The organism is Curtobacterium sp. 1310 (assembly GCF_017834105.1).
Taxonomy (GTDB): domain Bacteria; phylum Actinomycetota; class Actinomycetes; order Actinomycetales; family Microbacteriaceae; genus Curtobacterium.
The window spans coordinates 805,463-861,718 of record NZ_JAFICY010000001.1 but is presented as its reverse complement, the minus strand read 5'-3'; the positions used below and the strand labels follow the sequence as shown (position 1 = coordinate 861,718).

The following is a 56,256-nucleotide window of genomic DNA, read 5'->3' as shown; positions in this document are numbered from 1 at the left end:
ACGCCGGGCTCGGCGGCGGGGTGGTGACCGTCGGTCCGGTGCTCGTCGTGCTGGTGCTCGTCGGGACGGTCGTCGGTTGCGTCGTGCGGCTCGTCCGGCGACGGCTCGCGTGGCCCCTGGTGCTGGTCGGCATCGCCGCGCAGGTCGTCGTGTTCTTCGCTGCCCTGCTGCTCGTCGACTCCGCCGTGCAGCACGGGTTCTGACGCTCGTCCTGCCGGGCTCCTGCCGGGGATCTGCCGGGCTGCTGCCGGTCTTCCTGCACAGGGTTTGGTCTCGGCATCGTCGTCCACAGATCGTCGGTCGACGCTGCTGCCCGCCGGGCTCGGGCCGCAGGCTCGGAGCATGTCAGGAACCGAAGTGCTCGACCAGCTGTTCACCACGTCCGCCCGGACCGACGCCGACGTCGTCGCCCTCGTCTCCGGGGTCGTCGGGCCCCCGATCCGGCGGCAGTGCTGGGTGCTCTTCCTCGACGAACGGGCGCTGCCGATCCCGTTCCTGCTGCCCGTGTCGGACCTGCCGCTGCAGCCGGACGAGCACGTCGAGGACTTCGCCACGCTGGTCGCGGAGGTCTGCGTCGACAACGCTGCGTCCGAGGTCGTGCTCGCGTGGGAACGGCCGGGTGAGACGCAGCTGTTCCCGGTCGACTGGGAGTGGATCGACGCCTGCGCGTGCGCCTTCGCCGAGCGTGCGGTGCGACTGCGGGGTCAGGTCGTCGTGAACGCCACGGGGGCGTCGATGGTCGAGCTCCACGACGCCGAGGAGCTCGGGCCGGTGCTGCGGTGACCTCAGCCCTGGGGAGCGGTGTCCGGCACCGACTGCCCCGTGAGGCCCTCGACGACGGCCTTCGCCTCCGGCCAGAACTTCGCGTAGTGGTCCGGGTCCGCGTTGATCTGCACCGCGTGCGCCATCTGGGTCGGGGTCATCGTCTTCCACCCCGGCGTCTTCACGAGCTTCGCGTAGAACATCGTCGCCGCCGTGTACGGGTCCATCCGCTGCTCGTACGTGCCCCACGCGCCGTTGTCGCGCTGCTGGAAGAGCCCGCGGCTGTCCGGTCCTGCGGCGTCCCCGTGGTCGAGGTTCACCAGGCTCGACTCGCCGATCGCGGTCATCACGCCGACGGCCTGGGTGTGCGGGCCGATGCCGAGCGCCTGGGCGGCCTCGATCACGTACGCGGCGTTCACCAGGCGGTCCTGGCAGAAGCCGGCGACCGGGCCTGCGGGCACCACGATGCCGCCGATCGTGCGCGAGGCGACGTCGGGACAGGCGGGCGCCGCGGTCACGGACTTCGCTGCGCCGGTCAGCGAGTGCACCGCGATGACGACGACGACCACCACGCCGATGACGGCCGCGACCACGCCTGCCCCGAACACCGAGGCGATGGTGATGCCGGCGCGGCGCATGTCGGGGTCCTTCCGGGCGGGCGGTCCGTCGCGAGTACCGGACGGTCGGGTGCAGGGCACGACGAGCGTACGGGCGTCGGCTGGGAACCGCAGCCGCCCGATCGGGGGTGTCGGCGGCCCCGTGCTCCCGGTCGGTCTTGTCGGCGGCGCCCGTCTCCGGTCAGTCGCGTCGGCGGCCGGATCGGAACGCAGCCGACAGCGAGACCAGGACGATCGTCCCGATGGAGATCGCGAAGATGACCTCGGACGCCTCCATCAGCCGTCCCGGCGGTGGCCGTCCGCGTCGCCGTGTCCGCCGTCGCCGTCCTCGTGGTGCCGGTGGCCGGTGCCCGGACGGACCACCGCGGTCGGCTCGGTGACGAGTCCGGTGGGCGCCTTCTCGGTCTGCTTCCGGCCGTGCGTGAACCACGTGAGGAGCCAGAGCAGGACGCCGAGCCCCAGCAGTGCGCCGGCGATCTGGTACTGCTGCGGGTCGCGACCGGACGAGAAGGGGAGGACGAGCCACAGGCAGGTGACCACGCCGATGACGGGGATCACGACACCGGCCCGGAAGTGCTTGTGCCCGACGCGGTCGCGACGGAGCACCAGCACCGAGAGGTTCACGACCGTGAAGACCGAGAGCAGGAGCAACGAGGTCGTGCCGCCGAGGACCACGACGATGGGGGAGTCCGGGTCGAGCGAGACCCAGCCGATGAGCAGCAGCGAGATGACGGTGGTGAAGACGATCGCGGTCGACGGCGTGCGACGCGCCGGCGACACTCGCGAGAGGAAGCCTGGCAGCACGCCCTGCTTGCTCATGCCGTACAGCAGCCGGGACGCCATCATCATGTTGATCAGCGCGGTGTTGGCGACCGCGAACATCGAGATGAACGGCAGCAGGTCGGCGATGGGGAAGTCCGGCGCCGCGGTCTGCACGACCGTGACGAGCGGGGTCTCGTTGCCGGCGAGCTCGCCGATCGGCACGACCGCGACGGCGCAGATCGACACGAGCACGTAGATGACCGCCGTGATGCCGAGGCCGGTGAGCATCACCTTCGGGAAGATCCGCGACGGGTCCTTGGTCTCCTCGGCCATGTTCACCGAGTCCTCGAAACCGACCATCGCGAAGAAGGCCAGCGAGGTCGCGGTCGACACCGACAGCAGCAGCGTCTTGTCCTCGGGGGTGTCGAACATAACCACGCGCGAGAAGTCCGCGTTGCCACCGGCGATCGCCCAGAAGCCGATGAGGATCACCATCACCAGACCGGACAGCTCGACCAGGGTGAGCACCACGTTCGTCTTGACGCTCTCACTGACCCCGCGGAAGTTGACCGCCATCACCGCGAGCATGAACCCCATCGCGATGAGCATGACGACGCCGTTCGGCAGCTCGAGGCCGAAGCCGGCGCCGAGGTTCGCCGCGAACGCCCGCGAGGCCGTGCTCGCCGACGTGATGCCCGAGCACATCACGATGAACGTGACGATGAAGGTGACGAAGTGGATGCCGAACGCCTTGTGCACGTAGAGCGCGGCGCCCGCCGTCTGGGGGTACTTCGTCACGAGCTCGAGGTACGAGAACGCCGTGAGCAGGGCGACCGCGAAGGCGATGAGGAAGGGGAGCCATGCGGCACCGCCGACCTCGGCGGCGACCTGGCCGGTGAGCGCGTAGACGCCCGTCCCCAGGATGTCGCCGACGATGAAGAGCAGCAGCAGCTTGGGACCGATGACGCGCTTGAGCGTGGGCTGCTCCTGCTGCGTCGTGTCCGACTTGGTGGTGGTCATACGTCAGCCTTTCCCGAGGGATGGCACTCTGTCTACTCTCACAGGAAGATCGACGCCGGCTGCAACACGCCCGTGATGCGATCGCGCGGTCGCTCACGGGCTCCGGTGGCTACGCTCCGGGGCATGCACGACGATTCCGACACCACCGAAGAGCCCGTCGAGTTCGCCGACTTCAACGCCAAGCTGCTCGTGCTCGACGTCCTCTGCTACGACCTCGACGTGCTGGAGCCCTACGACGGCGACGAGGACGAGGACGCCGGTGAGGACCTCGACGTCGAGGGACAGGACGACCGCGCTCGCGAGTACTACGACGACCTCGACCTGCTGCCGTCGCACTTGGCGCTGGTGACCGAGCTCACCGTCGACTCCGACCTCGAAGTCCTGCAGGACGTCCACCCCGGGTGGGACGGGTCCGACGACCGCTACGACCCGCAGAACTGGGACGACGTGCTCGACCTCCCCGCGCTGACGACCGTGTACGCCGCCGCGCCGCTGCCCGCGCACGTGACCGAGCGCCTGGCAGCCAAGGGCGTCGAGGTCCGCTCCGCCTGAGCCCGCGACGCTCGGGCGCCGAGGCATCGCAGCCGCGCAGTGCGTGCGGGCCCACGCGACATTGCAGTTATCGTACGACAGCGACATCGTCGTTCCGCCCGCACACTGAGCGTTCGCGGGCTCGTGCGACATCGCGGTTGTCGTGCGACAGCGTCATCGTCGTTCCGCCCGCACACTGAGCGTTCGCGGGCTCGTGCGACATCGCGGTTGTCGTGCGACAGCGTCATCGTCGTTCCGCCCGCGAGCCCGCCCGCACACTGAGCGTTCGCGGGCTCGTGCGACATCGCGGTTGTCGTACGACAGCGGGTCCGTCGTTTCGCTCCCACGGTGCTCGGCTGTGTGGGCTGGTGCGACATCGCGGGTGTCGTCCGACAGCGGATTCGTCGTTCCGCCCGCCCGGGCCGCGCTACCCCTGCAGCGCCCGCACCTGCTCCGTGAACTGCGCCGCGCCGCCCTGCGCCGGGTGCCGCACCGCCACGGCGTCGATGCCCGCCAGCGCGAGCGCCCCCTGCGCCTTCCGCCCGACCGCGACGACCCGCACGTCCCGGCGGCGACCGGCACGATCGGCGGTACGCGCGTGCCGCAGCGCCTCGAGCAGCGCGAGTGCGACGGGAGCCCCGGCGCGGACCTCGGCCGGACGCGGGGTCCGGTTCGTCTGCCGGTCGGGCGCGACGAAGGGGTGGTGCGGGAAGATCGCCCAGGCCAGGGGGAGCGGACCCGACCAGTCCTGCAACGCCGCGTGCACGACCCGGGACGACGCCTCCCACGGCGCGGTCGGCTCCGGCGGCACGAGGACGTCGAAGCCGAGCGTGCCGAGCTCCCGCATGCTCGTGAAGGGGATGCCCGTGTTGGTCATGCCGCGCCAGCCGGGGGCCTCGGCGACGAGCACGGTGTCGGCCGCTGCCCCGACGTGGGACAGGTAGGCCGACAGGTTCGTACGTCGGAGTCGCCCCTCGGCCGAGTCGGTGGAGTAGAGCGCTTCGGCGTCCTCGGCCACCGGCACGGCGTCGAGCGCAGCCCAGAACCCCGACAGGTCGAGCCCGCCAGCCGGCCCTGTCAGGTCGAGCCCGTCAGCCGACGCCGCCGGGGCGAGCGCGCCAGCCGACCCCGACGGGTCGAGCCCGCCAGCCGACTCCGGCCGCTCGATCCCCGCGCCTCCGGCCGTCACGAGCGTCCGAGCACCCGCCGGTACACGTCCTCGAGTCCGGCCGCCGAGCGCTCCCAGCTCAGGCGCTCGGCGTGCTCCCGACCCGCGGCGGCGAGCCCGGCCGCGTACGTCCGATCGGTCAGGATCCGTTCGATCTCCGCAGCCCAGTCGCCCGGGTCCCGGGACTCGAGCACGACCCCGGTCTCCCCGTCGACCACGGCCTCCCGCAGCCCACCGGCAGCCGCCGCGACGACGGGCACCCCGGAGGCGGAGCCCTCGAGCGCCACGAGTCCGTAGGTCTCCGAGTGCGACGGCACGAGCACGGCCGCTGCGCCACGGAACAGGAACGCCAGGTCGGCACGCGATTGCGGACCGACGAAGGTCACGCGGTCGGCGATGCCGTGCGCGGCGGCGAGCCGACGCAGTTCGTCCACGTAGTCGCCTGCCTCGCTCGAGGCGTCGCCCGCGATGACGAGGGTGGGGCGGACCTCCTGGCCGATGCCCGCGACCGCCTCGATCGCCAGGTCGAGCCCCTTCAGCGGCTGCACGCGTGCCGCCGCGACGACGTACGGTGTCTCCGCGCGGCGCGCGCCGGCGCCGGCGGGGCGGAAGACGGACCCGTCGACGCCCGGCGGGACGATCCACGTCCGCGACTCGTCGCCGCCGAGACGCGTGCGGACGGTCGACGCCTCGGCGGACGACACGACGACGACGGCGTCGGAGTCGCGCGCCAGCATCCGCTCACCCGCGGGACGGCCAGCGGACTCGGGACGCTCGCCCTCGGACAGGGGAGTGTCCGACTCGGCCGCGATGGAGTGGAAGGACTGCACGTGCGGGATGCCCCGCTCGCGGGCGACGGGCAGGGCGGCGACGCCGGAGAACCAGTGGTGCGAGTGCAGCACGTCGTAGGGGCCGAGTTCCTCGAGGCCCGCCCGGAACGGCTCGATGAACGCGTCGTGCTCGCCCTTCGGCACCGGCTCCGCTGGCCCGGCGGACAGGAACCGCAGGCACACGCCCGGCACGAGCGAGACGCTGTCCGGCTGCGTGGGCGCCGACCGCCGCGTGATGATCTCCACCTGGTGGCCGCGGTCGGCCAGGGCCTCGGCCTGGTGTCGGACCACGACGTTCATGCCGCCGACCTCGCCGGAGCCGGGCTCGTCGCCGGGGGAGGTGTGCAGCGACACCAGCCCGATGCGCAGGGGTTCGCTCGTGGTGCTCACGGCGTCGAGCCTAGCCGCGCGGCCGCCGCTGCGACCCACGCGCGGGTGCCACCACGACGGGCTTGCGGCCCGCCTCGTCCGGTGGGTCGGACGGGAGGCCCGGGTCACCTCCCAGCACCTGCACCCGTTCGTCGCCGTGCCGCTCCCAGAACGCGGCGGTCCAGGCGCACAGGGCTCCGTCGAGCAGGTCCTCCCGGTGCTTGTGTGTCGGCCCGTGCAGCACCGACGGGTCGGCGAGCCCGGCCGTCAGGGGATGGGAGTCAAGCAGCAGCGGCGGGTCGAGCGGGGTCGTGCGCAGCCGGTGCACCAGGTCGTCGAACGCCTCCGCGCGCCGCTGTCGGGCGACGGCGGCCGGGAGCTTCAGGTCGAGGCGCTTGTAGCGCGGACGCTCGTCGTCGTAGCCGAGCTCCTCGACCCCCACGAGGGTCGTGTACGGGTAGCACTCGAACGCCGCCTGCCCGGTGCGCTCCCGCATCGCCGCGGTGTCGCTGACGTAGCCGATCCCGAGGTCCGTCAGCCGGTCGAGCAGCCGTGCCCCGGCGCTCGCCGCCGAGGCGAGGTTCGTCGGGTTCGCCGCGACCTTCCACCGGCCGTAGCGTTGCCCGACCTGCCGCTCGGCCTCGCGGATGCCGCTCGGGTTCGTCACCACGAGCGAGGCGTCGACAGCTACCAGGGTCCGTCGCCCGAGGTGCGCCGCGATCCAGTCCGTCACGGCGTCGACCCCGCGGGCCCACCCGGCGTCCGTGATCGTGCCGTCGTCGGCCATCGCGACGAGACCGGTCTCGTTCGCGGGCTTCCGGTCGCTGCCGAGGCCCCACGCCAGGTCCACCCCGAGGTACGCCGTCACCGGTCCATCGTGCCCGGCGTCGCTCGGTCGACGCTCCACGCCCGTCCCCGTGCCGCTCGCCGGCCCTCCGCAGCCGCGCCTGAGCGGACAGGACACGCCGCGCGTGGCGCGCCGAGCGGGCGGAACTCGTCGGCCGACGGCGGTGCGCGTGACAGATCTGGCCCGCTCGGCGGAGAGAGCTCAGCGGGGAGAGCTCGGCGGGGAGGGCGGGGCCGAGGGCAGGCGGGGGCGGGGCCGGGGACGCCCGGAGCGCCGGCCGTGTACGGTCCGCTGCATGGCGAGCGAGGCGACGACGCTGACGGTCCCGGGTCCGGACGGCGACCGGGAGGTGCGGATCAGCAGCCCGTCCCGCGTGCTCTTCCCCGAGGTCGGCATCACGAAGCTCGACCTCGCCGAGTACCTGGTCGCCGTCGGGGAGCCCTTCGTCCGGGCCAACGGGGACCGACCGATCTCGCTGCAGCGGTTCGGGTCGGGCATCGACGGGGACTCGTTCTTCTCGAAGAACCCGCCGAAGGGTGCTCCCGAGTACGTGCGCGACGTCGTCGTCACCTACCCGAGCGGCCGGTCACACCCGCAGCTCGTTGTCGACGAGCCGGCGGTCGCGGTGTGGGCAGCGCAGATGAACACCGTCGTGTTCCACCCGTGGGCGAGCCGCGCCGAGGACTCCGACCACCCCGACCAGCTGCGCATCGACCTCGACCCGCAGCCGGGCACCGACTTCCACGACACCGTGCCGGTCGCGCACGAGCTCCGGAAGGTGCTCGACGAGGTCGGGCTCACGGCGTGGATCAAGACCAGCGGCAACCGCGGCCTGCACGTGTTCGCACCGATCCGGCCCGAGCACGAGTTCCTCGACGTCCGTCACGCGGTGATCGCGGCGGCGCGGGAGCTCGAGCGGCGGATGCCCGACCGTGTGACGACGGCGTGGTGGAAGGAGGAGCGCGGGCAGCGCGTCTTCGTCGACTTCAACCAGGCGAACCGCGACCGCACGATGGCCGGCGCCTACAGCCCGCGAGCCCTGGCACATGCGAGCGTCTCGACGCCGATCACCTGGGACGAGCTCGACAGCGTGGACCCGACGACCCTGACGGTGATCGCCGTCCCGGAACGGCTGCGGACCCTCGGCGATCCGTGGGAGTCGATGCACGCGGAGCCGGGGGACATCGCTCCGTTGCTCGGGTGGTGGGAACGGGACCTGGCGTCCGGGCTCGGCGAGCTGCCGTTCCCGCCCGACTTCCCGAAGATGCCGGGGGAGCCGCCGCGCGTGCAGCCGTCCCGGGCCAAGAAGGCCTGAAGCGCGGAACGGACCGTGCGAGACGGACCGGCCCTGACCGGGCCGGCTCAGGCCGCGGCGACGTCCTCGGCGCGGTGCTCGGGCTTCGCGACCCGGCTGGTGTGCATCGGCAGCGTGACGCTCGCCGTGTGCAGTCGCGTCAGGCGGGACCAGGTGCCTCGGTTGGCGTCGCTGATGCCGTCGATGATCATGTCCCGCTCCCGTCTCCACCGCGCCCCCGGATCCCCGTCCGGAAGTCACTAGTTAGCCTAACTACTGCGAGCATATTGACGCGCGGCGGCCGGTGCAAGCGCTAGGACAACACGTCGCGCAGGTCGTACGCAGATGGGACATCGAGCTGATCGAACCCGCACGACCGGGCGTCGCGGTCGGGCCGCCACCGCTCGAACTGCACCGTGTGCCGGAACCGGTCGCCCTCCATCTGGTCGTACCGCACCTCGAGCACGCGTTCCGGCGCGAGCCGGACGAACGAGGTGTCGCGACCCGACGAGAACCGCGACCGTTCCCCGTCACCGGTGACGGGCCTCCCGTCCGCATCGCGGAGCACGACGGGCTCGAGCTCCTCCACCAACTGCTGCCGCCGGCGGTCGGTGAAGGCGGAGACGCCGCCGACCTGGCGGAGGTCACCGTCCGCGTCGTACAGCCCGACGAGCAGCGAGCCGACGCCGCTGCCGCTCTTGTGCACGCGGTACCCGATCGCGACGACGTCGGCGGTCCGGTGGTGCTTCACCTTGAGCATGGTGCGCTTGTTCGGCTCGTACGCCTTCGCCCGGGGCTTGGCCACGACGCCGTCCAGGCCGGCGCCCTCGAACGTGGTCAGCCACTCGCGGGCGAGGTCGACGTCGAGCGTGGTGCGGGTGACGAACAGCGGGTCGGTCATGCCGTCGGCGAGTGCCTCCAGCCGCTCGCGCCGCTCGTCGAACGGCAGGTCCAGCAGCTCCGTCCCGTCGACGGCGAGGAGGTCGAACGCGACGAACTGTGCGGGGGTCTCGACGCTCAGCGTGCGGATGCGCGACTCCGCGGGGTGGATCCGCTGGGAGAGGGCCTCCCAGTCCAGGTGCTCGGCGCCCCGCTCACCGCTCCGCAGGACCACCTCGCCGTCGAGCACGACGGGGTGGCCGCGTCCGCCGAACTGCGCGCGGAAGGCCTCCACGAGCTCCGGGAAGTACCGGGTGAGCGGCTTCGCCCCGCGGCTGCCGATGGTGACGTCGTCGCCGTCGACCGTCACGATCCCCCGGAAGCCGTCCCACTTCGGCTCGTACCGCAGTCCGCCGCGGACGCTGTCGGGGTCGGGCACGGTGGCGACGGCCTTGGCGAGCATCGGTGCGATCTCCATGTGGCCTGTCTACTCGCGGTCGCTCCGGCGGACGGGAGGCTCGGCTCGGCGCCGTCCGTCCGTCGCGACGCGCACGGGTCCCGACCGGGAGGCACGGCCCACCCCGGCGCGCGGGCGTCGTCACTATGGTGGTCGCGTGACGACCGTGCCCCCGCCGGCAGCGCCGGCACCGGAACCGATCAGCCCCGTGCAGGCCGCCGCGCTCCGCGACGGCGTCCTGCCGCCCGTCGAGCAGGTGCGCCCCGGCGTCTGGACCCTCGCGGTGCCGTTCCGCGGGGGCGTGCCGGACGCGACCCTCTCCTACGTGGTGGAGGGGACCGACGGGACCCTCGCCGTGATCGACCCCGGCTGGGCGGAGGACGACGAGCTCGCGGTGCTCCGCGCCGGTCTCGCGGCGATCGGGCGCTCGGTCGACCAGGTCGGACTCGTCGTCGTGACGCACCTGCACGCCGACCACCTCGGTGCTGCCGCCGCGCTCCGGCGTGCGAGCGGGGCTCGGATCGCGATGCACCGGCTCGAGGTCGAGGCCCTGCGGCGGGAGCGCGAGGACGCGGCCGCGAACGACGCCGACATCGCCGGGTGGGGGCTGCCCGCGGAGCTGGTCGCCGGCGTGGTCGCCGCGTGGGGGAGCGGACGACGGATCGGCCTCGGTCGCGCCGTCGAGCCCTTCGCGGACCTGCTCGTGGCGGACGGCGACGTGCTGCCGATCCCCGGTCGCGAGGTCCGGGCGCTGTGGACACCGGGGCACACCGCCGGGCACCTGTGCCTCGTCGACGAGGGCGACGGGCTGCTCTTCACCGGCGACCACGTGCTGCCGCGCATCAACTCCGGGATCGGACTCGGCGGCCGGACGACCACGAACCCGCTCGGCGACCTCCTGTCCTCCCTCGCACGGCTCGACGGGTACGGCGACCTCGAGGTCTGTCCGGGGCACGAGTACCGCTTCCGCGACGTCGTCACGCGTGCCCGGACGCTCGCCCGGCACCGAGCGGAGCGTTCGCACCACGTCGCCGCGGCGCTCGACACCCTGACGTCCCCGACCCTGTTCGAGGTCGCCTCGCGCGTGCCGTTCAGCGGGGGGATCGACTCGATGACGGGGTTCCTGCTCGCGAGCGCGCTGACGCAGACGGCCTTCCACGCGGACCTGCTCGGCCGGGCGGACGAGATCCGGCGAGACTGAGATCGGTCCGGCTGACGCCGGTCCAGCTGCCTCCGGTCCGGCTGCCTCCGGTCCGGCTCAGACGACCGTCGCGGCGAGTCGTTCGAGCGTGGTCCGGGCGTCGGCGAAATCGGCCGACGCGTGCTCGGCGAGCGGTGCGAGGTCCGGGATCCGGTCCGCGAGGGTGGCGCTGACGGTCACCGGGTACAGCTTCATGCCGAGCGCCGTCCCGAGGATCAGGTGCAGCACGGGCGAGCCGTGGTCCCAGGTCTCGGTCGGGGAGCCGGCGTCGTAGGTGGCGCCGCGGCTGACGACCGTCACGACCGGCCGACCGGCGAGCGGCTGGACGTCGCCGGCGAGGACCCCGGGCACGTGGACCCGGTCGATCCAGGCCTTGAGGGTCGACGGCACCGTGTAGTTGTACAGCGGCGCCCCGACGACGACGGCGTCCGCGGCGAGGAGCTCGTCGATGACCTCCTGGCGGAGTGCCTCGGCCTCGGGCGCGACGGACTCCTCGGCGGTGCGGTCGGACGCTGCCCAGTGCAGTGCCGAGGTCTCGAGGTGCGGGAGCTGGTCGACGTGCAGGTCCCGGCGCACCACCGTGTACTCCGGGCCGCGGGCGCGCCAGGCGTCCGCGAACGCGGCGGTCAGGGCGCGCGAACGCGAGTGGGCGAGGTCGGCGGAGGAGTCGATGTGCAGCAGCGTGGGCATGCGGCCCACGCTACCGACGCGTGCCCCGGTGGGACGGGCAGCCGACGGCCCGTGTCCCCGTGGACGTGGAGCGGCCCCGTCGTGTCCGCGAGGGACACGGCGGGGCCGCGGGAGGAGCCTCCCGGCCGGCCACGGCGTGACGGGGCGGACGGGAGGCTGCGGGTCAGCGGTGCACGGACGCCGCCGCGCGTTCGAGGGCGTCGCGGAGCGCACGGACCGCCGGGGAGGACGACCCTGCGGCGCGGACCACGGTGAAGATCGTCCGTCGCGGACGATCGGGCAGGTCGACGAGCCGGCACGTGGTGGTCCGACCCGTCCACATCAGGTCGGGCATGAGGCTGACGGCGTTCCCGGACTCGACCAGGCGGATCTGGGTCTGCAGGTCGGCGGTCTCGTACCGCACGTCGGGCTCGAAGCCCCACCGGCGGCAGACCTGCTCGGCGAAGTGCCGCGACGCCGTGCCGCGGGGCTCCATCACCCACGGCATCGCCTCGGCGTCCTCGATGGACGACACCGGTGCCAGGGCCGTGTCGACCGGCGGCAGCGCGAGGCGCACCTCGTCCGTCGTCAGGTCCGACCGGTGCAGCCCGGACAGATGCGGCGCGGTGTGTGCCGGGTACTGCTCGGCGATCACCATGTCGAACTCGCGGGCCCACGTCTCGTGCAGTGCCGTCTCGGGCTCGCGCTGGACCATCTCGATGCGCACGTCCGGGTGCGCGACGGCCATCTCGTGCAGCGCGTTCGGCATGAGGGCGAGGGCGGCCGACTGGAACACCGCCACGCGGACCCGTCCCTGCACCGTGGGGAGCGACGACTCCACCTGCGCCTGCGCCTGGTCGAGCACGTCGAGCACGTGCCCGGCGGCCTGCACGAGCACCTCGGCCTGCGGGGTGAGCTGCAGGCGACGGCCGACCTTGCGGAGCAGGGGCACGCCGGCCTCGCGCTCGAGCACGGCGAGCTGTTGCGACACCGCGGACGGCGTGAAGTTGAGGGCCTCCGCGACGGCTGCAACGGTGCCCCGGATCGAGAGCTCCCGGAGGAGGACGAGACGACGGACATCGAGCATGCAGAAACAGTAGCTGTCCTGCACGGTACGCATCAGCAGGAGTTGCTTCCGCTTACGCTTCTCGAACTCCACACTGAACCCATGACCGACCTCCAGGCACGCGACGCCGAAGCCGCACCGACCCCGCACGACGACCTGGCGGACCAGTCCGTCGCCCTCGTCCGCCAGTGGTTGGCCGAGGCCGAGACCTACCCGGTCGACGGCTCGGCGAAGCAGCTCGCAGGCGTCCTCGCCGACCCGGCCGGGCTCGACTTCGCGGTCGGGTTCGTCGACGGCGTCGTCCGGCCCGAGGACCTCGGGGTGGCCGCCCGGAAGCTCCGGCAGATCGCGCCGGGTGCACCGGGGTTCCTGCCCGCCGCGCTCCGCGGGCTCGTCCGGCTCGGCGGTGGCATGGCCCCGGTGCTGCCCGGTGTCGTCGTCCCGATCGCGCGGCGGGTGCTCCGCGAGATGGTCGGACACCTCATCGTCGACGCGACCGACGCCAAGCTGGGGCCGGCGATCGCGAAGATCAAGCGCGACGGCGTCCGGCTGAACGTGAACCTGCTCGGCGAGGCGGTGCTCGGTGAGAAGGAGGCCTCGCGCCGGCTCGAGGGCACGCAGCGGCTCCTCGCCCGTGACGACGTCGACTACGTCTCGATCAAGGTCTCGTCGACCGTGCACCCGCACTCGCCGTGGGCGTTCGACCACGCGGTCGAGGACATCATCGCGAAGCTCCGCCCGCTCTTCCGTCGCGCCGTGCAAAGCTCGCCGCGCAAGTTCATCAACCTCGACATGGAGGAGTACAAGGACCTCGACCTGACGATCGCGGTCTTCACGAAGCTCCTCGACGAGCCGGAGTTCACCGACCTCGAAGCCGGCATCGTGCTCCAGGCGTACCTGCCGGACGCGCTCGCCGCGATGCAGCACCTGCAGGAGTGGTCGGCCGCTCGTCGTGCCCGCGGCGGTGCCGACATCAAGGTCCGCCTCGTCAAGGGCGCGAACCTGCCGATGGAGCAGGTCGAGGCCTCGGTGCACGGGTGGCCGCTCGCCACCTGGCACACGAAGCAGGACTCGGACACCAACTACAAGCGCGTGCTCGACTGGGCCCTCACGCCCGAGCGCATCGCGAACGTGCGCGTCGGCGTCGCCGGGCACAACCTGTTCGACGTCGCGCACGCCTGGCTGCTCGCCGGGGAGCGCGGCGTCCGTGCCGGCATCGAGTTCGAGATGCTGCTCGGCATGGCGCAGGGGCAGGCCGAGGCGGTCCGTCGCACGGTCGGCTCGCTGCTGCTCTACACGCCGGTCGTCCACCCGGGCGAGTTCGACGTGGCGATCGCCTACCTGATCCGACGGCTCGAGGAAGGCGCGTCGCAGGAGAACTTCATGTCGGCGGTCTTCTCGCTGGCGTCATCGCCCGCGCTCTTCGCCCGCGAGGAAGCCCGGTTCCGCGACTCCCTGGCCCCGCTCTCGCAGCCCGGTGGCCTGGACGCCCCGGCGCCGCACCGCGTCGGCGACCGGTACGCGGCGGTCGAGCGCCCCCGCCCCGGTCACTTCGAGAACACGCCGGACAGCGACCCGTCGGTCGCGACGGTCCGCGAGTGGGGTGCCGCCATCACGTCGCGCGTCGCCACGTCGACGCTCGGGGAACGTGCCGTCCAGGAGGCCCGGCTCACCTCCGCCGAGCAGCTCGAGACCGTCCTGGGTCGCGTCCGCGCCGCCGGGACCGAGTGGGGCTCGTGGTCCGGTGCTGCGCGCGGCGCGGTGCTCCACGCCGTCGGCGACGCGCTGGAGGCGAACCGCGCCGCCCTCGTCGAGGTCATGGCGGCCGAGGCCGGCAAGACGATCGACCAGGCCGACGTCGAGGTGTCCGAGGCGATCGACTTCGCGCACTTCTACGGCGAGCTCGCCGCGCAGCTCGACGACGTCGACGGCGCGTCCTTCTCGCCGGCCGCGCTGACGCTGGTCACGCCGCCGTGGAACTTCCCCGTCGCGATCCCGGCCGGCTCGACCCTGGCGGCCCTCGCTGCCGGGTCGGCCGTCGTGCTGAAGCCCGCGCCCCCGGCCGAGCGCTGCGGTGCCGTGCTGGCGACGGTCATCGAGACCGCGCTCGACGCCCACGGCGTCCCGGCCGACGTGCTCGCCTTCGTCCAGGTGGCCGAGGACGACCTCGGCAAGCAGCTCGTCGCTGCTCCCCAGGTCGACCGGGTGATCCTCACCGGCGCGTACGAGACGGCCGAGTTGTTCCGGTCGTTCCGTCCGGACCTGCCGCTGCTCGCGGAGACGTCGGGCAAGAACGCGATCATCGTCACCCCGTCCGCCGACCTCGACCTCGCGGTCAAGGACGTCGTCGCCTCCGCCTTCGGGCACGCCGGGCAGAAGTGCTCCGCCGCCTCGCTCGTCGTGCTCGTCGGGTCCGTCGCTTCGTCGCGCCGCTTCCGCTCGCAGCTCCTCGACGCCGTGTCCTCGCTCACCGTCGGGTACCCGACCGACCCGACGACGCAGATGGGGCCGATCATCGAGCCCGCCGCCGGCAAGCTGCTCGAGGGCCTGACGACGCTCGGCTCGGGGGAGTCGTGGGCGGTCGCACCGAAGCGCCTCGACGACACCGGCAAGCTGTGGAGCCCCGGTGTCCGCGACGGTGTCCGGCGTGGTTCGGCGTTCCACCGCACCGAGTACTTCGGCCCGATCCTCGGCATCATGACCGCGAAGACCCTCGACGAGGCGATCGACATCGTGAACGAGGTCGACTACGGCCTGACCTCAGGACTGCACTCGCTCGACGCGTCCGAGATCGGCACGTGGCTCGACCGGATCGAGGCGGGCAACCTCTACGTGAACCGCGGGATCACCGGTGCCATCGTGCGGCGGCAGCCCTTCGGCGGGTGGAAGAAGTCCGCCGTCGGAGCCGGCACCAAGGCGGGCGGGCTGAACTACCTGCTCGGGCTCGGTTCGTGGTCGCCGGCACCGGCGTCGGCCGGTGGGGCGACGTCCGCCCCCGTGCGCTCGTTCCTCAGCGCAGCCGGGGTCACGTCGGAGTCGCTCGAACGTGCCGCCGCGTCCGACGAGCAGGCCTGGTCGTCGCTCTTCGGTGCAGCGGTCGACGTCTCGGCACTCTCGGCCGAGCGGAACATCGCACGGTACCTGCCGTACCCCGGCGTCCACATCCGCCTGGCGTCGGCGGAGGAGCCCGCGGTCGCCGACCTCGTGCGTGTCGTGGCCGCGGCGGTCCGCGCCGGGACGACGATCGACGTCTCGTCGGTGGCCGCGCTGCCGTCGGTCGTCGCATCGGCCGTCCGCGCCCTCCCGAACGTCCGGTCCGTCGCCGAGGGGCAGTCCGACGAGGCCTTCGCGAAGCGCATCGAGCGTGGTGAGTCCACCCGCGTGCGGCTCGTCGGCGGCGACACCGCGGCGCTGACGACCGCGATCGGTGGCCGTCCGGACGTCGCCGTGTACGGGGAGCCCGTGACCGAGGCCGGGCGGATCGAACTGCTCCCGTTCCTCCGCGAGCAGGCGGTGTCGATCACGGCGCACCGCTTCGGCACGCCGAACCACCTCACCGACGCGCTGATCTGACCGGCGTCGGGCGGCTCGACCGGGCCGCCCGACGCGCGGGCGGCCGGAGTCGGACCACGGAAGCGACATCGAACCAGCACCGGGCGCTGGTTCGATGTCGCGTTCGTGGTTCGATGCGCGAGGCAATCCGTGCGCCTTCCGGACCGTCGGACGTGCGGGGGACGGTGCGCCGTACCGTCCGGCAGCCGCGCTGCGTACCGTCGATCGCATGTGCGAGTCCGTCCAGTGCCCGGTGTGCGGCAAGACCTCGTGGACCGGCTGCGGCGACCACGTGCGCGATGTCTTCCGAGGCGTCCGACGTCGAGATCGCTGCACGGGCCACGGGCTCCCTCGGCACGTCCTCGACACCGCGGGCTTCCGGTGAGGACGGCCGACGGCGGCATCGTCGATCCGCAGGGGTTCGCGCACGTCCGGTTGACCGTGACGGACATCCGACGGAGCAAGGCGTTCTACGCACAGCTGTTCGGCACGGCCCCCGGGAGCGACTTCAGCGACGAGATCGACGACCCCACGATCCACGACGACCCCTGGCGGACGTACGGCGGGTGCTCGTTCACGTTCCACGGGCAGACGCTCGGGCTCCGACCGGTCGCTCCCGCGGGGGACCGCTTCGACCCCGACCGGGTGGGCCTCGACCACCTCAGCCTCCGGGTCCGGTCCGTGGACGACCTCCACCGCGCCGTCGAACGACTCGACTCGGCGGGCATCGTGCACGGGGCGGTGACGGACCTCGAACCGTTCGGACTCGTCGTCCTGTCGCTGCAGGACCCGGACGACATCAACCTCGAGCTCGCGGCGCCGCGACCGTCGGACGCCTGACCGACCGGGTGCGCCGGGCTGGCCGGTAGCCGCACGCTGCCCGGTGTCGCTCAGCCCTCCGGCGTTGGCTCGGGTGCATGAGCGAACAGATCGTCAAGCCCCTCGGCCTCGCCCACGTGCGGGTCACCGTCACCGACATCCACCGCAGCAAGGCCTTCTACGAGCAGCTGCTCGGTACGGCACCGGCGATGGACTTCAGCGAGCACGCCGACGAGCCCGGCATCACCGAGGACCGTGAGCGGCTCTACGGCGGCGCGATCTTCCCGGTCGGCGACCAGCTCTTCGGGCTGCGTCCGGTCGCGCCGAGCGGACAGCGCTTCGACCCGGACACCGTCGGCCTCGACCACGTGAGCTTCGTCGTGGGTTCCGTCGACGAACTGCACGCTGCTGCCGAACGCCTCGACGCCGCCGGCATCGAGCACGGAGAGGTCACCGACCTCGGGGACGCCGGCATGGTCATCCTCTCGGTGCAGGACCCGGACGACATCAACCTGGAGCTCGCCGCGCAGAAGTGACCGGACGGCGACGGGCCCCGGCCGTCACGGGCGGAGGATGTACGCGAACGTCGTCCTCGCCCGGACGGGATCGGGGTCGTCGCCGGAGATCAGGTCCGCGTAGGTGAACGACTCCGACACGCGGACCAGCAGCCGTGCGAGCTCCTCAGCGGACAGCGGTGCCGGGTCGAACGCCCCGGCCTCCTGTTCCGTCGCGATGACGGAGGTCACGACGGCGACGAACCGGCGCTGCACGTCGCTGTCGGTCGTCGTGAGCAGGCGCAGGGCGCGGCTCGGTTCGCGGGTCAGGAAGGCGCGGAAGTACGGCGCGCGGATGAGGTCCGCCGTGAAGTGGTCGAGCACGTCGACGATCCGCGCCGCGCCGGACGGGGCCGCCGCCCGCCCCGCGGCGTCCAACGTCGGTACGGCGAGCGACCACAGGATCTCCGAGAGCAACTGGTCGCGGTTGCCGACCCACCGGAACAGCGAGGTGCGGTCGACACCGAGCGACGACGCGAGCGAGCCCATGTCGATGCGCGCTCCGTCGATGAACGCACGTCGCGCCGACCGGAACGCGCGCTGGGAGTCGCCGTGGGCCTCCAGTCTGGCCGCGAGCGCGCTCGGGACGAGCGTCGACCCGAGCGTGCCGAGTGGTTCGTTCCTCACCGTTCCCCCTGAGTGCCGATGCCGGTCTTGCAACGTTTTCGAGAATGATGCATCGTTGGTGTCATGTCAACGTCGATCACCGACACGCCTCTGCTCGAGTCCGACTTCTACCGGTTCCAGGAGGGGCTCACGGCCCGTGAGCGGGAGTCGCTCGGGCAGCTGCGTGCGTACCTCGAGGCCGAGGTCCGTCCGATCGCCGACCAGTACTGGGCCCGTGCGGAGTTCCCGGTGCAGACCATCGCGCCGCTCGCCGAGCTCGGCATGTACGGCCCGGGCATCCCGCTCGTGCGGCACTTCGAGAACTCGGCCGTGTACCGCGGTTGGGCGGCGCTCGAACTCGGTCGCATCGACGCCGGCGTCTCCACGTTCATCGGGGTGCAGTCCGGCCTCGCGATGAACTCGATCGCCGTCGGCGGCAGCGACGAGCAGCAGCAGGAGTGGCTGCCGCGGATGGCTCGCGGCGAGGTCGTCGGCGCGTTCGGGTTGACCGAGCCGCTGTCGGGCAGTGACTCGGCGCGCGGGCTCCGCACCACGGCGCGGCGCGAGGGCGACACCTGGGTGCTGGACGGCGAGAAGCGGTGGATCGGCAACGCGACCTTCGCGGACGTCGTCGTGATCTGGGCGAAGGACGTCGCCGACCAGCAGGTCAAGGGCTTCCTCGTCACCACGGACACGCCGGGCTTCACCGCCACCAAGATCGAGGACAAGATCGCGCTGCGCACCGTGCAGAACGCCGACATCGTGCTCGACGGCGTCCGGGTGCCCGAGTCGCGCCGACTCCAGCGCGCGGACTCGTTCCGCACCACGGCGGCGGTGCTCCGGCTCACCCGTACGGAGGTCGCCTGGCAGGCCGTCGGCATCGCGATCGGTGCCTACGAGGCAGCGCTCGCCTACGCCCGCGAGCGCGTGCAGTTCGGCAAGCCGATCGCCGCGCACCAGATGGTGCAGGACCTGCTCGTGCGGTCCCTGATGAACATCACCGCGTCGATCGCGCTGTGCACGCAGGCCTCGGCGATGCAGGACCAGGGAATCGGCGGCGACGAGCACTCCGCGATGGCGAAGGCGTTCGCGACGGCGAAGATGCGCGAGACCGTCGGCTGGTGCCGCGAGGTCCAGGGCGGCAACGGCATCGTCCTCGACAAGGGTGTCGCGCGGTTCTTCTCCGACGCCGAGGCGATCTACTCGTACGAGGGGACGCGCGAGGTGAACACGCTCATCGTGGGCCGGGCGATCACGGGCGAGGCCGCCTTCGTCTGACGGCTGCCGCCCGTCCTCGCGACGTTGCACGCGTCGATCGACGCGTGCAACGTCGGAGCATGCGACCGCACCCGGTGCGCGTGCATCGTGCGACACCGCACCCGTCGATCGACGGGTGTGATGTCGCGGACGGCGCGCTCGAGACCTGACGGGCGACCGCGTCGGCCGACCGTCGACGGCTACGCCCAGAACGCCGCGATCGCCTCCGCCCCCGCCTCGCCCTGCCGACGACCCTCGGTCGCCGAGGGCGCCTGCGTCGACAGTGACAACGAGTTCTCGCCGAACGCGTGCTGCGCCCCGCTGTCCGCCACGATCGTCTCGACCGAGCTGCCGCCGGCCCGCAGGGACTCCACCGCCAGGTCGAGCCACGGCCCGAGCGGCGACGGTCCCTCCGGCCCGCACGCGACGACGAGCACGCGCTCGTACCCGGCGGCGACGTCCGCGTTGGTGGCCGAGCGGAGCCCCCCGTCGTAGTGCGGGACGCCGTCGATGTGCACGGGGGACCACACGAACGGCACGGAGCAGCTCGCGGCCACGGCGCGGGGGAGCGGCACGCCCGACTCCGCGGTCAGCACCCGGAACGCCCCGTCGAGGGCGTCGATCGTCGTCAGCGCGAGCCGCTTCGCCGGCCAGTCGGTCGACGGCAGGGTCTCGGCGAAGGTCGCGGTGCGCTCCTCGTCGGACTGCCCGGTGACGACCTGCTGCGCCACGGCACCGAGCCGCGCACGGGCGTCCTGCTCCGAGGTCGCGCCCGCGAGCACCTGCAGCAGGCGGTCCTGGAAGTCCTCGCCGGCGATCCGCTCCGGCTCGACGTAGGTGCTCGGCAGCGGCGCGTGCTGCTGCTCGTACGCCTGGGCCACGGCGCCGGCGCGGACGAACGACCCGACGACGCTGCCGGCGCTCGTCCCGACGACGAGGTCCGCTGCATCGAGGTCGACCCCGGCGTCCTGCAGGGCGGAGAGGACCCCGACCTCCCACGCGATGCCGGCGACGCCGCCACCCCCGAGGACGAGTGCTCTGGTTCCGGGCGCGGGCGTCGAGACGTCGGTCATGGGTCCTGCTTACCAGGTCACGTCGACGAACCGGGGGCGTGACGGACGGGAGGCGCGTGGCGATCCAGCCACGCGCCTCCCGTCCGGTGTTGCACGCGTTCCGTCAGGCTGCCCCGTGGCTGGCGCGGCTGCGCCGCGACAGCGAGTCGATGATGACGGCGAGCAGCAGCACGGCGCCGGTGATCATGTAGCGGATCGACGAGTCGAGGCTGAGCAGGGTCAGGCCGTTCGAGATCGACTGGATGACGACGATGCCGAGGAGCGCCGACCACGCACTCCCTCGACCTCCGAACAGGCTCGTCCCGCCGATGACCGCGGCCGCGATCGCGTTGAGGTTCGTGTCGCCGGCGCCCGAGGACAGGCTCGCGGAGTTGAGCCGCGCCGCGGCCAGGATGCCGCCGATCGTGGCGAAGAGCGAGGTGAGGACGAACACCGAGATGTAGATGCGGTTCACCCGGATGCCGGAGCGTCGGGCTGCCTCGACGTTGCCACCGACCGCGTAGACCGACCGACCCCACCGTGTGCGCTTGAGGAGGAAGTTCATGAGCACGACGAGGACGACGAAGAACACGAACGAGGTGCCGGTGCCGAAGTCGCGCGACAGGTACCAGACCATGACCGAGAGGCCGACGAACAGCAGCACCGACTTCGTGATCGTCAGCGAGATCGCACCCGTCGAGAGCCCGGCCTTCCGGCGGCGGGCGGCTCGGCGGACCTCGGTGACGAAGAGCCCGCCTGCAGCCACGGCCGCGAGCAGGTACGCGAGCCACGGCGGCAGGTAGGACGCCGAGGCGAACTGCACGATCGGGTCGGTGTAGGGCAGGTTGATCGACCCGTTCGGCCCGAGGATGAGCAGCTGCAGGCCGAGGAAGCCGAGCAGGCCGGCGAGGGTGATCACGAAGCTCGGGACGCCGAACCGGGTGAAGAGCAGCCCGTACAGCAGGCCCGCCGCCGCGCCGACCGCGAGCGCGACCAGGAGCACGAGCCAGAGCGGCCACCCGAGTGACGTGAGTCCCTGCCCGAGGATCGCGGCGGCCAGACCACTGACACTTCCGACCGAGAGGTCGATCTCACCGAGGAGCAGCACGAGGACGATGCCGATGGCGATGGTGCCGACCGCGGCGCACTGCAGCGCGAGGTTGACGAGGTTGCCCGGGGACAGGAAGTCGGGGGAGAGCGCTTGGAACACCGCCCAGATGACCACGAGTCCGACGACCACCGGCAGCGAGCCGATGTCGCCGCCACGGACCCGGCGCACGAACGCCCTGGCGGCGCCGCCGAGTCCCTGGTCGCGGAGGAGTCGTTCGTCCTGCAGGTCCGCCGCTGACGCCGTCGGCGTCGCCGCGGTGAGGGTCTCGTCGGTCTTGCTCATGCTGTCGTCTCCTGCTCGGTCCGGGCAGCCGCGCGACGCGTGACGGCGTTGTCGGTGGCCCCGGTGATGGCGGCGATGATCTCCTCGTAGGAGACGTCGTCGATGCGGAAGGTCCCGTTGTTCCGACCGAGGCGCAGGACCGCGACACGGTCGGCCACGGCCTGCACGTCCGCGAGGTTGTGGCTGATGAGGACCACCCCGAGGCCCCGCTCGCGCAGCCGCTCGACGAGGTTGAGGACCTCGGCAGTCTGTGCGACGCCGAGAGCGGCGGTGGGCTCGTCGAGGATCACGACCTGTGGGTCACCGATCAGGGAGCGGGCGATCGCGACGGTCTGGCGCTGACCACCGGAGAGCGACGCGATCGGGATCCGGACCGAGGGGATCCGAGCGGCGAGCTGCTGCAGGAGCTCCCACGAGCGACGCTCCATCTCCTCCTCGTCGAGGAACGGGTGCACGATCTCGCGCCCGAGGTACAGGTTCGACACGACGTCGAGGTTGTCGGCGAGGGCGAGGTCCTGGAAGACGGTCGCGATGCCGAGGTCCTGTGCGGCTGCCGGGTTCGGCACGGTGACCTCGTCACCGCCGAACGTGATGGTGCCGCCGTCGGGTGTGTACACCCCGGCGAGGATCTTCACGAACGTGGACTTGCCGGCGCCGTTGTCGCCGACGATCGCGACCACCTCGCCCGGGTACACGTCGAAGTCGATGTCGCTCAGGGCCTGGACGGCGCCGAACCGCTTCGTGATGCCGCGGAGGGACATCACCGGCTCGGCGGAGGGGTGTGGTGCGGGTGCCTCGTTGCTCACGGGAGCGTCCTCTCCGAGGTGGGGCCCGCCCGGTCCTGCGGGACCGGGCGGGCGGGTGGGTCGGTGCGGGTCCGGGCTGCCCCGGCTTCGGGGACGTCCCGGACCCGCGTCGGGACTACTGGATGCCGGCGCTGGAGCAGGCCGAGGCGTACTGCGCGGTGCAGATCTGGTCGACCTTGTACAGGCCGTCCTTCACGACGGTGTCCTGCACGTTCTCCGTCGTCACCGCGACGGGCTCGAGCAGGGTCGACTGCACGCTCGCGCCGCCGGCGGTCTGCACCGTCGTCTCGCCCTTCGGGTCCTCGCCCTTGGCGAACTGGATCGCCAGGTCGGCGGCCTTCGAGGCCTCGGGCTTGAACGCCTTGTAGACCGTCATGTACTGCTCACCAGCGAGGATGCGCTGGATGCCCGCGAGGCTGGCGTCCTGTCCGGTCACCGGCGGGAGCGTCTTCGCGCCGGCCGCCTTGAGGGCTGCGATGACACCGCCGCCGGTGTCGTCGTTCGCCGCGTAGACCCCGGCGATCTCGTCGGTGCCCAGCTTGCTGATCTGTCCGGCGGCCCAGTCCTGTGCCTTGGCCGGGTCCCATCCGGGGGTGTCGTACTCGGCGAGGACCTTGTACCCGCTCTTGTCGATGACCGAGTGCGCGCCCTTCTTGAACTGCGAGGCGTTGTTGTCGGTCGGGGAGCCGTTGACCATGATGATCCCCGATCCGGCCGGCACGTCCTTCGCCTTGAGCGCGTCGACGAGCGCCTGACCCTGCAGCTCGCCGACCTTCTCGTTGTCGAACGAGATGTAGTAGCTCAGGTCGGGGCTGTTGATCAGTCGGTCGTACGAGATGACCGGCACCTTCTTGGCCTTGGCCTGCTGCACGATCGAGGCGGCGGCCTCGCCGTCGAAGGGGTCGAGGACGAGGACCTTGACGCCCTGGGTGAGCATCGACTGCGCCTGCTGGAGCTGCTTCGACGCGTCACCGTCGGCGTTCGCGTAGACGACCGAGCAGTCGGGGCACTGCTGCTTCACCTCGGCGGTGAAGAGCGGGCGGTCGGCGCTGGCGTAGCGGGCGGTGACGGAGTCGGGCAGGAGCAGGCCGATCTTCGCGTTCGACGCGTCCCCACCGCCTCCTCCGGAGCCGTTGTTCGCGTCCGCTCCGTTCGAGCAACCGGCGAGTGTGGTGATCGCGAGCAGCAGGGCGCCGACGCCCAGCACGGCGCGTGTGGTGGCTTTCTTCATTGAAACGTCCTCCAACAGGTGGACCGCCCACGGTGGCGGTGTGCTGAGTGTGGCAGCGGACGTCCTTGGCTGCAAGACTTGAACACAAGGGATGCACGGGTGATACCGAGATCGTTATCTGAGCCGGGTGGTCCGGTCACGGATCGGTGCCCGGGTCAGCGTGCCTGCGTGACGTCCACCGACTCGATCGCCAGCGCGAGCGCCCCGGTGACGGCCGCGCGTTCGCCGAGCTGCCCCTGCACGACGTCCGGGGTGCCGTCGACGTCGACGATGAGCGACGACTCGAGGGCGTGCCGCATCGGCCCGAGCAGCAGCTCGCCGGCGCGGGCGAACTCCCCGGTGACGACGACGCGCTCCGGGTCGAGCAGGTTGCACAGGCCGACCGCGGCGGTGCCGATCGTCCGCCCGGCGTCGGCGATCGCCCGGATGCAGGTGTCGTCGCCCGCCATCGCGCGCAGGACGAGGTCCGCGAGCTTCAGCGTGCCGACCTCGTCGCGGATGCCCGCCAGGACCGCGGGGCCGCCCGCGACCGCCTCGAGGCAGCCACGGTTCCCGCACCGGCACACGGGCCCGTGCGGCGCGACGGGCGTGTGTCCGAACTCGCCCGCGACGCCGTGGTGTCCGCGGAAGAGCCGCCCGTCGAGCAGCAGTCCGGCCCCGATGCCGTTCCCCACGTCGAGTGTCACGACGGTGCTGCGCCCGCGGGCGGCTCCGCTGCGGTGCTCGGCGAGGGCTGCGAGGTTCGCTGAGTTGTCGACCTGGACGGGCTTGTCGAGTCGCCGCGCGAGCGACGCCCCGAGCGGAACGCCGTCCCACCCGCGCAGGATCCCGCCCCGCGCGGTCATCCCGGTCCGGCGGTCGATCGGTGCGGCGACGGCGAGTCCGACCGCGAGCACCTCGTCCATCGACGACTCGATCGACTCGACCATGTCCATCACGAGGAGGGCGGTCTTGTCGAGCTCCGCGTCGGCTCGGTGGTCGCGGGCGAGGGGCATGTGCCGCTCGGCCAGCACCGTCGCGTTCAGGTCCGACAGGGCGACCCGGAGGTGCCGCGGTGACACGTGCACGCCGGCGACCAGGCCGAGGCCGTGCGGGAGCGTCACCCGGAGCGCCCGACGGCCGCTCGACGTGCTCGGCGTGGCGTGCAGGGCCCCGGTGGCGACGAGTTCCTTGACGATGTTCGAGACGGTCGCGGGCGAGAGACCGGTCACCCCGGCCAGCTCGACCTGGGTCAGGCCGCCGTGGCGCTTCACCGCAGCGATGACCCGGCCCCTATTGGCTTCACGCAGTGAAGTCTGGTTCCCGGGACTGCGGCGTTGCTCTGGCACGGGGACAGCGTAACGGGCTGCCGGTACGCGACCCGGCGGGGTGCCCCGCACCGAGACGGACGGGAGGCGCGTGGCGACACCGCCACGCGCCTCCCGTCCGTCGGTCGGTCAGCGCCGACCGCGCGACGGTCCTACTCGGACGCGACGTCGATCAGGACCTTGCCGACCGCGTCGCCCTCGACGGCGTCGTGCGCGGCCGCGGTGTTCTCGAGCGCGAAGCGCGTCAGGGGGAGGCCGGCGTCCTCGCCGACGGGCAGGACGTCGGCGCGCAGCGCGGCGGTGACGTCCTCGGCGGCGGCAGCCAGGGCTCGGTCGCCGATCGTGTACAGCAGCAGGAACTGGTAGCGCGCGTTGACCGACATGTTCGGACGGATCGGCAGCGTCGCGTCGTCGCCACCGTTGTTCGCGTAGATCGACACGACGCCGTGGTTCGCCAGGACGTCGGCGACGAGCTGGGCGTTCTGCGGGATCGAGACCTCCACGACGATGTCGACGCCGTCCGGGGCGATCTCGTGGATGCGCGCGGCGGCGTCCTCGTCGCGGTAGTTCACGGTGTGGTGCGCGCCGGCGGCGGTCGCCAGGGCAGCCTTCTCGTCGGAACTGATCGTGCTGATCACGGTCGCGCCGGCCCACCGGGCGAGCTGGATCGCGGCGTGCCCCACCGCCCCGGCGCCACCGGCGACCAGGACCGTGCGGCCCTCGAGCGCACCGGGGGTCAGGCGGTCCGGACCGTCCTCGTGGGTGGTGAGTGCGCGGTGGGCGGTCATCGCCGGGACACCGAGCGAGGCACCCACGTCGAAGCTCGTGCCCTCGGGCAGCACGACCGCGCGCGCTGCCGGGACGACGGTGTACTCCTGCGCGGTGCCGGTGGGACGGCTGGCGGCTGCCATGTACAGCCACACGCGGTCTCCCTCGTGCAGGGTCTCGACGCCCTCGCCGACGGCGTCGACCACGCCGGCACCGTCCTGGTTCGGGGTGATCTCGGGGAAGGGCAGGCCGTCGCCGTAGGTACCGCCGGCGCGGGCCTTCCAGTCGGTGGGGTTCACACCGGAGACGACCACGCGGACGCGGACCTCGCCGGGGCCGGGCTGGGGGACCTCCCGCTCGACCAGGTCGAGGACGCTGCTGTCACCGGGCTTCGTGTAGACGATCGATCGCATGTGTCCAGGCAACCACCGCCGGTTCCCGGGTCTTCCTGCGGACGGTCAGCGGCGGTCGGCCGCGCGTGTCCGCGGCGCCGCGTGACGCCGCACCGGTGCCGTGCGGGTCCCGGTGCTGCGCGGTACGGCGCCACACGGCGACGCGCTCAGCGCCCGTCGTACACGTCGCGCGAGTCCTGCACGTCCGCCATGTGCGACGTCGCCCAGTCCTCGAGCGGCGCCAGCACCGCGCGCAGCGAGCGACCCCGCTCGGTGAGCTCGTACTCCACCCGCGGCGGGATCTCGGGGAAGACCGTGCGTGTCACCAGTCCGTCCCGCTCGAGCGCGCGCAGCGTCTGCGTGAGCATCTTCTGCGACACCCCCTGCACCCGGTTCGCGACGGCGGAGTAGCGCTGCGGTCCGTCGACGAGCGACCCGATCACCAGCACGCTCCACCGGTCGCCGATGCGGTCGAGCAGCTGCCGCGAGGGGCAGTCCGCCGCGTAGGGGCTGTACTCGAGTGCTGACATCCCGACCTCCGTTACGCACTGTGAGGTGCCTACTTCCCAGAAGAGAGTAACGCGAGTACCGTCGGTCGCACCAGTCACGGAAGGACTCTCATGACCAACATCGTCGTCTTCGGCGGCACCGGGTACGCCGGCTCCGCCATCGTCCGCGAGGCCCTGTCCCGCGGTCTCGCCGTCACCGCCGTCGCTCGCGACACCTCCAAGCTCGACGCCGCCGAGGGGCTCACCCTCGCGCAGGGCGATGCCTTCGACCCGTCGTTCGTGGCGGACGTCACGAAGGACGCCGACGTCGTCGTGGTCTCGCTGCACGCGGTCCAGGCGGACGGCAGTGAGTTGAAGGACAAGTTCCAGCACTTCGTCGACGCAGCGGCTGCTGCCGGCGCCCGGCTCGGCATCGTCGGTGGTGCGGGTTCGCTGCTCGTCGCCGAGGGCGGTCCGGCGCTCTACGAGACCGCCGAGTTCCCCGACGCCTTCAAGGGCGAGGCGAAGAGCCACGGTGAGATCCTCGACCGCCTGCGCTCTGGTGGGTACACCGGCGACGTCGACTGGTTCTACGTGAGCCCGGCCGCGGCCTTCGGCGGGTACAACCCCGGCGAGCGTCGGGGCACCTACCGCACCACGGACGACCTGCTCCTCACCGACGCCGAGGGCAACTCGGACATCTCCGGTGCGGACTACGCGATCGCGATCGTCGACGAGATCGAGCACCCGGCGCACCACCGCGCGCGGTTCGGCGTCGCGTACTGACGCGAGCGGCCGGCGCGACCCGCTGACGGGCGGGAGGCACGGTGCGGGGTCGCACCGTGCCTCCCGTCCGTCGCGTGGTGCGGCGTGCTGCTGCACAACGGAACGCACGTCGCGCCGTGTGTTCCCGTGGCGCGACGTGCCTTCGGTTGTGCCGCGCCCCTGCGCGTGTTCCGTTGCCGGACGGGAGGCGCGGTGCGGGGTCGGCCCGTGCCTCCCGTCCGCTACGTGGTGCGGCGTGCTCCTGCACAACGGAACGCACGTCGTGCCACGTGTTCCCGTGGCGCGACGTGCCTTCGGTTGTGCCGCGCCCCTGCGCGTGTTCCGTTGCCGGACGGGAGGCGCGGTGCGGGGTCTGCCCGTGCCTCCCGTCCGTCGCGTGGTGCGGCGTGCTCCTGCACAACGGAACGCACGTCGCGCCGTGTGTTCCCGTGGCGCGACGTGCTTTCGGTTGTGCTCCAGCGCCGCGCGCCGCGCACCGCGCACCGCGCGCCGCGCGCCGCGACCCCGCAGCCGCGCGCCGCGCGCCGCGCGCCGCGACCCCGCAGCCGCGCCGCGCGCCGCGCGCTACCGCGCCTCGATCGCGGGCAGCGGCACGTGGTGCCGCATCCGCACCGCCAGGTGCAGCCCGCCCCGCCGTGCGAGCACGACGCCGGCGACGACCGCCGCCACCGCGGGGACGCCCCCGGCGACCACCATGCCGACGTGCGCGCCGAAGTGGTCGACGACCTGCCCCATGACCGGCCCGCCCACGGCCTGGCCGCCGAGCAGCACGAGCACGTAGAGCGACATCACCCGGCCTCGGATCGCGACGTTCGACGACAGCTGCACGAGCGAGTTCGACGCCGTCATGAACAGCAGTTGTGACATCCCGACCGCGACGAGCGCCACGGTGAACGGCGCAATCACCGGGATCGAGCCGCTCACGACGAGCAGCACGCCCGTCCAGAACACCCCGCCGACGATCGTCCGCAGCCGCACGGTCGCGCGCCTGGTCGAGAGCAGCGCCCCGGCCAGGGCTCCGACCGCGACCGCGGAGTTGAACACCCCGTAGCCGCCCGCGCCCACGTCGTAGACCTCGGACGCGAAGGCCGAGAGCAGCACCGGCATCGTCAGGGCGAACACCGAGAAGAACGCCATGAGCACGACCGGCACCAGGATCGTCGGCTTCCGGACGGCGTAGCGCAGGCCCTCGACGAGCTGTCCCTTGGCGCGCGGCATCGGCGGGGTCCGGTGGAGCTCCGAGGTCCGGAGGAACCCGAGCGTCACGACCACGGCGACGCAGGCGATCGCGTTCACCCCGAACGACCACCCCGCCCCGACGGCGACGAGCAGCGCTCCGGACAGCGCGGGCCCGATCATCCCGCCGAGCTGGAACACGCTCGAGTTGACGCTGATCGCGTTCCGCAGGTGCTGGTGCCCGACGATCTCGGTGACGAAGACCTGCCGCGCGGGGTTGTCGATGACGGTGACCATCCCGACCAGGAACGCGATGACCCAGATGTGCCACGCCTCGACCACGCCGGTGAGGGTCAGGACGGCGAGCAGTGCGGAGAGCACCGCGAAGGCGCCCTGGGTGAGCATCATGAGCGCGCGCTTCGAGAACCGGTCGACGAGCACCCCGCCCCAGAGCCCGAAGAACAGCATCGGCGCGAACTGGCACGCGACGGTGATGCCGACCTGCGCGACGGAGCCGGTGAGCTGCAGGACGAGCCAGTCCTGCGCGATCCGCTGCATCCAGCCCGCGGTCATCGCCACGAGGTTGGTCGCGGTGAACAGCCGGAAGTTGGGGACCGACAGGGCGATGAGGGTGTGCCGCCACGGTGGACGCTCGGCCTGGATCGGGAGTGGTTCGGTGGGTGGAGGGAGGGTCGTCGATGACGCACTCACGGTGGTGGGGCTCCGGATCGTCGGGGGTGGAGTCGGTACCCGTTCGAAACTACGTGGCGCGGGCCCATTCGACACCTCTATGGTGGCTATCACTCCATTGCGATGTCGAATGGCGGCGGCCCGTCCGCCGGAGGAGGTCACGTGCTCGACCCGGTGCTGCTCCGCACGTTCCTCGCCGTCGCCGAGACCGGCAGCTTCACGCTCGCCGGGCAGCGCCTCGGCATCAGCCAGCCGACCGTCTCGCAGCACGTACGACGGCTCGAGACCGCGGTGGCGCGGACCCTCGTGGCCCGGGACACCCGCGGGGTGGCGCTCACCGACAACGGCGACGCGATGGCCGGGTTCGCCCGCTCGATCCTCGCCGCGCACGCGACCGCCGACGCCTACTTCTCCGGGGCCGCGACCCGCGGCCGGCTCCGCTTCGGTGCGGCGGACGACCTCGCGATCACGCAGCTGCCGCGCATCCTGCGGGACTTCCGCCGGCTGCACCCGCAGGTGAACCTCGAGCTGACGGTGAACCAGTCCGCGCCGCTCCTCCGCCGGGTGCACGCGGGTCAGCTCGACCTCGTGTTCATCAAGCAGACCGCGGGGGAGTCCGCCGAGGGCACCCGCGTCGCGACCGACCAGATGGTGTGGATGGCGCAGGACGGCATCGCGCTCGAAGCCGACGAGCCCGTCCCGCTGATCGCGTACCAGGCGCCGAGCATCAGCCGGCAGATGGCGATCGACGCCCTCGAGTCCGCCGGGCGCACCTGGCGGATCACCTGCAACACCCGTGACGTGAACGGCGTGCTCGCGGCGGTCCGGGCGGGCATCGGGGTCGCGGTGTTCCCGCACTCGCTGATCCCGGCCGACCTCGTGAAGGTGTCGCAGCGGCTCTCGCTGCCCGACCTGCCCGCCGTCGACTACGTGCTCATCGCGAACCCGACCGTGCAGCGCGAGCCGATCGACGCCCTGACGAGCGCGATCCTGTCCCGCGGGGTCGTCCGCGCCGTCTGAGCGCTACGGCGCGAGGGTCGGCGTCGTCCCCGTGCCGGTGAGGTCGGGCAGCGTCACGCCGGCGGGTGCCAGCAGCGCCGCGGCGACCGCCCAGAGGAGCACGAGCGTGCCGACACCGCCGAGCACCGCCCCGAGGAGCGCCACCGGTCGCTGCCACGTCGCCGCGGGGGTCCGCAGGGCCGTCACCGACAGCGCGAGGGCGAGCACCCCGAGGACCAGTCCGGTCGCGTGCACCGTCGCCGGCGCCGTGAACCACCAGGCGGCGAGGGCGAGGGCGGCGACACCGGTCACCGCGCCGAGCACGGCTGCCGGGGTCGCCCCGATCGCGGTGCGGCTGCGGTCGCGGGACGCCCGACGGTCGGTCTGGAGGCCCTGCTCACCGTCATCGTGTCCGCCCACCTCGGCGTCGGTGCCGGTGCGAGCCGCGGCCGGTCCCGACCGGCGACCCCGCCGGTAGGGCGCGGACACACCGCCGGCGACCGGGACACCGGCTGCCGACGGCCCGGCCACTGCCGTGGGTGCGGCAGCCGCTGCCGTGGGCACGGCGGCCTCCGGCGTGGACACGGCTGCGGGTCCGCCCGGGAAGACCGACGGTGCCTGGACGGTGGGCGCGGCGGGCGCTGCGATGACGGCGTCGAAGCCGGACGGCGCAGGGTCGACGACGGTCGGCCGCGGTGCCTGCTGCCGGGCGAAGCGCGCCGGCGTGCGGTACCCGATCGGTCCGGAGGGCTCGGGTTCCGCGCCCTCGACCAGGACGTGCTCGAGTCCGGGGACCGAGAAGCGGGGCTGTCCGACGACGGGGGCGGCGGGAGCGGGGGGCCCCACCGGTGCCGGGGCGTGGGCGCTGTGCGTCGGGTCGACCGGCGGAGTGAGGGGGCCGCCCGACTCGGCGGCGTCGACGGGGGACACCGGCAGGGGTGCGGTGTCGAACGGCGGCACCTGCACCGCGGGCGAGGTCGGGGCCGGCGGGAGCAGGTGCTCCTGCGGCGGGTAGTCGGGCACGACGACGTCGACGGCGGGCAGCACGTCGGTCGGGTCCTGTGGCAGCGTCGGACCCGCCGCACCGGGCGTCCCGGGGGCGACCACGGGGACGGCCGCGACCGCGTCGAGGACGGGTGCCTGCGGAGCGGGGGCGCGTGGTGCCTCCCGGCCGACGGCGGTGTCCTCGGGGGGTGCGACGACCCACGCAGGGACCGCTCGACGCGGCCGGTCTCGGTCCGGCATGCGGTGCGACGCCACTCGTGCTCCCTCGCTCTTCTGATCCATCGTCATTTCTATCCGCGTGCATGGACCGCTGCGCAGCCCCAGTTCCGGGGTCGCGCAGTCCACTTCGCGCAGGATGCCTCGCGGCCGGGGCTCGCGAGACGCAACGAAGGCGGCTCCGCGCCGAGCTGTACCGCTGCGGGGAACCGCCTTCGTGGCGTGTTGCGGAGGTGGGGGCTACATGTCGCGGTAGCGCTCCGCCTCGGCGAGCTTCGCCCGGAGTTCCTCGGCGGTGTACCGCGTGACGTACCCGGGGGTGTCGCGCTGGATGCGCCAGCCCTCGGCGAGGGGGCCCGCGTCGACCACGTCGAACCCGAACTCGTCGATCAGGTCGGAGACGACCCGCTTGGCGTCGGCATCGTCGCCCGCGACCACCAGGGCGCGGCGGTCGGGCGTGCCGGCGGGGGTGGCCTCGTCGGTCAGCGCCGTGGCTGCGATGTGGTTGAACGCCTTGACGACCCGGGCACCGCGCAGGTGGTCCTGCAGGAGCTCGGCGGTGGTCGTCGTCTCCTCGTCGAGGGACGTGATGTGGCCGTCGCGCTGCGGGTAGTAGTTGTTGGTGTCGATGACGACCTTGCCGACCAGGGGCTCGACCGGGATCGTCTCGATCGCCGCGAGCGGGGTGGTCACGACGACGATGTCGCCCGCTGCTGCCGCCTCGTCGCGGGTGGCCGCGCGGGCGTGCTCGCCGAGCTCCGAGACCAGGTCCTGCAGGGTCTCGGGGCCGCGCGAGTTGGCGATCACGACCTCGTGGCCGTGCTGCACGGCGAGGCGCGCGAGCTGGGATCCGATGTTGCCTGCTCCGATGATGCCGATCGTTGTCATGCGGTCGTGCAACGCGGCGCCGAGCAGTGCATTCCCACCGGCGGTCGCCCCGGGCCGTCGTCGCCGTGCGGCCGCTGCCCGTCGGGTGCATGATGGCGCCATGGCCCACGAGTTCCGCGACGAAGCCGACCGCGACCGCTACGCGATGTACGTCGACGGCGAGCTCGTGAGCGTGCTCGACTACCGGGCCGCGGAGGACGCCGTGTCGTTCCCGCACACGTACACGGTCCCGAGCCACCGCGGGCACGGCTACGCGGCGGAGCTCGTCGCGCACGCCGTCGCCGACGTCGAGGCGAGGACCACGAAGCGCATCGTGCCGATGTGCTGGTTCGTCGGCAAGTGGTTCGACGAACACCCCGAGAAGGCCGACCTGCTCAGCCGCGGCACCGCGGACTGACCCACCCCACGCTCCGGCCGCAGCGTCGCGGCCGCACCCGAGCACCCGGAGGCACCGTGCCCACGATCACCCCGTTCCTCTGGTTCGACGACCAGGCCGAACAGGCCGCCACGACCTACACGTCGCTCTTCCCGGACAGTCGGGTCGACAGCGTCGCCCGGACGCCGGACGGCACCGCCCTCGTCGTCGAGTTCACGCTCCTCGGACAGCCCTACCGGGCGATGAACGGTGGCCCGGGGCACCCGCACACCGACGCCGTGTCCTTCCAGGTCGACGTCGACACGCAGGACGAGCTCGACCGGGTGTGGGACGCGCTCCTCGCCGACGGCGGCCGACCGCTCGCGTGCGGGTGGCTGCACGACCGCTGGGGCCTGACGTGGCAGGTGACCCCGTCGATGATGGGCGACCTGATGACCGGCGGCGGTGACCCCGAGGCCAACGCCCGGGTGTTCAAGGCGATGCAGGACATGGTCAAGCTCGACATCCCCGCGCTGCAGGCCGCAGCCGCCGGTCACTGAGGGGGAGCAGCCCGTGACCGCCGGTAGGGTGGCGGCACCCACCAGCGCCGAGCACCCGGCGCACGCAGTGACAGGCTGGAGAACGCGATGAGCAGCCCGAGCTCGGCGGTCCGTGACGGCGGACGCCCCGACGACGAGGTCCGCAACGGCGACATCGGACGCGCCTACACCGAACTCGCCCGCATCACGCGACGTGCGAGCATCCGGGCGCGCGGCGACGACCTCGTGCTCAGCGTCGTCGACCAGTCCCTCGTCGACTTCGTCGTGCAGCACCCCGGGTGCATGGCGATCGACATCGCCCGGTACCTGCGGCTCAACCGCTCGACGATCTCGCGGCAGCTGTCCGGCCTGCTCGCGGCGGGGCTCGTGCGGACCACCGACGGCGGCTCCGGCAACGCGAAGCCCCTCGAGGCGACCGACGCCGGTCGTGCCGCCCTCGACCGCTCGGTGCGCCTGCACCGCGACGCGCTCGAGGAACGGCTCGCCGACTGGTCGGACGACGACATCGCGCTCCTCGCCGGGCTGCTCGAACGACTCGGCGCCGCCGACGAGGCCGGTCTGCCGATGCCCGCCCGCGCGACGCCGGACGGCCACGCCGGTACGGACGGTCCCGACGCCCCGTGACCACCTCGTTCGTCCTGCTCTCCGACACCCACCTGCCGAAGCGCGCGAAGGACCTGCCGGCTGGGCTCTGGGCGGACGTCGACGCGGCGGACCTCGTCGTGCACGCGGGGGACTGGGTCGACCTCGCCACCCTCGACGCCGTGCAGGGTCGGTCCCGTCGGTTCGAGGGCGTCCGCGGCAACAACGACGGCCCCGAGTTCGACGACCGGCTGCCGCTGGTGGCCCGCTTCACGGTGGAGGACCTCCGCTTCGCCCTGGTGCACGAGACCGGTGCGGCGACGGGTCGCGAGCGCCGGGCGGACGCCGCGTACCCGGACACCGACGTGCTCGTGTTCGGGCACTCGCACATCCCGTGGGACTCGGTCGCGCCGTCGGGGATGCGCCTGCTCAACCCCGGGTCGCCGACGGACCGCCGCAGGCAGCCCGACTTCACGTGGATGCGGGGCACGGTGGACGGGCGTGCGCTGACGGTCGAGACGGTCCGGCTGCAGCCGGCGGCGCGCTGACGCGACCGCACGACCGCCGGACGGGCGAGTCGGCAGACGGGGGACCCACCGGACGGGAGGCACGGCTCGGGTCCGCCCCGTGCCTCCCGACCGTCCCGTGCCGCGTGCGACAACCGTGGTCCGGTCAGTCGCGCTGCGCCGGCGGGTCAGCCGGAGCCGACGGGTCCTCCAGGATCGCCGGGTCCGCCGGGTCCGCGGGGTCAACCCGAGCCGACGGGTCCACCTGTTCCGTCGGCATCCGGAAGAACGCGAGCTCCCACTCGGTCGACCGTCGGTGCACCCGCGCCATCCGCCCCCGCTCGGACGGGTCCGCGGCGGCCGCGAGCGCCTCGACGCGCGCGGTCGCCTCGGCGCTCGCCGCAGCGAACGCCGGGTCGCCGTACGCGCCGAGCCAGTCCGCGAAGGGGTGTCCCTCCGGGGCGCGGCCGAGCTGCGTGCCGACCCAGGCGTAGACCCGGAAGCACGGCAGCACGGCGGCGGCGAGCACCCCGACCGACCCGCTGTCGGCCGCGGCCTGCAGGTGGGCGAGGTACCCGGCGCACGTCGGGTGGACCGGGTCGTCGGCGTGCGTGCCCGCCAGGCGGCGGTGGTGCAGGTCGCGTGCCTCGTCGGCGCAGCCCGCGGCGGCCGAGGCCCAGAACGCCGCGGGCTCGCCGTCCGTGGTGGCGACCAGCCGTCGCAGGTGCTGCTCGTAGGCCCGCAGGTAGTGGACGTCCTGCGCGAGGTACCGGGCGAACACGTCCCCGTCGAGCGTGCCGTCACGCAGGCCCTCGAGGAAGGAACACGAGAGCGTCCGGTCGAGGGTCTCGGCGACGTCCGCCCACCACCGGTCCGTCCAGGTCGTCGGGGGGAGCGCGGCACGGGTGAGCGCACCGTGGTCGAGCGGTCCGTTGCCCGTCCCGACCCGGAGCGCGTCGGCGCCACGGAGTGCGGCGGTGAGCCACGTCTTCGCCCCGCCGACCGCGAGCTCCCAGTCGCCGTCCCGTGCGGCGAGCGTCGCGATCGCGCTCGACAGGGAGCACCCCGTTCCGTGCGTGTTGGTCGTCGCGATGCGCGGGCCCCGGAAGGTGCGGGCGGAGCCGTCGGGCCGGACGAGCACGTCGTCGGCGGTCGGCCCCGTGTCGTGCCCGCCCTTCGCGAGCACCAGGACGTCCCACCGACGGGCCACGAGCCGTGCGGCTTCGAGGGGCGTCGGTGCGGTGCCCCCGGCGAGCGCGACGAGGTCGGTCAGCTCCGCGCGGTTCGGGGTCACGAGGTCGGCGAGCGCGAGCAGGTCGCCCATCGCGGCGGTCGCCTGCCGGTCGAGCAGCCGGTCGCCGCTCGTGGCCACCATCACCGGGTCCACGACGACCACGGGCGGGCGGTGGTCGCGGAGCCAGTCCGTGACCGTACGGACGACGTCGACGGTGCCGAGCATCCCGACCTTGACGGCGTCGACCACCACGTCGTCCGACACGGCGTCGAGCTGCTCGCGGAGGAACCCGACGTCGGGGACGTGCACCGACCGCACGCCGTGGGTGTTCTGCGCGACCAGGGCCGTGACGACGCCCATGCCGTAGCCGTCGTGCGCCGTGATCGCCTTGAGGTCCGCGTGGAGTCCGGCGCCGCCCGTCGGGTCGGTGCCCGCGATGCTGAGGACCCGCGGCACGTGCGGCCGCCCCGGCACCGGCACCGGCGGCACCGGCGGCGACGTCGAGCCCACGGCGGGCTCGGCGGCGGTCACGACCCGCTCCAGGCGCGGAGGTACGCCGCCGCTGCCGCGTGCGGGTCGGCGGCGGCGCAGATCCCGGACACCACCGCGACACCGGCGACACCGGCCGCACGCAGCGGCGCGACGTCGTCCAGGGTCACGCCGCCGATCGCGACGCACGGGACCCCGAGCGGGCGCGCCGCACCGGTGATCCGGGCGACGCCGTCCACGCCGAGCGCCGGCGGGTGGTCCGGCTTCGTCGAGGTCGGGTGGACGACACCGACGCCGAGCAGGTCGACGGTGCCGCGGGGCAGCTCCGCGAGGGCCGCCAGGTGGGCCGGGGCGTTCGCGGTGAGCCCCACGTGGGCGTCCGGCCCGAGGAGCGCGCGGGCGGCCGCGACGGGCAGGTCCGACTGGCCGAGGTGCACGCCCGCGACCCGGTGTCCGGCACGTCGGGCGGCGAGCGCGACGTCCGTCCGGTCGTCCACCACGACGGTCGCGCGGTCCCCGACGGCGTCGGCCACCGCGGCGGTGAGGGCGAGGAGGTCGCGGACCGGTGCCTGCTTGTCGCGCACCTGCACGAGCCGCACCCCGGCGTCGACCGCGGCACGGACGACGCCGAGCACGCCCCTGCCGTGCCGGTCGACGAGCACCGGGTCGGTGACCAGGTAGACGCCCAGGTCCGTCGGGGCGCTCACGGTCGGACCACCGTCGGCGCTGCAGCGGACCCCGGGATCGTCGGTGGTGCGGACTCCGTGGTGATGCGCGCCACCCGGAGGACGTCCTCGGGGGTCAGCGTCGCCAGCCGGTCGAGGAACAGCGGCTGGAAGGTCCCCGGGCCGCCGGCGTCACGTGCGGCGAGCTCGGCGGCGACCGTGTGCACCACCGTCCCGGCGACGGCGGCTGCACCCGGGTCGTCCGGGACCACCGCCGCGAAGGCGGCGACCACCGCGCCGAGCGCGCACCCGCCGCCGGTGATGCGGGTCAGCAGCGGCGACCCGTTCGCGACCCGCACCACACCGGTGCCCGGCGCGACCAGCAGGTCGACGGGACCGGACACGGCCACGGCACCCACGAGCCTCCCGTCCGACGCCCGGAGCGCTGCCGCCCGCGCCTCGTCCGTGCCGACGGTGCTGTCGACCCCGCGGCCGCCGTCGGCGTCGCCGAGCAGGGCGAGGACCTCCGACGCGTTCCCGCGCAGCACGGTCGGCCGGAGCGCGAGGAGCTCGCGGGCGAGGGCGGTGCGGACCGGCAGCGCGCCGACCGCGACGGGGTCCAGGACCCACGGTGTGCCGACGTCGACGGCTGCGGATGCCGCCTCGACCGACGCCGCACGCGGCTCCGGGTGCGGGGTGCCGGTGTTGACGAGCAGGGCGTCGGCGACGCGGGCGAAGGGACCGGCCTCGGTGGTGACGTCGACCATCGCCGCGGAGGCGCCGAGGGCGAGCAGGACGTTCGCCGTGACGTTCTGCACCACGGTGTTCGTGATGCACTGCACCAGGGGGCTGCGGGCGCGCACCTCCTCGAGCAGCGTGGCGGTGCGGTCGGCCCAGTCCGGGGACGGGGAGCCGGCGGGTCCGGGTACGGGCGCAGCAGTGTGCATGGACGATCCCTTCGCGAGTACGAGCTCGAGCAGGTTCGACGGGTGTGATCTCAGCCGCTCGGTGCGGCACCCCGTGTCTCGGACGACACCGTACACGACGTCCGACGACCTCCTCCGGGCACTCCGGGGGTGCGGTGTGCCAGTGTTGACGGGTGCCTGACGTGACCCCTCCCGGACCGCCGCCCGGACCCCGCGACCCCGGCGACGCGTGGGCCGTCGGACCGGACGGCACCAAGGCCTGGGGACGCTTCGGCGCGGCCGGCCTGCTCGTCGACGACGGTGCCGGACGGGTGCTCCTGCAGCACCGCGTGGAGTGGAGCCACCACGGCGGCACGTGGGGGATCCCCGGTGGTGCACGCCACCAGGACGAGGACGCCGTCACCGCCGCGCTCCGGGAGTCCGCGGAGGAGGCCGGGGTGCCCGAGGACGGCATCGACCTGCGGCACGCCGCCGTGCTCGACCTGGGCTTCTGGACCTACACGACCGTCGTCGGTCGCGCCCGCCGCCCGTTCGAGCCGGTGATCGCGGACCGCGAGAGCCTCGCGCTGTCGTGGGTCCCCGTCGCCGAGGTCGACGCGCTGCCCCTGCACCCGGGCTTCGGTGCCTCGTGGCCGGCCCTGCGCGGCGCGATCGAGACGGTGCCGCACGTGGTGGTGGACGCGGCGAACGTCGTCGGCAGCGTCCCGGACGGCTGGTGGAAGGACCGTGCGGGCGCGGCGGAGCGGCTGCTGTCGTCCGTGGCGGCGCTCGCCGGACGGGGCGTGGGCGCGGGGGAGCTCGGGTTGCCCTTCGCCCGCTGGTGGCCGCGGTGGACGGTGGTGCTCGAGGGCGAGGCACGGGCGGCCGGCGCGGGTGCCGGTGCTGCGGGCACGGCGGCGGGTGCCGTCGGTGCCGGCGACCTCGGCGGTGCGGCCGACTCGGTCGGGGTCGTCCGCGCCGAGGGCTCCGGCGACGACGCGATCGTCGAGGCCTCCCGGTCGGCGCTCGGCGACGGACACGCACCGGTCGTCGTCGTCACGGCGGACCGGGAGCTCCGTACCCGGGTCGAGGCCCTGGGCGCCGAGGTCCGCGGCCCCGGCTGGTTCCGCGAGCAGTAGTCCGCCACCGCTGCATCGGTCCGCTGCTGCGTCGGCCCACCGCAGCGCCGGTCCGCTGCTGCGTCGGTCCACTGCAGCGCCGGCCCGCTGCGGCGTCAGCCCTCCGGCACGTACCGCTTCGACGACACCAGCAGCGCCACCCACGACACCACCCCGAGCCCGACCACCACGGCCAGGATCGCCGACACCGGGACCCCGGCACCGCCCGCGATCGCCGCGATGACCGCCGGCGCCAGGAACCCGCTGTACGCCACCGCGTAGAACGCTCCCGTCAGGCCGGCGAGGTCGCGCGACCCGGCGATGCGCTGGACCTCGAGCAACGAGGACACGAGCGCGGTCCCCATCCCCACGCCGATCACCACGTTCGCCGCGAGCCCGACCCACACCGACTGCAGCTCCACCGCCAGGAGCACGACCCCGATCCCGACGGTCATCACGGCGACGGCGGTGACGAGCCCGCGCGCCGAGGACACCGAGTGCACGCGCTTGGCGAGCGGCTGCACCGCGCTCGAGACCCCGAGGGCGACGACGGTCGCGGCGGTCGCGAACACCAGGCCCCACGGACCGGTCGCTCCCGCGAGCCGGGTCGGCAGGTACCCGTAGCCGATCGCAGCGGACCCGAAGATCCACGGTGCCGCGACGACGACCACCCGCGTGAAGCGTCGGTGCCCGGCACTCGGGATCGCCAGCTGCCGCCACCACGGACCGGCGAGACCACCGTTCACCGCGGTCTCCGGCGCTCGCCACACGACGAGGGCGAACGGTGCCGCGACGCAGATGTGCACGAGGAACGGCAGGACCTCGGGCACCGGCCCCCACTGCGCGATCCCACCGGCGACGAGGGCACCGATCCCGGACCCCAGCGTGAAGGCCAGCGACGCGCGCCGTGCCCCGGAGCCGGCATCGGCCGAGGGGTCGTGGCGGCCCTGCGAGAGCTCCTTCACCCAGCTGTTGCCGACCGCCATCGCGATGCCGACCGTGATGCCGGAGAACAGCCGGCCGGCCGCGAGGAAGCCGGGTCCGAACGGCCCGAGTGCCAGGAGTCCGCTGCCGACGACGGCCGCGGCGATGCCGACGAGCATGAGCGGCTTCCGCCCGTGCCGGTCCGAGAGCGACCCGGCGACGAGCAGCGCGGGTGCGAGCCCGAGGACGTAGACCCCGAGGAAGACGTTGACGAGCACGGACGAGTAGTGCGCCCGCTCCTCGTACATGAGCAGCAGCGGCGAGAACTGGTTGCCGCCCCACGAGCACACGAAGACCGCGCCCCAGACCATCGCCCACGGGGCCACCCGGCTGGCCGGCACCGGCACGGAGCCGGTGGTCGGGATGCTCCCGGTCGCGCCGCTCACAGCGCGCCCCGGTGGGACGCGACGTGCGCTCGGAGGACCGCCGCGTACCGCTCGGCGTCCCCGTCGTCGAGGGCCGCGGCGAGCGCCCGGTGCTCGTCGAGCGACGCCTGCAACTGCTCCGGTCGCACGCGCATCAGCTGGTGCCGCAGCCGCTGCTGCCGGTCGCCGAGCGTCCGCGCGAAGCGGACGGCGATCGCGTTCCGCGACGCCGCGACGACGGCGCCGTGGAACGCCGCGTCCCGCTCGACGAAGCGGTCGACGTCCCCGGCGGCCACCGCCGCCTCCTGCTCCGCCAGCTCGGCCTGGAGGAGCGGTGCCAGTTCCGGCACGCGGCCGTCGGTGACGACGCGGGTCGCCGCGGTCGACTCGATCGCCTCACGCACCTCGAGCACGTCCGCCGCCTCGTTCGGGGACATCGGGCGCACGACGGCGCCCCGGCGGGCGCCGAGCAGGATGAGGTCCTCGGCCGCCAGGCGCAGGAACGCCTCGTGCACGGGTGTCCGCGAGACGCCGATCTCCCGGCAGAGCACGTTCTCGCTGATCGCCGTGCCGCCCGGCAGGTCGCCGCGGATGATCGCCCGCTTGACGTGCTCGTACGCCCGTCCTGCGGCGGAGACCTCGGTGCTGGTGTCGCTCACGGCAGCCGATCCTACGCCTTGCATGCAAGCTTGCACACGTTGTGGAGCGAGATCGTCACGCGGTCGTCGTGACCGGATCGAGACATCGCCCACCCGGCGTCGCTACGCTGACCCTCACGTCAACGGAGACGTACCGATCAGGAGGTCACGATGGAGCGTGTCACCAGAGCCGACGACCGTGTGCACCGCCCTGCGGGGCCCTGGACACCGACGGTGCACCGGCTGCTCGCGCACCTGCACGAGCAGGGCTTCGTCGCGGCACCAGAACCGATCGCCGTCGGGGACGCCCTCGAGACGGTGAGCTTCGTGCCGGGCACGGCGGGCAACTACCCCTGGAGCGCCGAGATCGCGAGCGAGGCGGCCCTCGTCACGTCCGCGCGACTGCTGCGCCAGTACCACGACGTCGCGGCGACCTACCCGCGGGACGACGCGGTCGACGTCTGGTCGCAGGCCGAACGGCTGCCGGTCGAGACGATCGTGCACGGTGACTTCGCGCCGTACAACTGCGTGTACGACGGCATCGCCGCGGTCGGGCTCATCGACTTCGACACCGCGCACCCCGGGCCGCGCGTCTGGGACGTCGCGAGCGCGGTCTACCGCTTCGCGCCGTTCACCACCGGTCTCGTCGAGGGCAGTTCGGCGCCGGGACTCGACGAGCGCCTCGACCGCGCGGCGGAGTTCTGCCGCGCCTACGGGCTCGACGACCGTTCCCGCGGGGTGCTCGTCGAGACGATCACGGCCTCGCTCGTCGCCCTCGTCACGACCATGGAGACCGAGGCCGCCGCGGGGAACCCGAAGTTCCTCAGCGACCTCGAGCACGGGCACGCCGACCTGTACCGGGCCGACGTGGCGTGGATCGAGTCCCACGCGGACCTCATCCGCGCGGCCGTCACCGCCGACTGACGTCCGCGCGGACGAGCTGCGCGGGGCACCGGCGTCGGTGCGGGACACCGCCGTGCACGTGAGACGCCGGCGTCGGTGCCGGACGCCGCAGAGCCGTCGAGACGCCGGCGTCGGTGCCGGACGCCGCGGAGCCGTCGAGACGCCGCCGGATCCCGCGGCGTCTCGACCGGCGGACGGCGTCTCGCACCGACGCCGTCGTCTCGCCGGTGTGGGACGCGCGTCGGACCGCGGCGTCCCGCGCAGACGCCGGCGTCTCGGGGCGCGACGCGCGCGTCGGACGTGCACCGGGCCTCCCGGCAGCTCCCAGCCCGCACGCGGCGGACTCCGATGCTCCAGCGGGTAGTGTCGCAGGGCCATGACCGACAGCCCGGCCGACGCCACCCCGTACGAGGTCCTCGGCGTCCCCGCGACCGCCGACGACGACGCGCTCCGCCGTGCGTACCGTCGTGCCGCCCGCGAGACCCACCCCGACCTCGGTGGAGACGCCCGGCGCTTCCGCCAGGTGCAGATCGCGTGGGAGCGCATCGGGACCCCGGCTGCCCGCCGGGCGTACGACGCTGGCTCCCGCACGTCGACCCCCAGCGCAGCGTCCGGTCCGTCCGGGTCCTCGGTCTGGTCGCACGACGGCGAGGGGTTCGCGCCCCCGACGGCTCGGCGCGACTCCCGGCCGCGGGCGCGCTCGTACGGGCACCCGGGTGGTCGTTCCCGCGAGGTCTTCCTGCAGGCCGAACGCGAGTGGGTCGGCCTCGGCGACCCCGTCGAGGACCCGTACGACCCGGCGCTGGTCCGCTCCGCGCCGCGGCACATCCGCCGACTGCTCGCCGAGGCCCTCGCGGAGGAGGCGACGGCGTCGATCATCGCGGAGATGGGCATCGGCGTGACCGTGTGGCACGACCTCGACGCCGGTGCCGAGGGCAAGCTCGACCACGCCGTGCTGACCCCGAGCGGACTCTGGGCCGTCGAGTCGATCGACTGGGGCGCTCCCGTGCGCATCGAGCACGGTGACATCGCCGGCGAGACCCTGGCGCCGGGCGAGCGTCCGGTCAAGGAGCTCGTGCGGGCGGCCCGAGCGGTACAGAAGCAGACCCGCGTGAAGTTCACCGGACGGCTGATGGTCGTGCCGGACTCCGCCGTCGACGAGGACGTCCAGGTCGTCGGGTCGGCGCGCAAGCCCACCGCGCTCGTGGTCCGTCGCAGTGCGCTCGGTCAGGTCCTGAACGGGGTGTTCTCCCCGGAGGGCTCGGTCGACGTGTTCGACGTCCGCGACCGCCTGCAGCAGACCGTCCGCTTCGTCTGACGGCGGCGCGACGCCCGGTCGCGTCAGTGGCCGCGGAGCTTCTCGAGGTCGCGGCGCTCCCGCTTGCTCGGACGACCGGCGCCTCGGTCCCGGGTCGGGACGAACCCGGCCTCCTCGCGGGGGAGCCGGGGCGGGGTCCGGTCCTCGAAGTGCTTCGCCGCCTCGGTCGCGCTCGTCCGCTTGAGGATGATGCCCGTCACGACGACGATGCGGTCGAACCCGTGCTGACGGACCCGCACCTCGTCCCCGGGGGCGATCGGCTGCGCCGGCTTCGCACGTTCCCCGTTCACCCGGACGTGGCCGGCCTTGCACGCACTGGTCGCGGCGGACCGGGTCTTCGTGATCCGCACCGCCCAGATCCAGCTGTCGACGCGCGCCTTCTCCATCCCACCACCCTAGGCGGCGCAGCCCTGCGAGCAGCCCGCGCCGGGGAGCCGAGCGGGCCGACACCCGAGCCGTGCGACCGGGCCGTACGCTCGACGGGTGCAGGAACCGCGGCAGCAGGACCCGGACGGCCGGGCTCCGAGCGAGCAGGATGCCCTCGCCCGGGCGCTGGCGCTCGGCGTCCTGCGTGCGGCGTCCCCCGGCGACCGGCTCGTCGTGCGGGCACGGGTCGGGGACGGCGCTCGCGACGCCCTCGGCACCCTGTCCGCACGGACCGTCGACACGGTCACGATCGAGACGCGACGGGGGCACGTCGACGTCCCGCTCGCCGACGTGGTCGCGGCGAAGCACGTGCCCCCGCCGCCGACACCGCGGACGCGCCGCCCCTGAAGGGCCAGGGGACGCAGCCGCGCGACGCAGCCCGGCAACGCAGCCCGCGACGCGGCCGGCAACGCAGCCTCGCGACGCAGCCCGCGACGCAGCTCCACCCACCTCGCCCGACGGCGAGCAGGCTCCGCCCGCGCGGCGCACCGGCGAGCCGTCGCCGTCCCCGCAGCCGTCGCCACGTAGCCTCGACCCATGGCCGTCCCCGTCCCGCTCGGTACCGAGGACCGAACCTCCCGCCTGACGCTCCGCCGCCCCGACCGCTGGCGCCGCGAGGACTCCCCGCAGGCCGACCTCCGGCTGACCGGTGACGACGTCGTCCTGACCGTCCGGTCCCGCCCCTCGGAGCGCACCGTCGCCGAGGAGCACACCAGCCTGCTCGAACGCCTGCCCGGGTCGGTCGAGGGCCTGCGGCTCATCGGCTGCGACCCGTGGACGACCGCGGGCGCCCCGGCACGCCTGGTCGAGTACGTCCGCCCCGACGAGGACGGCGACGTCGCGGGCGCCCACCTGCTCTTCGTGACCGGTCGGCACCGGGTCGACCTGACCGTCGAGCGGCCGCTCACCCGGATGCTCGCGACCGACGACCTGGTCTCGACCGTGCTCGAGTCGGTCCGTGCCACCGAGCCCGCACCCGCCCGCCCGCAGCGCGAGCTCGAGGCCCTGCCGGTCGCGGCGCCGGTCCCGCAGCTCGACGGGACGCACCTCGGGCCCGACGCGCTCACGACCCTGCGCAGCCTGGCAGGACGCCGGTGGGACCCGATGCTCCTGCGCTCGCCCGCCGGTCGCGAGCTCGTGCAGACGGGGCTCGTCGGCCGCCTCGGGACGCTCCCCGAGACCACCCAGGAGCTCCTCGCGCCGTGGGCCGACGACACCCGGCCGGTCACCCTCGAACAGCGCCTGCCCGACGGGCTGACCACGCGCCTCCAGGCCTGGTCGGAGACCGTCGTGGACGGGACGGACGAGACGGGCGGCACCGTGGCCCGGCTGCCGGTCGAGCGCGTGGTCGCGCTGGCGGCCGGGAGGCTCGGCATCCGCCCGTCGTGGACCTTCCCCTTCCGCACGGGGTCGCTCCACGCGGACCTGCTGGCCCGCAGGACGGGTGCGGCCGACACCGCGCCGGACCTGCCGGTGGCCGTCGCCGAGGCCGACCCGCGGCTCGCGCGCTTCTGGGCCGCGCCGTGGACGGTCTCGTCGATCCGTCGCCCGGGTCGACCGGCCCCCGTCGTCGTCGTGCACGCCGAGGGCGTCGGGTTCGCCCGGGTCGGACGCACGGAGGCCGGGGAGACGGCCTTCCGGTCCGACTCCCCGGCGAACGTGTACCGGTCCGTGGTGCGCGCGCTGCTCGGCTGAGGCCGCTGCTGCCGCTGCTGCTGCTGCTGCCGCTCGGGCGGCGCTCTCGCTAGGCGGCGGGGCCTGCGGTCAGGGTCACCGTCACGGTGTGCGCCGTGCCCGAGGCATCGGTGTAGCCGACCTGCACACGGTCACCGACGGCGTGCGAGCGGATCGCGGACGTCAGTGCGTCGTTGCTCGTGACCGCCGTGCCGTCGAGGCTCGTGATGGTGTCGCCGGCGACCAGTCCCGCTGCTGCGGCGCCCGAACCGTCGACGGTCCCGGCGACCGGCACACCCGCGGTGGTCTGCGTCGCCGCGGTCGAGCCGACCTCGACGCCGAGGAACGCCGGCAGGCCGATGGTGACGGTGTCCGAGGACTCCCCGGCGAGGATCTTGTCCGCGATGGCCTTCGCGGTCGTGATCGGGATCGCGTACCCGGTGACCTCGGCGGAGCCCGACGACGCCGCGGTGGCCATGCCGACCACCTCGCCCTCGCTGTCCAGGACCGGACCGCCGGAGTCGCCCGGGACGATCTGCGCGGCGACCTCGATCAGGCCCTGCAACGACTCCGTGCCCGTGCCGGACTCGCTCTGCACCTGGATGTCCTGGTCGAGGGCGGTGACCGTGCCCGCGGCGGCGACGAGGTTGCCCGTGCCCTCCGCGTTGCCGACGTCGGTCACCGCGTCCCCCGTCGACGGTTCGCCGTCGTCGTCGAGCGTCACCGTGGACAGGCCGGACGCGTCCTGCAGCTTGAGCACGGCCACGTCGTGCGTGGCATCGGTGCCGACGACCTCGGCCCGGTACTGCTTGCCGGTCGTCTCGTCGGTGACCGCGATGCTCGTGGCGCCCTGCACCACGTGGTTGTTCGTCAGGACGAAGCCGTCCGCGGTGAGGACCATACCGGTGCCCGCGGCCTGCGACGAGGTGTCGTAGTTCATCACGGTGTCGATCGTCACGACGCCCTTCGTCTGGGCCGCGGTCGCCGGGGTCGCGGCGGTCTGCGTGCCCGTGCCGGTACCGCTGCCGCTGCCGCTGCCGCTGCCGCTGCTGCCGTCGCTGCCCGAGCCGTTCCCGTACCCGGGCACGGTGAAGCCGTTCGTCCCGCCGCTCGTGCCGGAGCCACCGCCCGGCAGCGTCGTGGTGCCCTGCGACTGGCTCGACGTGGTCGTGGCGCCCTGCGAGGACAGGCCGAGCGCCGTCCCGCCGGCCGCGCCGATGATCGCCAGCGCCGCGACGCCCGAGCCGATGACGAGTCCGAGCCGCCGGGGGCGCTTCGCGCCGGGGTGGTTCGCTGCCGCCGCACCCGAGGTCCAGCCCCAGGGGGTGCTGCCGGCCGTCGCGCCTGCTGCCGCCGTGCTCGTGCTCGCGGTACCGGGACGCGGGTCCGTGGGACCGCCGAGGGCCGCGCTGCCGAGCAGGTACGGGCCGCGACCGTCCGGGGTGTAGGCGTACGGCCCCGAGCCGTCGGTGCCGTACAGCCACGGGCCGCTGCCGTCGAAGGCGTACGCCGGGCGGAGGGTGTCGCGGTCGGCGTGCGGGGCCTCCCAGCCGGGACGGTCGGTCGCGCGCTGGTCGTCGGCGGGGTTCTCGTTCATGGGTGCTCTCCGGTCGTCCCTCGACCACCCGAGGGGTGGCGGTTCGTTCCTCGACGACCCGATCGGACGTCGACGGAGACCAGTACAGGAGCCGAACCCATGACGACCCTATGAACGGACCCTGTGCCGGCTCCGGGCTTCCTCGGGGGCCGCCGAACGAGGGGCGGGATTAGGCTTGCCGCACTTCCCATGCGCGCGTCCTCACCCGTCACCCCTGCAGTCCGGCCCCGCCCGGCACCCGCCTCGCGGTCCCGTCTCGTCGGGGCAGCGCTGCTCGCCGTCGCCGTCCTCGTGGTGGCCGTCGCGCTCTCCGTGGCGTTCGGCTCGCGCCCGATCCCGCTCGGCACCGTCCTCGACGTCGTCCTGCACCCGCACCGGGACGACGAGGTGGGACTCATCGTGCTCGGCAACCGCGTCCCGCGCACCGTCGTGGGGCTGCTCGCCGGCGCCGCGCTCGGGGTGGCCGGTGCCGTGATGCAGGGCGTGACCCGGAACCCGCTGGCCGACCCGAGCATCCTCGGCATCAACGCCGGAGCAGCCCTCGCCGTGGTCGTCGGGATCGCGGTGTTCGGCATCAGCGGGACCGCCGCGTACCTGCCCTTCGCCTTCGTCGGGGCCGGGCTCGCGGCGCTGCTCGTCTACGGCATCGCGGCCGTAGCCCGGCGGGGCCTGTCGCCGGTGGGCCTCGCGCTCGCCGGAGCGGTCGTCGCCGCCGCCCTGTCGTCGGTCACCACGGCGGTCCTCGTGTCGAGCCAGAGCCTGCTCGACCAGCTGCGCTTCTGGCAGGTCGGAGCGCTCGCCGGCAAGGACCTCGGCACCGCCGGCGTCGTGGCCGTCCCCGTCCTCGTCGGACTCGTCGTGGCCGCCGGGCTGGGACGCTCCCTGAACACCCTCGCGCTCGGGGACGAGCTCGCCGCGTCGCTCGGCCAGCGGGTCGTGCTCGTCCGCATCGTCGGCGGTCTCGTGACGGTCCTGCTCGCGGGTTCCGCGGTGGCAGCCGCCGGACCGATCGCGTTCGTCGGCCTCGCCGTCCCGCACGCCGTCCGCCGGCTGAGCGGGCCCGACCAGCGCTGGACGATCCTCCTGTCCGCCCTCGTCGCACCCGCGCTCCTGCTCGTCGCCGACGTGATCGGGCGGGTCGTCGCGTACCCGGGGGAGCTGCAGGTCGGCATCGTGACCGCGCTCATCGGTGCCCCGGTGTTCATCTGGCTCGTCCGGTCGCGGGTGGTGACCGGCCTGTGACCGCGGTCCGTCGCGAGCTCGCCGTCCTCGGCGCGGTGGTCGTGCTCTTGGGCGCCCTCGTGCTCGTCGGGCTCGGGGTGGGGGAGATCCCGCTCTCGCCGCTGCAGGTCGCCGGTGCCCTGGTCGGACACGGTGACACCGTCTCGGACTTCGTCGTCGGGCAGCTCCGCGGCCCCCGGGTCGCCGGTGCCGTGCTGGTCGGTGCCGCGCTGGGCGCCGCCGGCGGCATCGTGCAGAGCGTCGTCCGCAACCCGATCGCGAGCCCCGACGTCATCGGCATCACCTCGGGCGCGAGTGCCTCGGGGCTGACCGCGATCGTGCTCTTCGGGGCGAGCGGCGGTGTGCTCTTCGGGTCCGTCGTCGTCGGCGCCCTGCTCGTGTCGGTCGTCATCGCCGCGCTCTCCTGGCGTCGGGGGATCACCGGCAACCGCGTCGTCCTGGTCGGCATCGGGGTGGCGGCGATCTGCCTCAGCATCACCGGCTGGATGCTGACCGCGGGCACCGTCCAGCAGGCGGGCACCGCGCTCCTCTGGCTCTCGGGCAGCCTGAACGCGGTGGACCGCACCCTCGTCGGCATCCTCGCGGTCGCCGTCGTCCTGCTCTTGGCCGCTGCGCTCGCGCAGTCCCGCCGGCTGACGGTCCTCGCGCTCGGGGACGAGGTGGCCGCCGCCCTCGGACTCCGGCCCGACCGCGCGAAGTCGCTCCTGCTCCTCACCGCCGTCGGCCTCACCGCGGGAGCGGTCGCGACGGCGGGCCCGGTCGCCTTCGTCGCGCTGATGGCGGCACCGATCGGACGCCGTCTCGTCGGCAACGGGCGGGTCGCGCTCGGCGTCGTCGCGGCCGTCGGCGCGGTCGTCACGCTCGCGAGCGACCTGCTGGCGCAGTTCGCGATCCCCGGCAACGCCCTGCCGGTCGGTGTGGTCACGGGCGTGGTCGGGGCGCCGTACCTGCTCTGGCTCCTCGCACGCGGGCGGTAGGCGCGGTACCCGGCCCTGCCGGGCGTACCTGGCCCTGCCGGGCGTGCCTGGTCGTTCCGGGCGTACCCGGCCCTGCGAGGCGTACCTGATCGTTCCGGGCATGCCTGGTCGGTTCGGGCGTACTTGGTCGATCCGGGCGTACCTGATCGTCCTGGTCCACCAGGTACGCCCGTTCCCGCAAGGCATCCCACCCGTTCTGGGAAGGAACGGGCGCACGGAACGGGTGTCGGCGATCGACGCACGCATGCACGGACGGACGGGAGGCGCGGTGCGGGCCGGCACCGCGCCTCCCGTCCGTCACATGGTCGCGCTGGCGGCCCTGGCGGCCCTGGCGGCCCTGGTGGCGCTGGTTGCGCTGGTGACCCGGGGCGCTGGTGGCGCTGGTGACGCGGGGCGGTGCCGGCCGAAGCAGCTGGGCGTGCCCCCCCTCGTGCGGGAAACCGCGCGCGGTCCCGCGATGCCGCACTGCGCTGCGTGATGCCGCACACAACCGCCCGGACCCCCCGTTCGGGTGTCGGCGGCCTGCGGGATCTCTCGTACCGTCGTCCCGACCGACCGGACCCCCGACAGCGCCCGACCCGACGGAGTGCTGGTCCGGAAGGAACGAAGGACTGCCATGCCCGATCCGTCTGCCGGCGCACCGACGCGCCGTCGTCAGTGGGGTGCCGAGCGCCGGACCCGTCCGCTCGACACCCTGCACGCACGCCCCTCCGACCGGAAGCTCGTCTCCGGTCGCGTGGCGATCATCCTGACCGTCGCCTTCTGGCTGGCGTACGTCGTCTACACCGTGATCCGCCAGTTCCTCGACTACGGCACCGAGAGCTTCCGCTTCACCACCGAGGCGATCTCGTACCTCGTCGTCGTCACCTTCCTGACCTTCTCCGCGCTCATGCACCTGGTGGCCCGCCAGGGTGCGATGGAGCGGTTCGCGAGCCACGTGCGGGTCCCGCGCGCCGAGCTCGACCGACACTTCGCCTCCGGCCACGAGGCACCGATGACCGTCCTCGTCCCGAGCTACGCCGAGGAGCCGGACGTCGTCGCGACCACGCTCTGGTCGGCAGCGCTCCAGGAGTACCCGTCCCTGCGGGTCGTCCTGCTCGTCGACGACGCGCCGTTCCCGACCGACCCGGCGACGCTCGACAAGCTGGAGCGCACGCGCGCGGTCGCGGACCGTATCCAGGCACAGCTCGAGGTCCCCTCGCGCCGGTTCCAGGAAGCGCTCTTCTCGGCCGAGGTCGAGGCGGACGCCGCACCGTTCGCCAGCACGCACGCGCTCCGGACCCTCGTCGAGCACCACCGCTGGGCCGACGCGTGGCTCCGCCGGAACGCCCGGGAGCACGAGGTCGCCGACCACGTCGACCGGTTCTTCCACGACCAGGTGCTCGTCGGGCTCGCCGACGAGTTCCGGCTGACCGCCGAGGCCCTCGAAGCGGCCATCGCCGACGCCGTCGCCCTCGGTCAGGACTTCAGCGAGGTGACCTCGGCGCGGGCGCTCGAGCTGCAGCGCCGTCTCGCCTGGACCTTCACGGCGGAACTGACCACGTTCGAGCGGAAGCGGTACGTGAACCTCTCCGACGAGGCCAACAAGGCGATGAACCTCAACGCCTACATCGGCCTGATGGGCGGGGCGTACGCGTTCGACGAGACCGCGTCCGGGACCGTCCTGCGCACCGTGGACGACGCCGACGCGGCCGACCTCGTGGTCCCGGCGTCGGACTACCTCCTGACGCTCGACGCCGACTCCGTCCTGCTCCGCGACTACTGCCTGCGCCTGGTCTACTTCCTCGAGCAGCCGGAGAACGCCCGGGTCGCCGTGACGCAGACCCCGTACTCGTCCTTCCGCGGCGCTGCCACGCGCATCGAGCGGCTCGCGGGGGCCACCACCGACATCCAGCACATCCTCCACCAGGGGATGTCCCGGTACGACGCGACGTTCTGGGTCGGGGCGAACGCCGTCATCCGCACCCAGGCGCTCCGTGACATCGAGGAGGTCGAGACCGTCGGCGGCTTCGAGGTGAAGCGCTACGTCCAGGACCGCACCGTGATCGAGGACACCGAGTCGAGCGTCGACCTCGGCATGCACGGCTGGACGCTCGTCAACTACCCGGAGCGGCTTTCGTACAGCGCCACGCCGCCGGACTTCGGGTCGCTCGTCGTCCAGCGCCGCCGCTGGGCGAACGGCGGCCTCCTCATCCTGCCGAAGTACGTCCGCCAGGTCCGTGAGCGCCGGGCACGAGGCGAGCGGGTCGGTCTCGTCGAGATGGCGCTGCGCGTCAACTACATGGCGTCGATCACCTGGGCGTCGTTCGGGCTCGTCTTCCTGCTCGCGTACCCGTACGACTCGCGGCTGCTCAGCCCGATGGTGCTGCTCGCGGCGCTGCCCTACTTCTGGCTGCTGTCGAGCGACCTGCGGTACTGCGGCTACAAGCGCACGGACGTCTTCCGCATCTACGGCTTCAACCTCATCCTCACGCCGGTGAACGTCGCGGGCGTGCTCAAGAGCATCCAGCAGGCCCTCACGGCGAAGAAGATCCCGTTCGCGCGGACGCCCAAGGTGCGGGACCGCACGGCCTCGCCGGCGCTCTACGTCCTCGCGCCCTACGCGATCGTCGCCTTCTCGGTCTTCACCTTCGTCCGCGACTACGGCGCGCAGAACTGGGGGAACGCGGTCTTCGCCGCCTTCAACGCGCTCCTCGCCACCTACGCGATCGTCGCCTACATCGGCGTGTGGAACTCCGTGGTCGACGTCTGGCTGTGGGCCACGCGCTGGATGTACTACGACCCGTCGGCGCGCGCAGCCCGTCGTGCCGCTCGTCGTACCGCTCGTGCGGCCGCCCGTGCCGACCGTCGGCGCGGACGTCGTCGCGGCGGTGTCCGCCCGGTCCCGGAGCCCGTCCTCGAGGACTGGCACGCGGTCCTGTACTTCGGACACGGCGGCGGCAACCTGCCCGTCCGGCACGACGCCGACGTCGTCGGAGCGGCGGGCGCACGTGCCACCGCGTCCGCCCAGGCCGACGCGACCGGCCCGCGCCAGGAACGGAGCGCAGCCTGATGTCGACGACGAGACGACTCTCCCCGGTCCGGGTCACCATCGCGGTCGTGGTCGCCGCCGCCGTCGCCGTCGCCGGGTACGCCGGCTTCGACCGCTGGCACTCGGCGCAGGCGACCGAACGGCAACCAGCGTGGTTCGCCGCCTACACCGACGTCACCGCGACCCCGGTCTTCGCGTTCGAGGACGTCAAGTCGGCCAAGGGACGCAACGTCATGCTGTCCTTCGTCGTCGCCGACCACGACGACGCCTGCTCGCCGACCTGGGGCTCGTACTACTCGCTGCAGGGTGCGGCGGACCAGCTCGACCTCGACCGCCGTGTCGCCCGTCTGCAGCAGCAGCACGGCGAGGTCGGGGTGTCGTTCGGCGGCCTGGCGAACGACGAGCTCGCCACCACCTGCACGAAGGCGTCCGCCCTGCTGGGTGCCTACCGGCAGGTCGTGCAGCGCTACGACCTGTCGACCGTCGACTTCGACGTCGAGGGCGACGACCTCACGAACCGCGCTGCGGGGGAGCGGCGTGCAAAGGCGGTGGCGGCGCTCCAGGACGAGCGCCGGGCCGCCGGTCACCCGCTCGCGGTGTGGCTCACCCTGCCGGCCGCGCCCTCGGGGCTGACGTCCGACGGGACCACCGCGGTCGCGCAGTTCCTCGCCGCCGGCGTGGACCTCGCCGGGGTGAACGCGATGACGATGGACTACGGCGAGGCCAAGGGGTCGAGCCAGAGCATGTACTCGGCATCGGTGCAGGCGCTGCAGGAGGTCCAGCGACAGCTCGGTGTCCTGTACCAGCGCGCGGGCACGCCCCTCGGTGACGGCACCCTCTGGCACAAGGTCGGGGCGACGCCCATGATCGGTCAGAACGACCTCCGTGACGAGGTGTTCTCGCTCAGCGATGCCCGGAAGCTCAACGCCTGGGCGCGCGACCGCGGGCTGGGGCGCATGTCGATGTGGTCGCTCAACCGTGACACCACGTGTGGGTCGAACTACGTGAACCTGTCGACCGTCTCGAACTCGTGCTCCGGCGTCGACCAGGACGGACTGCTCTTCGCCGACGTGCTCGGCAAGGGGTTCGGCGGCGGGATCGTCGCGGCGGCCTCCGACGTCACGGAGGCCGAGCCCTCCGCCACCGAGCAGCCCACCGACGACCCGAAGACCAGTCCCTACCCGGTCTGGGACCAGGACGCGTCCTACCTCGAGGGCACGAAGGTGGTGTGGCACCGCAACGTCTACGAGGCGAAGTGGTGGACGTCGGGCGACCTGCCGGACGATCCGGTGCTCAGCGCGTACGAGACGCCGTGGCAGATCATCGGCCCGGTCCTGCCGGGGGAGAAGCCCGTGGAACCGCTGACGCTGCCCGACGGGACCTACGCCGCGTGGTCGGGGACGAAGCAGTACGACACGGGCGCCCGCGTCCTGTTCCACGGCATCCCGTACCAGTCGAAGTGGTGGAACACCGGCGACAGCCCCGAGGCGTCCACGAGCGACCCGGACGGGTCGCCCTGGGTCCGTCTGAAGGACGCCGAGGTGCGTCGGATCCTCGACGGGCTCGCCTCGGGCGAGCCGGCGCCGACCGCCACCGCGACGGCGACGCCGGCACCGTGACGACGCACCCCGCGATCCGGTCCGGCCTGGAGGCACGGTGCGGGTCCGCCCCGTGCCTCCCGTCCGTCGGCTGGGTCACGGCGGTGTGTTCGCTGTGCGCGTGCTCCTGAGTTCTCCCCAGCCCCGTTCGGGGCTCCCGCGAGGTCACCCGTTTCCGATACGCTGGTGCGCCAAGAGGAGGAGGTCCACGATGCCAGAGCCAGTGGTCCCGCAGCCGGGTGGTCAGAAGACTCCGGAACAGCGGCTGGTCGACACGACCCTGACCTTCAGCATGGACATGGGAGCGGCCCTGACGGCCGAGTCCGGTGTCTCGACCGAGGAGCGCGAGGCGATCAACGCCCTGCCCTCGGGTTCGGCGTTGCTGGTGGTCCGGCGTGGTCCGAACGTCGGCGCGCGGTTCCTCCTCGACTCCGACGTCACGACGGCCGGTCGGCACCCCGCTGCCGACATCTTCCTCGACGACGTGACGGTGTCGCGGAAGCACGCGCAGTTCCTGCGCCACGGCACGGCCTTCAGCGTCAAGGACAACGGGTCGCTGAACGGCACCTACTTCGACGGCGTGCGCATCGACGAGGCACTCCTGACCGACGGCGCCGAGGTGCAGGTCGGCAAGTTCCGCCTCACGTTCTACGCATCCCGGGTCGACCTGGCGCGCCTGGCGACCGCGTAGTGGCTGCGCGGTCCGCCGCAGCCCGGGCCGGTGCTGCGGTACCGGACCTGCTCACCATCGGGCAGGTCATCGCCCGGTTGAAGCCCGACTTCCCCGACCTGTCGAGCTCGAAGCTCCGCTTCCTCGAGGAACGCGAGCTCGTCACGCCGATCCGCACCGCCAGTGGGTACCGGAAGTTCTCGGCGGCCGACGTCGAGCGGCTCCGGATCGTGCTCGGTCTGCAGCGTGACCACTACCTGCCGCTCAAGGTCATCAAGGACTACCTCGCCGATCTCGACGCGGGGCGCGAGCCCGTCCTGCCCGGCGGCGGTGACGCCCCGAGACCGTCGATCCTCGGCCGCGAGCGTCGGTACACGCGGGACGAGACCGTCCGCGCTGCAGGTGCCTCGCCGATGCTGCTGACCGACGCGGTCTCGGCGTCGCTGCTGCCCGCGGCCGACACCTACGGCGACGACGCCGTGGCGGTGCTCAAGGCCCTCGTCGAACTGCAGCGCACCGGCATCGAGCCGCGGCACCTGCGTACCATGCGCGGTGTCGTCGAGCGCGAGGTCGGCCTGATCGAGTCGGCCCTCATGCCGGTGTCCCGCCGGGGCGACGCCACCTCGCGGGCCAAGGCGACGGAGCTCGCGCGCGAGATCGCCGGGCAGCTCGAGGTCGTCCGGTCGAACCTGATCCGCACGGCGATCGGCCGACTCGACGCATGACCGGCGACCGGTCGGCGTCCGGACCGGGGCTGCGCCCTGTCGACCGTCGGTGGTCGGGGCGTATCCTCGACACGCCGGACGCGCCGGTGCGGATGTGCCGGGCAGACCGTGTCCGAGTCGCTACCGTGGACCTCGGAACAACTCTCAACCCGTCGTTGAACCTTCTGGTGGGAGCTCGAACGTCGTGGAAGGCATGCACATGAGTGGGACTGACACCCCCGGTACCGAGTCCGAGATGACTCGGTACGACCTCGGCCTGCTCTTCACCGACGGCCTCCCCGAGCACGACGAGCAGAACGGCTACCGCGGCACCGTCGCCGCACGCGCGGCCGGCATCTCGTACCGACAGCTCGACTACTGGGCCCGCACCGAGCTCGTGCAGCCGACCATCCGCGGCGCTGCCGGGTCGGGGTCGCAGCGGCTCTACGGCTTCCGGGACATCCTCGTGCTCAAGCTCGTCAAGCGACTCCTCGACACCGGGATCTCGCTGCAGCAGATCCGCACCGCCGTGAACCAGCTCCGCGAGTCCGGCGTGTCCGACCTCGCCCAGACGACGCTGATGTCCGACGGGGCGTCGGTCTACCTGTGCACCTCGGACGACGAGGTCATCGACCTGGTGTCCCGCGGCCAGGGCGTGTTCGGCATCGCGGTCGGCAAGGTCCTGCGCGAGGTCGAGAGCTCCCTGGTCGAGCTCGACGCCACCCCTGCTGCGGACCCCGCCGACGAGCTCGCCGCCCGCCGGGCGAACCGCGCGTCCTAGCCGTTCCTCGCCCTCCCGCTCGTCCGGCTCCGCCGGACAGTCGTCGGTGCGTCGTCCGGTGCCCTCGACCGGGCCAGATCTGTCACGCTCGCGCCGTCCGACGACGTCCCCGACCCACTCGGCGTCCCACCGGCGGCGTGTCGTGCCCACTCGGCACCCGGCAGAGCCCGCCCGGCGGCCGACGACCCGCGTGTCCTGCTCACTCGGCGTTCGAGCACCGACCTTCGGCTGCTGAGACCCGAGCCCCGACCCCCGGGACGCGAGCCCCGACCCCGAGCCCCGGCCCCCGGGACGCGAGCCCCGAGCCCGGGCCCCGGCCCCCGGGCGGGTGGTTCCGGTCGCGCGAACTGCCGCGAGTGTCCGTCTCGGTCGGACGACTTGCCGCTCAGCTCCCGTGCGGACGGCATGTCGTGCGACCAGGACCGTCGACGACTGCATCGAGTCGAGCGTGCGACATCTCGGCCGTTCAGCGGATGA

General features: G+C 73.2%; 54 protein-coding genes and 1 riboswitch (1 of these 55 running past the window's edge). Of the genes, 27 read left to right on the top strand and 27 right to left on the bottom strand.

What is annotated here, in order from left to right; translation table 11 throughout:
• Both JOD95_RS03960 and JOD95_RS03955 read left to right on the top strand, forming a co-directional pair.
• Positions 1 to 203, top strand: partial view of a DUF6264 family protein gene (locus JOD95_RS03960; protein WP_209683180.1) — the final stretch only. The gene continues 325 nt to the left of window position 1, outside the view; the window shows 203 of its 528 coding nt (coding positions 326–528); the start codon falls outside the window, past its left edge; it ends in the stop codon at positions 201 to 203.
• A 139-nt stretch (positions 204 to 342) separates the two neighbouring features.
• Positions 343 to 783, top strand: a complete 441-nt coding sequence (locus tag JOD95_RS03955) for a hypothetical protein (protein ID WP_144411277.1) — start codon at positions 343 to 345, stop codon at positions 781 to 783.
• 2 nt (positions 784 to 785) lie between these two features.
• On the opposite strand, the gene JOD95_RS03950 is transcribed toward JOD95_RS03955, so the two are convergent.
• Together JOD95_RS03950 and JOD95_RS03945 are read right to left on the bottom strand one after the other, a co-directional pair.
• Positions 786 to 1,400: a hypothetical protein gene (locus JOD95_RS03950; protein ID WP_209683177.1), complete on the bottom strand. Its 615-nt coding sequence runs from the start codon at positions 1,398 to 1,400 to the stop codon at positions 786 to 788.
• A 255-nt stretch (positions 1,401 to 1,655) separates the two neighbouring features.
• Positions 1,656 to 3,161, bottom strand: a complete 1,506-nt coding sequence (locus JOD95_RS03945; RefSeq protein WP_245171099.1) for an APC family permease — start codon at positions 3,159 to 3,161, stop codon at positions 1,656 to 1,658.
• A gap of 123 nt (positions 3,162 to 3,284) precedes the next feature.
• On the opposite strand from JOD95_RS03945, the gene JOD95_RS03940 reads away from it, so the two are divergent.
• Entirely contained in the window at positions 3,285 to 3,713 is a 429-nt protein-coding gene (locus JOD95_RS03940) for a hypothetical protein (RefSeq protein WP_209683174.1), read from the top strand.
• Positions 3,714 to 4,119: 406 nt separating this feature from the next.
• Here JOD95_RS03940 and JOD95_RS03935 read toward each other — a convergent pair whose 3' ends face one another.
• Genes JOD95_RS03935 through JOD95_RS03925 form a run of 3 tightly spaced genes read right to left on the bottom strand, consistent with a single transcriptional unit; the run spans position 4,120 to position 6,927 of the window.
• Entirely contained in the window at positions 4,120 to 4,881 is a 762-nt protein-coding gene (locus JOD95_RS03935) for a hypothetical protein (protein ID WP_307810361.1), read from the bottom strand.
• A complete protein-coding gene (locus tag JOD95_RS03930; RefSeq protein ID WP_066658004.1) occupies positions 4,878 to 6,080 on the bottom strand; it encodes a glycosyltransferase in 1,203 nt (400 codons plus the stop codon). Before JOD95_RS03930 ends, JOD95_RS03935 begins: the two co-directional genes overlap by 4 nt.
• A gap of 10 nt (positions 6,081 to 6,090) precedes the next feature.
• Positions 6,091 to 6,927 carry a DUF429 domain-containing protein gene (locus JOD95_RS03925; protein WP_209683172.1) on the bottom strand — a complete coding sequence of 279 codons (837 nt, stop codon included), beginning with the start codon at positions 6,925 to 6,927 and terminating at the stop codon, positions 6,091 to 6,093.
• Between the two features lie 274 nt (positions 6,928 to 7,201).
• On the opposite strand from JOD95_RS03925, the gene ligD reads away from it, so the two are divergent.
• Complete coding sequence (gene ligD / locus JOD95_RS03920) at positions 7,202 to 8,221, top strand: non-homologous end-joining DNA ligase (RefSeq protein WP_209683169.1); 1,020 nt, start codon at positions 7,202 to 7,204, stop codon at positions 8,219 to 8,221.
• A 47-nt stretch (positions 8,222 to 8,268) separates the two neighbouring features.
• Here the strand turns inward: ligD and JOD95_RS03915 are convergent, their stop codons facing one another.
• Positions 8,269 to 8,412: a hypothetical protein gene (locus tag JOD95_RS03915; protein ID WP_153257421.1), complete on the bottom strand. Its 144-nt coding sequence runs from the start codon at positions 8,410 to 8,412 to the stop codon at positions 8,269 to 8,271.
• Positions 8,413 to 8,513: 101 nt separating this feature from the next.
• Positions 8,514 to 9,557: an ATP-dependent DNA ligase gene (locus tag JOD95_RS03910; protein ID WP_209683166.1), complete on the bottom strand. Its 1,044-nt coding sequence runs from the start codon at positions 9,555 to 9,557 to the stop codon at positions 8,514 to 8,516.
• 136 nt (positions 9,558 to 9,693) lie between these two features.
• Here JOD95_RS03910 and JOD95_RS03905 point away from each other — a divergent pair, with 136 nt between their 5' ends.
• Positions 9,694 to 10,737 (top strand): MBL fold metallo-hydrolase, encoded by a 1,044-nt coding sequence (locus tag JOD95_RS03905; protein WP_066653618.1) that lies wholly within the window; start codon positions 9,694 to 9,696, stop codon positions 10,735 to 10,737.
• A 57-nt stretch (positions 10,738 to 10,794) separates the two neighbouring features.
• Here the strand turns inward: JOD95_RS03905 and JOD95_RS03900 are convergent, their stop codons facing one another.
• Together JOD95_RS03900 and JOD95_RS03895 are read right to left on the bottom strand one after the other, a co-directional pair.
• A complete protein-coding gene (locus JOD95_RS03900; RefSeq protein WP_209683164.1) occupies positions 10,795 to 11,427 on the bottom strand; it encodes an FMN-dependent NADH-azoreductase in 633 nt (210 codons plus the stop codon).
• Between the two features lie 163 nt (positions 11,428 to 11,590).
• Positions 11,591 to 12,493 carry a LysR family transcriptional regulator gene (locus JOD95_RS03895; protein ID WP_209683161.1) on the bottom strand — a complete coding sequence of 301 codons (903 nt, stop codon included), beginning with the start codon at positions 12,491 to 12,493 and terminating at the stop codon, positions 11,591 to 11,593.
• An 81-nt stretch (positions 12,494 to 12,574) separates the two neighbouring features.
• Here JOD95_RS03895 and JOD95_RS03890 point away from each other — a divergent pair, with 81 nt between their 5' ends.
• The 3 genes from JOD95_RS03890 (at position 12,575) to JOD95_RS03880 (ending at position 17,379) form a co-directional block, all read left to right on the top strand.
• Positions 12,575 to 16,045 (top strand): bifunctional proline dehydrogenase/L-glutamate gamma-semialdehyde dehydrogenase, encoded by a 3,471-nt coding sequence (locus JOD95_RS03890; protein ID WP_209683158.1) that lies wholly within the window; start codon positions 12,575 to 12,577, stop codon positions 16,043 to 16,045.
• Between the two features lie 360 nt (positions 16,046 to 16,405).
• Entirely contained in the window at positions 16,406 to 16,864 is a 459-nt protein-coding gene (locus tag JOD95_RS03885) for a VOC family protein (protein ID WP_307810360.1), read from the top strand.
• Between the two features lie 77 nt (positions 16,865 to 16,941).
• Entirely contained in the window at positions 16,942 to 17,379 is a 438-nt protein-coding gene (locus tag JOD95_RS03880; RefSeq protein WP_209683155.1) for a VOC family protein, read from the top strand.
• Between the two features lie 24 nt (positions 17,380 to 17,403).
• Here the strand turns inward: JOD95_RS03880 and JOD95_RS03875 are convergent, their stop codons facing one another.
• Positions 17,404 to 18,024, bottom strand: a complete 621-nt coding sequence (locus tag JOD95_RS03875) for a QsdR family transcriptional regulator (RefSeq protein WP_066653639.1) — start codon at positions 18,022 to 18,024, stop codon at positions 17,404 to 17,406.
• A 63-nt stretch (positions 18,025 to 18,087) separates the two neighbouring features.
• Here JOD95_RS03875 and JOD95_RS03870 point away from each other — a divergent pair, with 63 nt between their 5' ends.
• A complete protein-coding gene (locus JOD95_RS03870; protein WP_066653643.1) occupies positions 18,088 to 19,281 on the top strand; it encodes an acyl-CoA dehydrogenase family protein in 1,194 nt (397 codons plus the stop codon).
• A 179-nt stretch (positions 19,282 to 19,460) separates the two neighbouring features.
• Here the strand turns inward: JOD95_RS03870 and JOD95_RS03865 are convergent, their stop codons facing one another.
• From JOD95_RS03865 to JOD95_RS03835, 7 genes are all read right to left on the bottom strand, one after another.
• Positions 19,461 to 20,333, bottom strand: coding sequence for a patatin-like phospholipase family protein (locus tag JOD95_RS03865; protein ID WP_209683153.1), 873 nt, complete (start codon positions 20,331 to 20,333; stop codon positions 19,461 to 19,463).
• A 103-nt stretch (positions 20,334 to 20,436) separates the two neighbouring features.
• Complete coding sequence (locus JOD95_RS03860) at positions 20,437 to 21,705, bottom strand: sugar ABC transporter permease (RefSeq protein WP_209683150.1); 1,269 nt, start codon at positions 21,703 to 21,705, stop codon at positions 20,437 to 20,439.
• Positions 21,702 to 22,466: an ATP-binding cassette domain-containing protein gene (locus tag JOD95_RS03855; RefSeq protein ID WP_066658013.1), complete on the bottom strand. Its 765-nt coding sequence runs from the start codon at positions 22,464 to 22,466 to the stop codon at positions 21,702 to 21,704. Before JOD95_RS03855 ends, JOD95_RS03860 begins: the two co-directional genes overlap by 4 nt.
• A gap of 160 nt (positions 22,467 to 22,626) precedes the next feature.
• Positions 22,627 to 23,742 (bottom strand): sugar ABC transporter substrate-binding protein, encoded by a 1,116-nt coding sequence (locus JOD95_RS03850; protein ID WP_066653647.1) that lies wholly within the window; start codon positions 23,740 to 23,742, stop codon positions 22,627 to 22,629.
• A 155-nt stretch (positions 23,743 to 23,897) separates the two neighbouring features.
• A complete protein-coding gene (locus tag JOD95_RS03845; RefSeq protein ID WP_209683147.1) occupies positions 23,898 to 25,070 on the bottom strand; it encodes an ROK family transcriptional regulator in 1,173 nt (390 codons plus the stop codon).
• A 131-nt stretch (positions 25,071 to 25,201) separates the two neighbouring features.
• The gene (locus tag JOD95_RS03840; RefSeq protein ID WP_209683145.1) at positions 25,202 to 26,230 is read right to left on the bottom strand and encodes an NADPH:quinone reductase; all 1,029 of its coding nucleotides are present in this window, start codon (positions 26,228 to 26,230) and stop codon (positions 25,202 to 25,204) included.
• 146 nt (positions 26,231 to 26,376) lie between these two features.
• Positions 26,377 to 26,739 carry a helix-turn-helix domain-containing protein gene (locus JOD95_RS03835; RefSeq protein WP_066653651.1) on the bottom strand — a complete coding sequence of 121 codons (363 nt, stop codon included), beginning with the start codon at positions 26,737 to 26,739 and terminating at the stop codon, positions 26,377 to 26,379.
• A 90-nt stretch (positions 26,740 to 26,829) separates the two neighbouring features.
• Here JOD95_RS03835 and JOD95_RS03830 point away from each other — a divergent pair, with 90 nt between their 5' ends.
• Entirely contained in the window at positions 26,830 to 27,483 is a 654-nt protein-coding gene (locus JOD95_RS03830; RefSeq protein ID WP_066653653.1) for an NAD(P)-dependent oxidoreductase, read from the top strand.
• 564 nt (positions 27,484 to 28,047) lie between these two features.
• Here the strand turns inward: JOD95_RS03830 and JOD95_RS03825 are convergent.
• A complete protein-coding gene (locus JOD95_RS03825) occupies positions 28,048 to 29,370 on the bottom strand; it encodes an MFS transporter (RefSeq protein ID WP_066653656.1) in 1,323 nt (440 codons plus the stop codon).
• A 141-nt stretch (positions 29,371 to 29,511) separates the two neighbouring features.
• Here JOD95_RS03825 and JOD95_RS03820 point away from each other — a divergent pair, with 141 nt between their 5' ends.
• Positions 29,512 to 30,369 carry a LysR substrate-binding domain-containing protein gene (locus JOD95_RS03820; RefSeq protein ID WP_066653658.1) on the top strand — a complete coding sequence of 286 codons (858 nt, stop codon included), beginning with the start codon at positions 29,512 to 29,514 and terminating at the stop codon, positions 30,367 to 30,369.
• 3 nt (positions 30,370 to 30,372) lie between these two features.
• Here the strand turns inward: JOD95_RS03820 and JOD95_RS03815 are convergent, their stop codons facing one another.
• Positions 30,373 to 31,635 (bottom strand): hypothetical protein, encoded by a 1,263-nt coding sequence (locus JOD95_RS03815; RefSeq protein WP_209683142.1) that lies wholly within the window; start codon positions 31,633 to 31,635, stop codon positions 30,373 to 30,375.
• A gap of 174 nt (positions 31,636 to 31,809) precedes the next feature.
• Positions 31,810 to 32,559 carry an NADPH-dependent F420 reductase gene (locus JOD95_RS03810; protein WP_209683139.1) on the bottom strand — a complete coding sequence of 250 codons (750 nt, stop codon included), beginning with the start codon at positions 32,557 to 32,559 and terminating at the stop codon, positions 31,810 to 31,812.
• Between JOD95_RS03810 and JOD95_RS03805 the strand changes: the two genes are divergently transcribed.
• The 4 genes from JOD95_RS03805 to JOD95_RS03790 all read left to right on the top strand — a co-directional run bounded on the left by JOD95_RS03805 (position 32,558) and on the right by JOD95_RS03790 (position 34,502).
• Positions 32,558 to 32,854 carry a GNAT family N-acetyltransferase gene (locus JOD95_RS03805; RefSeq protein ID WP_066653669.1) on the top strand — a complete coding sequence of 99 codons (297 nt, stop codon included), beginning with the start codon at positions 32,558 to 32,560 and terminating at the stop codon, positions 32,852 to 32,854. The two genes, JOD95_RS03810 and JOD95_RS03805, sit on opposite strands and share 2 nt — an antisense overlap.
• 56 nt (positions 32,855 to 32,910) lie before the next feature.
• Positions 32,911 to 33,372 (top strand): VOC family protein, encoded by a 462-nt coding sequence (locus tag JOD95_RS03800; RefSeq protein WP_066653671.1) that lies wholly within the window; start codon positions 32,911 to 32,913, stop codon positions 33,370 to 33,372.
• Positions 33,373 to 33,459: 87 nt separating this feature from the next.
• The gene (locus JOD95_RS03795; protein ID WP_066653673.1) at positions 33,460 to 33,996 is read left to right on the top strand and encodes a MarR family winged helix-turn-helix transcriptional regulator; all 537 of its coding nucleotides are present in this window, start codon (positions 33,460 to 33,462) and stop codon (positions 33,994 to 33,996) included.
• On the top strand, positions 33,993 to 34,502 hold the full coding sequence (locus JOD95_RS03790) for a metallophosphoesterase (protein WP_209683136.1): 510 nt from the start codon (positions 33,993 to 33,995) through the stop codon (positions 34,500 to 34,502). The genes JOD95_RS03795 and JOD95_RS03790 overlap by 4 nt, the downstream gene beginning before the upstream one ends.
• A 124-nt stretch (positions 34,503 to 34,626) precedes the next feature.
• Here JOD95_RS03790 and thiD read toward each other — a convergent pair whose 3' ends face one another.
• The 3 genes from thiD to thiM form a co-directional block, all read right to left on the bottom strand.
• Positions 34,627 to 36,225, bottom strand: coding sequence for a bifunctional hydroxymethylpyrimidine kinase/phosphomethylpyrimidine kinase (gene thiD, locus JOD95_RS03785; RefSeq protein ID WP_307810359.1), 1,599 nt, complete (start codon positions 36,223 to 36,225; stop codon positions 34,627 to 34,629).
• Positions 36,222 to 36,890, bottom strand: coding sequence for a thiamine phosphate synthase (thiE, locus tag JOD95_RS03780; protein WP_209683133.1), 669 nt, complete (start codon positions 36,888 to 36,890; stop codon positions 36,222 to 36,224). Before thiE ends, thiD begins: the two co-directional genes overlap by 4 nt.
• The gene (thiM, locus tag JOD95_RS03775) at positions 36,887 to 37,795 is read right to left on the bottom strand and encodes a hydroxyethylthiazole kinase (RefSeq protein ID WP_209683130.1); all 909 of its coding nucleotides are present in this window, start codon (positions 37,793 to 37,795) and stop codon (positions 36,887 to 36,889) included. Before thiM ends, thiE begins: the two co-directional genes overlap by 4 nt.
• Positions 37,784 to 37,879: riboswitch (TPP riboswitch) on the bottom strand. It overlaps the preceding gene by 12 nt.
• Positions 37,880 to 37,947: 68 nt before the next feature.
• Here thiM and JOD95_RS03770 point away from each other — a divergent pair.
• A complete protein-coding gene (locus tag JOD95_RS03770; protein ID WP_209683127.1) occupies positions 37,948 to 38,892 on the top strand; it encodes an NUDIX domain-containing protein in 945 nt (314 codons plus the stop codon).
• A 95-nt stretch (positions 38,893 to 38,987) separates the two neighbouring features.
• Here JOD95_RS03770 and JOD95_RS03765 read toward each other — a convergent pair whose 3' ends face one another.
• Positions 38,988 to 40,241: an MFS transporter gene (locus JOD95_RS03765; protein ID WP_209683124.1), complete on the bottom strand. Its 1,254-nt coding sequence runs from the start codon at positions 40,239 to 40,241 to the stop codon at positions 38,988 to 38,990.
• Positions 40,238 to 40,879, bottom strand: a complete 642-nt coding sequence (locus JOD95_RS03760; RefSeq protein WP_066653683.1) for a GntR family transcriptional regulator — start codon at positions 40,877 to 40,879, stop codon at positions 40,238 to 40,240. The genes JOD95_RS03765 and JOD95_RS03760 overlap by 4 nt, the downstream gene beginning before the upstream one ends.
• Before the next feature lie 150 nt (positions 40,880 to 41,029).
• Between JOD95_RS03760 and JOD95_RS03755 the strand changes: the two genes are divergently transcribed.
• Both JOD95_RS03755 and JOD95_RS03750 read left to right on the top strand, forming a co-directional pair.
• Positions 41,030 to 41,782, top strand: a complete 753-nt coding sequence (locus tag JOD95_RS03755; RefSeq protein WP_209683121.1) for a phosphotransferase enzyme family protein — start codon at positions 41,030 to 41,032, stop codon at positions 41,780 to 41,782.
• Between the two features lie 355 nt (positions 41,783 to 42,137).
• Positions 42,138 to 43,079, top strand: coding sequence for a DnaJ domain-containing protein (locus JOD95_RS03750; RefSeq protein WP_209683119.1), 942 nt, complete (start codon positions 42,138 to 42,140; stop codon positions 43,077 to 43,079).
• 23 nt (positions 43,080 to 43,102) lie between these two features.
• On the opposite strand, the gene JOD95_RS03745 is transcribed toward JOD95_RS03750, so the two are convergent.
• Positions 43,103 to 43,465, bottom strand: coding sequence for an RNA-binding S4 domain-containing protein (locus tag JOD95_RS03745; RefSeq protein WP_066653687.1), 363 nt, complete (start codon positions 43,463 to 43,465; stop codon positions 43,103 to 43,105).
• 97 nt (positions 43,466 to 43,562) lie between these two features.
• On the opposite strand from JOD95_RS03745, the gene JOD95_RS03740 reads away from it, so the two are divergent.
• Together JOD95_RS03740 and JOD95_RS03735 are read left to right on the top strand one after the other, a co-directional pair.
• Positions 43,563 to 43,853, top strand: a complete 291-nt coding sequence (locus JOD95_RS03740) for a hypothetical protein (RefSeq protein ID WP_235426549.1) — start codon at positions 43,563 to 43,565, stop codon at positions 43,851 to 43,853.
• Positions 43,854 to 44,042: 189 nt separating this feature from the next.
• Complete coding sequence (locus JOD95_RS03735; protein WP_209683116.1) at positions 44,043 to 45,200, top strand: hypothetical protein; 1,158 nt, start codon at positions 44,043 to 44,045, stop codon at positions 45,198 to 45,200.
• Between the two features lie 49 nt (positions 45,201 to 45,249).
• On the opposite strand, the gene JOD95_RS03730 is transcribed toward JOD95_RS03735, so the two are convergent.
• The gene (locus JOD95_RS03730) at positions 45,250 to 46,776 is read right to left on the bottom strand and encodes a S1C family serine protease (protein WP_209683114.1); all 1,527 of its coding nucleotides are present in this window, start codon (positions 46,774 to 46,776) and stop codon (positions 45,250 to 45,252) included.
• A gap of 189 nt (positions 46,777 to 46,965) precedes the next feature.
• Here JOD95_RS03730 and JOD95_RS03725 point away from each other — a divergent pair, with 189 nt between their 5' ends.
• From JOD95_RS03725 to JOD95_RS03695, 7 genes are all read left to right on the top strand, one after another.
• The gene (locus JOD95_RS03725; protein ID WP_209683112.1) at positions 46,966 to 48,018 is read left to right on the top strand and encodes an iron ABC transporter permease; all 1,053 of its coding nucleotides are present in this window, start codon (positions 46,966 to 46,968) and stop codon (positions 48,016 to 48,018) included.
• Positions 48,015 to 48,995 (top strand): iron chelate uptake ABC transporter family permease subunit, encoded by a 981-nt coding sequence (locus JOD95_RS03720; protein WP_209683109.1) that lies wholly within the window; start codon positions 48,015 to 48,017, stop codon positions 48,993 to 48,995. Before JOD95_RS03725 ends, JOD95_RS03720 begins: the two co-directional genes overlap by 4 nt.
• Positions 48,996 to 49,611: 616 nt before the next feature.
• A complete protein-coding gene (locus JOD95_RS03715) occupies positions 49,612 to 52,047 on the top strand; it encodes a glycosyltransferase family 2 protein (protein WP_066653693.1) in 2,436 nt (811 codons plus the stop codon).
• Positions 52,047 to 53,645, top strand: coding sequence for a chitinase (locus tag JOD95_RS03710; RefSeq protein WP_209683106.1), 1,599 nt, complete (start codon positions 52,047 to 52,049; stop codon positions 53,643 to 53,645). Before JOD95_RS03715 ends, JOD95_RS03710 begins: the two co-directional genes overlap by 1 nt.
• Before the next feature lie 190 nt (positions 53,646 to 53,835).
• A complete protein-coding gene (locus tag JOD95_RS03705; protein ID WP_066653698.1) occupies positions 53,836 to 54,315 on the top strand; it encodes an FHA domain-containing protein in 480 nt (159 codons plus the stop codon).
• Positions 54,315 to 55,019 (top strand): MerR family transcriptional regulator, encoded by a 705-nt coding sequence (locus tag JOD95_RS03700; protein ID WP_066653699.1) that lies wholly within the window; start codon positions 54,315 to 54,317, stop codon positions 55,017 to 55,019. The genes JOD95_RS03705 and JOD95_RS03700 overlap by 1 nt, the downstream gene beginning before the upstream one ends.
• Before the next feature lie 199 nt (positions 55,020 to 55,218).
• Positions 55,219 to 55,779, top strand: coding sequence for a MerR family transcriptional regulator (locus JOD95_RS03695; protein WP_066658032.1), 561 nt, complete (start codon positions 55,219 to 55,221; stop codon positions 55,777 to 55,779).
• Positions 55,780 to 56,256 lie beyond the last annotated feature (477 nt).

Coding starts and splice junctions, on each gene's coding strand:
- JOD95_RS03750 (WP_209683119.1), top strand. CDS start 42,138: ATGACCGACAGCCCGGCCGACGCCACCCCGTACGAGGTCCTCGGCGTC.
- JOD95_RS03795 (WP_066653673.1), top strand. CDS start 33,460: ATGAGCAGCCCGAGCTCGGCGGTCCGTGACGGCGGACGCCCCGACGAC.
- JOD95_RS03735 (WP_209683116.1), top strand. CDS start 44,043: ATGGCCGTCCCCGTCCCGCTCGGTACCGAGGACCGAACCTCCCGCCTG.
- thiM (WP_209683130.1), bottom strand. CDS start 37,795: ATGCACACTGCTGCGCCCGTACCCGGACCCGCCGGCTCCCCGTCCCCG.
- JOD95_RS03745 (WP_066653687.1), bottom strand. CDS start 43,465: ATGGAGAAGGCGCGCGTCGACAGCTGGATCTGGGCGGTGCGGATCACG.
- JOD95_RS03870 (WP_066653643.1), top strand. CDS start 18,088: ATGTCAACGTCGATCACCGACACGCCTCTGCTCGAGTCCGACTTCTAC.
- JOD95_RS03815 (WP_209683142.1), bottom strand. CDS start 31,635: ATGGATCAGAAGAGCGAGGGAGCACGAGTGGCGTCGCACCGCATGCCG.
- JOD95_RS03830 (WP_066653653.1), top strand. CDS start 26,830: ATGACCAACATCGTCGTCTTCGGCGGCACCGGGTACGCCGGCTCCGCC.
- JOD95_RS03895 (WP_209683161.1), bottom strand. CDS start 12,493: ATGCTCGATGTCCGTCGTCTCGTCCTCCTCCGGGAGCTCTCGATCCGG.
- JOD95_RS03725 (WP_209683112.1), top strand. CDS start 46,966: ATGCGCGCGTCCTCACCCGTCACCCCTGCAGTCCGGCCCCGCCCGGCA.
- JOD95_RS03865 (WP_209683153.1), bottom strand. CDS start 20,333: ATGACCGACGTCTCGACGCCCGCGCCCGGAACCAGAGCACTCGTCCTC.
- JOD95_RS03710 (WP_209683106.1), top strand. CDS start 52,047: ATGTCGACGACGAGACGACTCTCCCCGGTCCGGGTCACCATCGCGGTC.
- JOD95_RS03730 (WP_209683114.1), bottom strand. CDS start 46,776: ATGAACGAGAACCCCGCCGACGACCAGCGCGCGACCGACCGTCCCGGC.
- JOD95_RS03950 (WP_209683177.1), bottom strand. CDS start 1,400: ATGCGCCGCGCCGGCATCACCATCGCCTCGGTGTTCGGGGCAGGCGTG.
- JOD95_RS03755 (WP_209683121.1), top strand. CDS start 41,030: ATGGAGCGTGTCACCAGAGCCGACGACCGTGTGCACCGCCCTGCGGGG.
- JOD95_RS03915 (WP_153257421.1), bottom strand. CDS start 8,412: ATGATCATCGACGGCATCAGCGACGCCAACCGAGGCACCTGGTCCCGC.
- JOD95_RS03850 (WP_066653647.1), bottom strand. CDS start 23,742: ATGAAGAAAGCCACCACACGCGCCGTGCTGGGCGTCGGCGCCCTGCTG.
- JOD95_RS03835 (WP_066653651.1), bottom strand. CDS start 26,739: ATGTCAGCACTCGAGTACAGCCCCTACGCGGCGGACTGCCCCTCGCGG.
- JOD95_RS03705 (WP_066653698.1), top strand. CDS start 53,836: ATGCCAGAGCCAGTGGTCCCGCAGCCGGGTGGTCAGAAGACTCCGGAA.
- JOD95_RS03940 (WP_209683174.1), top strand. CDS start 3,285: ATGCACGACGATTCCGACACCACCGAAGAGCCCGTCGAGTTCGCCGAC.
- ligD (WP_209683169.1), top strand. CDS start 7,202: ATGGCGAGCGAGGCGACGACGCTGACGGTCCCGGGTCCGGACGGCGAC.
- JOD95_RS03695 (WP_066658032.1), top strand. CDS start 55,219: ATGAGTGGGACTGACACCCCCGGTACCGAGTCCGAGATGACTCGGTAC.
- JOD95_RS03860 (WP_209683150.1), bottom strand. CDS start 21,705: ATGAGCAAGACCGACGAGACCCTCACCGCGGCGACGCCGACGGCGTCA.
- JOD95_RS03840 (WP_209683145.1), bottom strand. CDS start 26,230: ATGCGATCGATCGTCTACACGAAGCCCGGTGACAGCAGCGTCCTCGAC.
- JOD95_RS03945 (WP_245171099.1), bottom strand. CDS start 3,161: ATGACCACCACCAAGTCGGACACGACGCAGCAGGAGCAGCCCACGCTC.
- JOD95_RS03880 (WP_209683155.1), top strand. CDS start 16,942: ATGAGCGAACAGATCGTCAAGCCCCTCGGCCTCGCCCACGTGCGGGTC.
- JOD95_RS03805 (WP_066653669.1), top strand. CDS start 32,558: ATGGCCCACGAGTTCCGCGACGAAGCCGACCGCGACCGCTACGCGATG.
- JOD95_RS03900 (WP_209683164.1), bottom strand. CDS start 11,427: ATGCCCACGCTGCTGCACATCGACTCCTCCGCCGACCTCGCCCACTCG.
- JOD95_RS03855 (WP_066658013.1), bottom strand. CDS start 22,466: ATGTCCCTCCGCGGCATCACGAAGCGGTTCGGCGCCGTCCAGGCCCTG.
- JOD95_RS03955 (WP_144411277.1), top strand. CDS start 343: ATGTCAGGAACCGAAGTGCTCGACCAGCTGTTCACCACGTCCGCCCGG.
- JOD95_RS03810 (WP_209683139.1), bottom strand. CDS start 32,559: ATGGCGCCATCATGCACCCGACGGGCAGCGGCCGCACGGCGACGACGG.
- JOD95_RS03715 (WP_066653693.1), top strand. CDS start 49,612: ATGCCCGATCCGTCTGCCGGCGCACCGACGCGCCGTCGTCAGTGGGGT.
- JOD95_RS03910 (WP_209683166.1), bottom strand. CDS start 9,557: ATGGAGATCGCACCGATGCTCGCCAAGGCCGTCGCCACCGTGCCCGAC.
- JOD95_RS03890 (WP_209683158.1), top strand. CDS start 12,575: ATGACCGACCTCCAGGCACGCGACGCCGAAGCCGCACCGACCCCGCAC.